Annotated in this window: 62 protein-coding genes and 2 pseudogenes (1 of these 64 running past the window's edge); 35 read left to right on the plus strand and 29 right to left on the minus strand. The window is 71.0% G+C overall.

From position 1 onward, the window contains the following. The coding region (locus VF330_RS11775) for an ATP-binding cassette domain-containing protein (protein WP_330851583.1) at positions 1-370 on the minus strand (370 nt) is incomplete at its 3' end. Between the two features lie 198 nt (positions 371-568). Between VF330_RS11775 and VF330_RS11780 the strand changes: the two genes are divergently transcribed. The 6 genes from VF330_RS11780 to pdxH all read left to right on the plus strand — a co-directional run bounded on the left by VF330_RS11780 (position 569) and on the right by pdxH (position 5,535). Beyond that, positions 569-1,114, plus strand: a complete 546-nt coding sequence (locus VF330_RS11780; protein WP_414675370.1) for an urease subunit beta — start codon at positions 569-571, stop codon at positions 1,112-1,114. After that, a complete protein-coding gene (locus VF330_RS11785) occupies positions 1,111-2,793 on the plus strand; it encodes an urease subunit alpha (protein ID WP_330851585.1) in 1,683 nt (560 codons plus the stop codon). Before VF330_RS11780 ends, VF330_RS11785 begins: the two co-directional genes overlap by 4 nt. Further along, positions 2,793-3,401, plus strand: coding sequence for an urease accessory protein UreF (locus VF330_RS11790; RefSeq protein ID WP_414675368.1), 609 nt, complete (start codon positions 2,793-2,795; stop codon positions 3,399-3,401). The genes VF330_RS11785 and VF330_RS11790 overlap by 1 nt, the downstream gene beginning before the upstream one ends. Next, entirely contained in the window at positions 3,391-4,026 is a 636-nt protein-coding gene (ureG, locus tag VF330_RS11795; RefSeq protein ID WP_330851586.1) for an urease accessory protein UreG, read from the plus strand. Before VF330_RS11790 ends, ureG begins: the two co-directional genes overlap by 11 nt. Then, positions 4,023-4,724, plus strand: a complete 702-nt coding sequence (locus tag VF330_RS11800; protein ID WP_330851587.1) for an urease accessory protein UreD — start codon at positions 4,023-4,025, stop codon at positions 4,722-4,724. Before ureG ends, VF330_RS11800 begins: the two co-directional genes overlap by 4 nt. Positions 4,725-4,878: 154 nt before the next feature. Continuing rightward, positions 4,879-5,535: a pyridoxamine 5'-phosphate oxidase gene (pdxH, locus tag VF330_RS11805; protein WP_330851588.1), complete on the plus strand. Its 657-nt coding sequence runs from the start codon at positions 4,879-4,881 to the stop codon at positions 5,533-5,535. Between the two features lie 367 nt (positions 5,536-5,902). On the opposite strand, the gene VF330_RS11810 is transcribed toward pdxH, so the two are convergent. From VF330_RS11810 to VF330_RS11840, 7 genes are all read right to left on the minus strand, one after another. Next, a complete protein-coding gene (locus VF330_RS11810; RefSeq protein WP_330851589.1) occupies positions 5,903-7,078 on the minus strand; it encodes a sensor histidine kinase in 1,176 nt (391 codons plus the stop codon). Positions 7,079-7,091: 13 nt separating this feature from the next. Beyond that, entirely contained in the window at positions 7,092-8,837 is a 1,746-nt protein-coding gene (locus VF330_RS11815; RefSeq protein ID WP_330851590.1) for a cation acetate symporter, read from the minus strand. Then, positions 8,834-9,238 (minus strand): hypothetical protein, encoded by a 405-nt coding sequence (locus tag VF330_RS11820; protein WP_330851591.1) that lies wholly within the window; start codon positions 9,236-9,238, stop codon positions 8,834-8,836. The genes VF330_RS11815 and VF330_RS11820 overlap by 4 nt, the downstream gene beginning before the upstream one ends. Continuing rightward, positions 9,235-10,128: a LytTR family DNA-binding domain-containing protein gene (locus tag VF330_RS11825; protein ID WP_330851592.1), complete on the minus strand. Its 894-nt coding sequence runs from the start codon at positions 10,126-10,128 to the stop codon at positions 9,235-9,237. The genes VF330_RS11820 and VF330_RS11825 overlap by 4 nt, the downstream gene beginning before the upstream one ends. A 320-nt stretch (positions 10,129-10,448) precedes the next feature. Next, the gene (locus VF330_RS11830) at positions 10,449-10,736 is read right to left on the minus strand and encodes a hypothetical protein (protein WP_330851593.1); all 288 of its coding nucleotides are present in this window, start codon (positions 10,734-10,736) and stop codon (positions 10,449-10,451) included. A 475-nt stretch (positions 10,737-11,211) separates the two neighbouring features. Beyond that, positions 11,212-13,698, minus strand: a complete 2,487-nt coding sequence (locus VF330_RS11835; protein ID WP_330851594.1) for a DEAD/DEAH box helicase — start codon at positions 13,696-13,698, stop codon at positions 11,212-11,214. 10 nt (positions 13,699-13,708) lie between these two features. Beyond that, positions 13,709-15,043, minus strand: coding sequence for a glutamine synthetase family protein (locus tag VF330_RS11840; protein ID WP_330851595.1), 1,335 nt, complete (start codon positions 15,041-15,043; stop codon positions 13,709-13,711). Between the two features lie 316 nt (positions 15,044-15,359). Here VF330_RS11840 and VF330_RS11845 point away from each other — a divergent pair, with 316 nt between their 5' ends. After that, entirely contained in the window at positions 15,360-15,935 is a 576-nt protein-coding gene (locus tag VF330_RS11845; protein ID WP_030481763.1) for a MarR family winged helix-turn-helix transcriptional regulator, read from the plus strand. A gap of 81 nt (positions 15,936-16,016) precedes the next feature. Here VF330_RS11845 and VF330_RS11850 read toward each other — a convergent pair whose 3' ends face one another. Together VF330_RS11850 and VF330_RS11855 are read right to left on the minus strand one after the other, a co-directional pair. After that, positions 16,017-17,366 (minus strand): pyridoxal phosphate-dependent decarboxylase family protein, encoded by a 1,350-nt coding sequence (locus VF330_RS11850; RefSeq protein ID WP_330851596.1) that lies wholly within the window; start codon positions 17,364-17,366, stop codon positions 16,017-16,019. 47 nt (positions 17,367-17,413) lie between these two features. Beyond that, on the minus strand, positions 17,414-19,444 hold the full coding sequence (locus VF330_RS11855) for a glycosyl hydrolase family 95 catalytic domain-containing protein (protein WP_330851597.1): 2,031 nt from the start codon (positions 19,442-19,444) through the stop codon (positions 17,414-17,416). A gap of 363 nt (positions 19,445-19,807) precedes the next feature. Between VF330_RS11855 and VF330_RS11860 the strand changes: the two genes are divergently transcribed. From VF330_RS11860 to VF330_RS11875, 4 genes and pseudogenes are all read left to right on the plus strand, one after another. After that, entirely contained in the window at positions 19,808-20,494 is a 687-nt protein-coding gene (locus VF330_RS11860) for an energy-coupling factor ABC transporter permease (protein WP_330851599.1), read from the plus strand. Continuing rightward, positions 20,491-20,772 carry a PDGLE domain-containing protein gene (locus VF330_RS11865; protein ID WP_330851600.1) on the plus strand — a complete coding sequence of 94 codons (282 nt, stop codon included), beginning with the start codon at positions 20,491-20,493 and terminating at the stop codon, positions 20,770-20,772. The genes VF330_RS11860 and VF330_RS11865 overlap by 4 nt, the downstream gene beginning before the upstream one ends. After that, a pseudogene (gene cbiQ, locus VF330_RS11870) lies at positions 20,772-21,410 on the plus strand (cobalt ECF transporter T component CbiQ); the annotation flags it as partial. The gene VF330_RS11865 and the pseudogene cbiQ, both read left to right, overlap by 1 nt. Beyond that, positions 21,399-22,184, plus strand: a complete 786-nt coding sequence (locus VF330_RS11875; RefSeq protein WP_330851674.1) for an energy-coupling factor ABC transporter ATP-binding protein — start codon at positions 21,399-21,401, stop codon at positions 22,182-22,184. The pseudogene cbiQ and the gene VF330_RS11875, both read left to right, overlap by 12 nt. On the opposite strand, the gene VF330_RS11880 is transcribed toward VF330_RS11875, so the two are convergent. After that, a complete protein-coding gene (locus VF330_RS11880) occupies positions 22,166-22,678 on the minus strand; it encodes a helix-turn-helix domain-containing protein (RefSeq protein WP_330851601.1) in 513 nt (170 codons plus the stop codon). The two genes, VF330_RS11875 and VF330_RS11880, sit on opposite strands and share 19 nt — an antisense overlap. An 80-nt stretch (positions 22,679-22,758) precedes the next feature. Here VF330_RS11880 and VF330_RS11885 point away from each other — a divergent pair, with 80 nt between their 5' ends. Then, positions 22,759-23,175, plus strand: a complete 417-nt coding sequence (locus VF330_RS11885; RefSeq protein WP_330851602.1) for a nuclear transport factor 2 family protein — start codon at positions 22,759-22,761, stop codon at positions 23,173-23,175. After that, positions 23,172-24,080 (plus strand): hypothetical protein, encoded by a 909-nt coding sequence (locus VF330_RS11890; protein ID WP_330851603.1) that lies wholly within the window; start codon positions 23,172-23,174, stop codon positions 24,078-24,080. Before VF330_RS11885 ends, VF330_RS11890 begins: the two co-directional genes overlap by 4 nt. On the opposite strand, the gene VF330_RS11895 is transcribed toward VF330_RS11890, so the two are convergent. Beyond that, positions 24,077-24,805: an RDD family protein gene (locus VF330_RS11895; RefSeq protein ID WP_330851604.1), complete on the minus strand. Its 729-nt coding sequence runs from the start codon at positions 24,803-24,805 to the stop codon at positions 24,077-24,079. The genes VF330_RS11890 and VF330_RS11895 overlap by 4 nt on opposite strands. A 19-nt stretch (positions 24,806-24,824) precedes the next feature. Here VF330_RS11895 and VF330_RS11900 point away from each other — a divergent pair, with 19 nt between their 5' ends. Further along, the gene (locus VF330_RS11900; protein WP_330851605.1) at positions 24,825-25,832 is read left to right on the plus strand and encodes a stage II sporulation protein M; all 1,008 of its coding nucleotides are present in this window, start codon (positions 24,825-24,827) and stop codon (positions 25,830-25,832) included. Here the strand turns inward: VF330_RS11900 and VF330_RS11905 are convergent. The 6 genes from VF330_RS11905 to VF330_RS11930 all read right to left on the minus strand — a co-directional run bounded on the left by VF330_RS11905 (position 25,829) and on the right by VF330_RS11930 (position 31,310). Further along, positions 25,829-27,118: a DUF58 domain-containing protein gene (locus VF330_RS11905; protein WP_330851606.1), complete on the minus strand. Its 1,290-nt coding sequence runs from the start codon at positions 27,116-27,118 to the stop codon at positions 25,829-25,831. The genes VF330_RS11900 and VF330_RS11905 overlap by 4 nt on opposite strands. 1 nt (position 27,119) lies before the next feature. Then, positions 27,120-28,076: a MoxR family ATPase gene (locus tag VF330_RS11910; RefSeq protein ID WP_330851607.1), complete on the minus strand. Its 957-nt coding sequence runs from the start codon at positions 28,074-28,076 to the stop codon at positions 27,120-27,122. After that, the gene (locus tag VF330_RS11915) at positions 28,073-29,104 is read right to left on the minus strand and encodes a DUF4350 domain-containing protein (protein WP_330851608.1); all 1,032 of its coding nucleotides are present in this window, start codon (positions 29,102-29,104) and stop codon (positions 28,073-28,075) included. Before VF330_RS11915 ends, VF330_RS11910 begins: the two co-directional genes overlap by 4 nt. Then, positions 29,101-29,700: a DUF4129 domain-containing protein gene (locus VF330_RS11920; RefSeq protein ID WP_330851609.1), complete on the minus strand. Its 600-nt coding sequence runs from the start codon at positions 29,698-29,700 to the stop codon at positions 29,101-29,103. The genes VF330_RS11915 and VF330_RS11920 overlap by 4 nt, the downstream gene beginning before the upstream one ends. Beyond that, positions 29,687-30,661, minus strand: coding sequence for a hypothetical protein (locus tag VF330_RS11925; protein WP_330851610.1), 975 nt, complete (start codon positions 30,659-30,661; stop codon positions 29,687-29,689). The genes VF330_RS11920 and VF330_RS11925 overlap by 14 nt, the downstream gene beginning before the upstream one ends. Positions 30,662-30,731: 70 nt before the next feature. Then, on the minus strand, positions 30,732-31,310 hold the full coding sequence (locus VF330_RS11930) for a uridine kinase (protein WP_330851611.1): 579 nt from the start codon (positions 31,308-31,310) through the stop codon (positions 30,732-30,734). A 118-nt stretch (positions 31,311-31,428) separates the two neighbouring features. Between VF330_RS11930 and VF330_RS11935 the strand changes: the two genes are divergently transcribed. Further along, the gene (locus VF330_RS11935) at positions 31,429-32,778 is read left to right on the plus strand and encodes a replication-associated recombination protein A (protein ID WP_330851612.1); all 1,350 of its coding nucleotides are present in this window, start codon (positions 31,429-31,431) and stop codon (positions 32,776-32,778) included. On the opposite strand, the gene VF330_RS11940 is transcribed toward VF330_RS11935, so the two are convergent. Both VF330_RS11940 and VF330_RS11945 read right to left on the minus strand, forming a co-directional pair. Then, the gene (locus VF330_RS11940) at positions 32,765-33,238 is read right to left on the minus strand and encodes a GNAT family N-acetyltransferase (protein ID WP_330851613.1); all 474 of its coding nucleotides are present in this window, start codon (positions 33,236-33,238) and stop codon (positions 32,765-32,767) included. The genes VF330_RS11935 and VF330_RS11940 overlap by 14 nt on opposite strands. A gap of 23 nt (positions 33,239-33,261) precedes the next feature. Beyond that, positions 33,262-33,669 (minus strand): MarR family winged helix-turn-helix transcriptional regulator, encoded by a 408-nt coding sequence (locus VF330_RS11945; RefSeq protein WP_330851614.1) that lies wholly within the window; start codon positions 33,667-33,669, stop codon positions 33,262-33,264. Positions 33,670-33,752: 83 nt separating this feature from the next. Between VF330_RS11945 and VF330_RS11950 the strand changes: the two genes are divergently transcribed. Together VF330_RS11950 and VF330_RS11955 are read left to right on the plus strand one after the other, a co-directional pair. Beyond that, the gene (locus VF330_RS11950) at positions 33,753-34,649 is read left to right on the plus strand and encodes an alpha/beta hydrolase (protein WP_330851615.1); all 897 of its coding nucleotides are present in this window, start codon (positions 33,753-33,755) and stop codon (positions 34,647-34,649) included. Positions 34,650-34,684: 35 nt separating this feature from the next. Then, positions 34,685-35,320, plus strand: coding sequence for a maleylpyruvate isomerase N-terminal domain-containing protein (locus tag VF330_RS11955; protein WP_330851616.1), 636 nt, complete (start codon positions 34,685-34,687; stop codon positions 35,318-35,320). Here VF330_RS11955 and VF330_RS11960 read toward each other — a convergent pair. Further along, positions 35,317-35,928, minus strand: coding sequence for a GNAT family N-acetyltransferase (locus VF330_RS11960; RefSeq protein ID WP_330851617.1), 612 nt, complete (start codon positions 35,926-35,928; stop codon positions 35,317-35,319). The two genes, VF330_RS11955 and VF330_RS11960, sit on opposite strands and share 4 nt — an antisense overlap. A gap of 231 nt (positions 35,929-36,159) precedes the next feature. Between VF330_RS11960 and VF330_RS11965 the strand changes: the two genes are divergently transcribed. The 7 genes from VF330_RS11965 (at position 36,160) to VF330_RS11995 (ending at position 42,559) form a co-directional block, all read left to right on the plus strand. Next, complete coding sequence (locus tag VF330_RS11965; RefSeq protein WP_330851618.1) at positions 36,160-36,552, plus strand: DUF948 domain-containing protein; 393 nt, start codon at positions 36,160-36,162, stop codon at positions 36,550-36,552. After that, positions 36,549-36,818: a hypothetical protein gene (locus tag VF330_RS11970; protein ID WP_330851619.1), complete on the plus strand. Its 270-nt coding sequence runs from the start codon at positions 36,549-36,551 to the stop codon at positions 36,816-36,818. The genes VF330_RS11965 and VF330_RS11970 overlap by 4 nt, the downstream gene beginning before the upstream one ends. A gap of 68 nt (positions 36,819-36,886) precedes the next feature. Next, on the plus strand, positions 36,887-39,556 hold the full coding sequence (gene alaS / locus VF330_RS11975; protein WP_330851620.1) for an alanine--tRNA ligase: 2,670 nt from the start codon (positions 36,887-36,889) through the stop codon (positions 39,554-39,556). Further along, positions 39,543-40,046 carry a Holliday junction resolvase RuvX gene (gene ruvX, locus VF330_RS11980; RefSeq protein ID WP_330851621.1) on the plus strand — a complete coding sequence of 168 codons (504 nt, stop codon included), beginning with the start codon at positions 39,543-39,545 and terminating at the stop codon, positions 40,044-40,046. Before alaS ends, ruvX begins: the two co-directional genes overlap by 14 nt. Then, complete coding sequence (mltG, locus tag VF330_RS11985) at positions 40,043-41,260, plus strand: endolytic transglycosylase MltG (RefSeq protein WP_330851622.1); 1,218 nt, start codon at positions 40,043-40,045, stop codon at positions 41,258-41,260. Before ruvX ends, mltG begins: the two co-directional genes overlap by 4 nt. Continuing rightward, positions 41,260-42,078, plus strand: coding sequence for a shikimate dehydrogenase (locus tag VF330_RS11990; protein ID WP_330851623.1), 819 nt, complete (start codon positions 41,260-41,262; stop codon positions 42,076-42,078). Before mltG ends, VF330_RS11990 begins: the two co-directional genes overlap by 1 nt. Before the next feature lie 4 nt (positions 42,079-42,082). Next, entirely contained in the window at positions 42,083-42,559 is a 477-nt protein-coding gene (locus tag VF330_RS11995) for a DUF6985 domain-containing protein (protein ID WP_330851624.1), read from the plus strand. 14 nt (positions 42,560-42,573) lie between these two features. On the opposite strand, the gene VF330_RS12000 is transcribed toward VF330_RS11995, so the two are convergent. The 3 genes from VF330_RS12000 to VF330_RS12010 are packed head-to-tail and all read right to left on the minus strand — an operon-like array spanning position 42,574 to position 44,974. Further along, positions 42,574-42,960, minus strand: a complete 387-nt coding sequence (locus VF330_RS12000; RefSeq protein ID WP_330851625.1) for a hypothetical protein — start codon at positions 42,958-42,960, stop codon at positions 42,574-42,576. Then, the gene (locus tag VF330_RS12005) at positions 42,957-44,303 is read right to left on the minus strand and encodes a HAMP domain-containing sensor histidine kinase (RefSeq protein ID WP_330851626.1); all 1,347 of its coding nucleotides are present in this window, start codon (positions 44,301-44,303) and stop codon (positions 42,957-42,959) included. The genes VF330_RS12000 and VF330_RS12005 overlap by 4 nt, the downstream gene beginning before the upstream one ends. Then, the gene (locus VF330_RS12010) at positions 44,300-44,974 is read right to left on the minus strand and encodes a response regulator transcription factor (protein ID WP_330851627.1); all 675 of its coding nucleotides are present in this window, start codon (positions 44,972-44,974) and stop codon (positions 44,300-44,302) included. The genes VF330_RS12005 and VF330_RS12010 overlap by 4 nt, the downstream gene beginning before the upstream one ends. Before the next feature lie 102 nt (positions 44,975-45,076). On the opposite strand from VF330_RS12010, the pseudogene VF330_RS12015 reads away from it, so the two are divergent. Further along, positions 45,077-45,571, plus strand: a pseudogene (locus VF330_RS12015) (phosphatase PAP2 family protein); the annotation flags it as partial. Positions 45,572-45,763: 192 nt separating this feature from the next. On the opposite strand, the gene VF330_RS12020 reads toward VF330_RS12015, so the two are convergent. Genes VF330_RS12020 through VF330_RS12030 form a run of 3 tightly spaced genes read right to left on the minus strand, consistent with a single transcriptional unit; the run spans position 45,764 to position 48,123 of the window. Next, positions 45,764-46,030 (minus strand): HPr family phosphocarrier protein, encoded by a 267-nt coding sequence (locus VF330_RS12020; protein ID WP_330851675.1) that lies wholly within the window; start codon positions 46,028-46,030, stop codon positions 45,764-45,766. A gap of 27 nt (positions 46,031-46,057) precedes the next feature. Next, the gene (locus VF330_RS12025) at positions 46,058-47,371 is read right to left on the minus strand and encodes a PTS transporter subunit EIIC (RefSeq protein ID WP_330851628.1); all 1,314 of its coding nucleotides are present in this window, start codon (positions 47,369-47,371) and stop codon (positions 46,058-46,060) included. Further along, complete coding sequence (locus tag VF330_RS12030; protein ID WP_330851629.1) at positions 47,368-48,123, minus strand: GntR family transcriptional regulator; 756 nt, start codon at positions 48,121-48,123, stop codon at positions 47,368-47,370. Before VF330_RS12030 ends, VF330_RS12025 begins: the two co-directional genes overlap by 4 nt. A gap of 110 nt (positions 48,124-48,233) precedes the next feature. On the opposite strand from VF330_RS12030, the gene VF330_RS12035 reads away from it, so the two are divergent. The 7 genes from VF330_RS12035 (at position 48,234) to aroQ (ending at position 52,704) form a co-directional block, all read left to right on the plus strand. Next, positions 48,234-48,470: a PTS glucose/sucrose transporter subunit IIB gene (locus VF330_RS12035; protein ID WP_330851630.1), complete on the plus strand. Its 237-nt coding sequence runs from the start codon at positions 48,234-48,236 to the stop codon at positions 48,468-48,470. After that, complete coding sequence (locus VF330_RS12040) at positions 48,467-48,922, plus strand: PTS glucose transporter subunit IIA (RefSeq protein WP_330851631.1); 456 nt, start codon at positions 48,467-48,469, stop codon at positions 48,920-48,922. Before VF330_RS12035 ends, VF330_RS12040 begins: the two co-directional genes overlap by 4 nt. Positions 48,923-49,004: 82 nt before the next feature. Further along, entirely contained in the window at positions 49,005-49,457 is a 453-nt protein-coding gene (locus VF330_RS12045) for a prepilin peptidase (RefSeq protein ID WP_330851632.1), read from the plus strand. A 13-nt stretch (positions 49,458-49,470) separates the two neighbouring features. After that, positions 49,471-50,670 (plus strand): chorismate synthase, encoded by a 1,200-nt coding sequence (gene aroC, locus VF330_RS12050; RefSeq protein WP_330851633.1) that lies wholly within the window; start codon positions 49,471-49,473, stop codon positions 50,668-50,670. After that, positions 50,667-51,173: a shikimate kinase gene (locus VF330_RS12055; RefSeq protein ID WP_330851634.1), complete on the plus strand. Its 507-nt coding sequence runs from the start codon at positions 50,667-50,669 to the stop codon at positions 51,171-51,173. Before aroC ends, VF330_RS12055 begins: the two co-directional genes overlap by 4 nt. Further along, complete coding sequence (gene aroB / locus VF330_RS12060; RefSeq protein WP_330851635.1) at positions 51,170-52,279, plus strand: 3-dehydroquinate synthase; 1,110 nt, start codon at positions 51,170-51,172, stop codon at positions 52,277-52,279. Before VF330_RS12055 ends, aroB begins: the two co-directional genes overlap by 4 nt. Further along, positions 52,276-52,704 carry a type II 3-dehydroquinate dehydratase gene (gene aroQ / locus VF330_RS12065; protein WP_330851636.1) on the plus strand — a complete coding sequence of 143 codons (429 nt, stop codon included), beginning with the start codon at positions 52,276-52,278 and terminating at the stop codon, positions 52,702-52,704. Before aroB ends, aroQ begins: the two co-directional genes overlap by 4 nt. Positions 52,705-52,724: 20 nt before the next feature. On the opposite strand, the gene VF330_RS12070 is transcribed toward aroQ, so the two are convergent. Next, on the minus strand, positions 52,725-52,997 hold the full coding sequence (locus tag VF330_RS12070; RefSeq protein WP_330851637.1) for a hypothetical protein: 273 nt from the start codon (positions 52,995-52,997) through the stop codon (positions 52,725-52,727). A 23-nt stretch (positions 52,998-53,020) separates the two neighbouring features. Here VF330_RS12070 and VF330_RS12075 point away from each other — a divergent pair, with 23 nt between their 5' ends. Continuing rightward, on the plus strand, positions 53,021-53,407 hold the full coding sequence (locus VF330_RS12075; RefSeq protein WP_330851638.1) for a VOC family protein: 387 nt from the start codon (positions 53,021-53,023) through the stop codon (positions 53,405-53,407). A gap of 253 nt (positions 53,408-53,660) precedes the next feature. Here VF330_RS12075 and VF330_RS12080 read toward each other — a convergent pair whose 3' ends face one another. After that, positions 53,661-54,065 carry a B-4DMT family transporter gene (locus VF330_RS12080; RefSeq protein WP_330851639.1) on the minus strand — a complete coding sequence of 135 codons (405 nt, stop codon included), beginning with the start codon at positions 54,063-54,065 and terminating at the stop codon, positions 53,661-53,663. Positions 54,066-54,100: 35 nt separating this feature from the next. On the opposite strand from VF330_RS12080, the gene VF330_RS12085 reads away from it, so the two are divergent. Both VF330_RS12085 and efp read left to right on the plus strand, forming a co-directional pair. Beyond that, entirely contained in the window at positions 54,101-55,177 is a 1,077-nt protein-coding gene (locus VF330_RS12085) for a Xaa-Pro peptidase family protein (protein ID WP_330851640.1), read from the plus strand. A 31-nt stretch (positions 55,178-55,208) separates the two neighbouring features. Further along, positions 55,209-55,607, plus strand: partial view of an elongation factor P gene (gene efp, locus VF330_RS12090; RefSeq protein ID WP_330851641.1) — the 5' portion only. 171 nt of this gene lie beyond the right edge of the window; the window shows 399 of its 570 coding nt (coding positions 1-399); it begins with the start codon at positions 55,209-55,211; the stop codon falls past the right edge of the window.

Below are 55,607 nucleotides of genomic sequence, written 5' to 3' on the forward strand. Positions count from 1 at the left end.
TGGCCTTCTCGGTGAGCCCGACGAGGTCGATGACCTCCTCCGGGTCACGCGGGTTCCCGTAGTACCTCGCGTAGTGCTGCACGGCTTCGCGGACCGTCAGCGTCGCGGCGTCCGTCGCGCTCTGCAGGACGATCCCGAGCTTCGAGCGCCACTCCCGGCCGCCCTTGGCCGGGTCGACCCCCAGCACGCTGACCTCACCGCCGTCGCGGCCGCGGTGCCCCTCGAGGATCTCGACGCTCGTCGTCTTGCCGGCCCCGTTCGGACCGAGCACGGCGAACACCTCGCCGCGAGCGACGTCGAGATCCACCCCCGCCACCGCCTGGTGGCCCTTGTAGGCCTTCGTCAGGCCCCTCACCCGGATCGCGTTCATGTCGTGAATCCTGCGGTTCCGGACCCCTTGCGCGGGACGACCGCACCGTTGACCCCGGCTGTCAACCGGTCGGTGGACACGCGTCCGTGTTTCGGCCGTGTTTCCACTCCGCGATATCGAGCTTTCACGTGTTAGAACGGCTCAGTGCATCTGACGCCGCATGAACGCGACAAGCTCCTCGTGCACGTCGCCGCCGACGTGGCCCGCCGCCGCCTCGAACGCGGGGTGCTCCTCAACTACCCCGAGGCCGTCGCGCTGATCACCGACCACGTCCTCGAAGGCGCGCGGGACGGCCGGACGGTCAGCGAGCTCATGGAGAGCGGCCGCACGGTGCTCGCGCCCGAGCAGGTCATGCGGGGCGTGCCGGAGATGATCGACTCGGTGCAGGCAGAGGCGACGTTCCCCGACGGCACCAAGCTCGTCACGGTGCACCACCCCATCGCGCCGTCCGCCGGTCCGGCGCCGGGGGAGGTGGTCGTCGGGTCCGAGCCCGTCGAGCTGAATCCCGGACGGCCGCGCGTCACGATGACCGTCGTCAACGCCGCCGACCGGCCCGTCCAGGTCGGGTCGCACTTCCACTTCGCGTCGGTCAACACCGGGCTGGAGTTCGACCGGGAGGCCGCGTTCGGCTACCGGCTCGACATCCCGGCGGGCACGGCCGTGCGGTTCGAGCCCGGCGTCGAGCGCGAGGTCACGCTGGTTCCGTTGGCAGGCTTGAGGATCGTCCGGGGGTTGCAGCGATGATCGACCGCGAGCGTTACGCCGAGCTGCTCGGGCCGACGGTCGGCGACCGGGTCCGGCTCGCCGACACCGACCTGTTCATCGAGGTCACCGAGGACCTCAGCCGCGGCACCGGGTCCGGCGACGAGGTGATCTTCGGCGGCGGCAAGGTCGTCCGCGAGTCGATGGGGCAGGGGGTCGCGACCCGTGCCGAGGGCGCTCCCGACCTGGTCATCACGGGAGCGGTGATCCTCGACCACTGGGGTGTCGTCAAGGCCGACGTCGGCGTGCGGGGCGGGCGGATCGTCGCGATCGGCAAGGCCGGCAACCCCGACACGATGGACGGCGTCCACCCCGACCTGGTCATCGGCCCGTCCACGGAGATCCTGTCCGGCAACGGGAAGATCCTCACCGCGGGCGGCATCGACTGCCACGTGCACTTCAACTGCCCGCAGATCGTCGACGAGGCGCTGGCGTCCGGGCTGACGACACTGGTCGGCGGCGGCACCGGTCCCGCGGAGGGCACGAAGGCCACCACGGTCACGCCCGGCGCCTGGTACCTCGACCGGATGCTCACGTCGATGGACCACATGCCGGTCAACGTCCTGTTGCTGGGCAAGGGGAACACGGTCTCGACGGAGGCTTTGGAGGAACAGCTCGTCGGCGGCGCGGGCGGGTTCAAGCTGCACGAGGACTGGGGCACGACGCCGGCCGCGATCGACGCCTGCCTGCGGGTGGCGGACGCCTCGGGCGTGCAGGTCGCGATCCACACGGACACGTTGAACGAGGCCGGGTTCCTGGAGTCCACTGTGGACGCCATCGGCGGCCGGTCGATCAACGCCTACCACTCCGAGGGCGCCGGCGGCGGGCACGCGCCGGACATCATCCGGGTCGTCTCGCTGCCGAACGTGCTGCCGTCGTCGACGAACCCGACCCGCCCGCACACCGTCAACACGCTCGAGGAGCACCTCGACATGCTGATGGTCTGCCACCACCTCAACCCGTCGGTGCCGGAGGACCTGGCGTTCGCCGAGTCGCGCATCCGGCCGACCACGATCGCCGCCGAGGACCTGCTGCACGACCTCGGCGCGATCTCGATGATCTCGTCGGACTCGCAGGCGATGGGCCGCGTCGGCGAGGTGATCATCCGGACCTGGCAGACCGCGCACGTCATGTCGTCGCGGCGCACGCTCGACGACAACCTGCGGGCGCGCCGGTACGTCGCCAAGTACACGATCAACCCGGCCATCGCGCACGGCATCGCCGACGAGGTCGGGTCGGTCGAGCCCGGCAAGCTCGCGGACCTGGTGCTGTGGGAGCCGAAGTTCTTCGGCGTGCGGCCGTCGGTCGTGCTGAAGGGCGGATTCATCGCGTGGGGTCAGATGGGCGACGCCAACGCCTCGATCCCGACGCCACAACCGGTGTGGGCGCGGCCGATGTTCGGTGCGACGGCCGGGGCGGCTTCCTCGGTGTTCTTCGTGGCGCCGCAGGCGATCGACGCCGGCATCGCCGACCGGTACGCGCGGCGGGTGCTGCCGGTGACCAACACCCGTTCGGTCACCAAGGCGGACATGGTCCTCAACGACGCGATGCCCGACGTGCGGGTCGATCCGGACAGCTTCGCCGTGCACGTCGACGGCGACCTGGTCGAGCCGTCGCCGGTCGCCGAGCTGCCGATGGCCCAGCGGTACTTCCTGTTCTGATGCTGACCGCGCTGATCCTCGCCGACTCCCGGTTCCCCGGCGGCGGCCACGTGCACTCCGGCGGCCTGGAGGAGGCCGCCGCGCGCGGTCTGGTGCGCGACGAGCCGACGCTGGAGTCGTTCCTGCGCGGCCGGCTGCTCGGTGCCGGGCTGCTGGCGGCGGGCTTCGCGGCCGCGGCGGCGCGGGGCGGGGACCTGGCGGTGCTGGACGCGGAGCTCGACGCCCGCACGCCGTCGCCCGCCCAGCGCGAGGCCTCGCGGGCGCAGGGACGCGGCATGCTGCGAGCGGCCCGGCGCGCCTGGCCGTCGCCTCGGCTGGACTCGCTGCCGCGCGACCCGCACCAGCCGCTGGTCATCGGCGTGCTGGTCGGCGAGCCCTTCGAAGCTGCGCTGACCTGCGCTTATCTCGCCGTGAGCGGCCCGGCGTCGGCGGCGGTGCGGCTGCTCGGGCTGGACCCGTTCGGGGTCAACGCAATCGTGGCTTCGCTCGACGTCGAGGAAGTCGCCGCGCGGGCGTGCAAGGAGCTGCCCGCGCTCGGTTCACCTGCCTTGGACCTCTTGGCAGAGGCACATGTTCGTCGCGAAGGGGTGCGTCTCTTTGGGAGCTAACCACGGTCCGGATCCGCACGACCACCACCACGGCAAGGCCACGCGCATCGGCATCGGCGGCCCCGTCGGCAGCGGCAAGACCGCGCTGACGGCGGCGTTGTGCCGTGCCCTGGGCGGCCAGCTGGACCTGGCGGTCGTCACCAACGACATCTACACGACCGAGGACGCCGACTTCCTGCGCCGGGCGGGCGTGCTCGACCCGTCGCGCATCGAGGCCGTGCAGACGGGCTGCTGCCCGCACACCGCGATCCGCGACGACATCACCGCGAACCTCGACGCCGTCGAGCGCCTGGAGGACCGGTACCCGTCGCTGGACCTGGTGATCATCGAGAGCGGCGGCGACAACCTCACGGCGGTGTTCTCGCGCGGCCTCGTCGACCGGCAGATCTTCGTCGTCGACGTCGCCGGCGGCGACAAGGTGCCGCGCAAGGGCGGCCCCGGCGTCACGACCGCCGACCTGCTGGTGATCAACAAGGTCGACCTGGCGCCGTTCGTCGGCGCGGACATGGACGTGATGACCTCCGACGCCCACCGCATGCGCGGCGAGCTGCCGGTGATCGCGCAGTCGCTCGTCGAGACCCCGGAGGCGCCCGAGGTCGCGAAGTGGGTGCTGGCGCAGCTGTGAAGGCGTCAGCCAGGTTGGTCGTCACGGTGGACCCGCACGGCAACAGCGTCGTGCGGGTCCTCCGCTCGCAGTCGCCACTGACGCTGGTGCCGCACCGCCGCGTGGGACCTGTTGCGCTGGTGCACCTCGTTTCGTCGGTGACGGCACCGCTGGGCGGCGATTCGTTGTCGCTGACCGTCGAAGTAGGACCGGGGGCCTCGCTGGAGCTCCGCGGCGTGGCGGCGACCCTGCTGCTGCCCGGTTCGTCCGGCGAGGCGTCGTCGTCCGAAGTCCGGTTCCTGGTCGAGGGATCGCTCCGCTACCTGCCGGAGCCGACCGTCGTGACGAGCCGCGCCCGCCACACCGCCGTGGTCGAGGCCGAATTGGACGGTCACGCGGAGTTGCGAACCCGCGAGGTCCTCGTGCTGGGCAGAACGGGCGAGACGCCCGGCGCGCTGACGACGTCGGTGCGCGCAACCCGTTGCGGCAAGCCGTTGTTGCACCAGCAACTGGTGGTGGGCGACCTCGCGTTCGGCGCGTCCGCCGCGGGCCTGGCCGGCAAGCGCGTGATCGGCACCGACCTGCTCCTCGACGCGGTGGAACGGCCGTCGGACGGCGGCGAGTGGTGGAGTGCCGTTCCGTTGGCAGCGGGCGGAACCCTTGCCACCGCACTGGGTGACGACGTGGTGACTGTCACACGAGCGCTCGACGCCATCTGACTCGATCACGGACTCGATACAGAACGTTCAAACCACGGAAAGTCACCGTTCGGGTGGGCGTCATCACCACGCAGGCGGTTTCGGGATCGGTTCGCCGTGCGTATGGTCGCGGGTCCAGGGACCACGAGTTCTGCCGCTGCTTGGAGGTTCGCCGATGACGGAGACCACGAACATCGCACTACCGGCGATGCGCGTGTCCTACGAGCAGGGCTCGCTGAGCGAGTCGGAGCTTGCCGCCACCTGGCACGAACAGCTCCAGCTGTGGCTGGACCAGGCCTCCGGTGCCGGCCTCCCCGAGCCCAACGCGATGGTCCTCGCGACCACCGACGTGAAGGGCCGTCCGTCGTCGCGCACCGTGCTGGCCAAGGGCCTCGACGAGCGCGGGCTGGTGTTCTTCACCAACTACACGTCCAACAAGTCGCACGACCTGATGGCCACCCGCTTCGCGTCCGCCACGTTCCCGTGGTTCGCGATGCAGCGGCAGGCCCACGTACGTGGCGTGGTGGAGAAGGTCGGGCCGGTGGAGACCGCCGAGTACTGGAACTCCCGGCCCCGCGGGTCGCAGATCGGGGCCTGGGCTTCGCCTCAGTCCCGGGTCGTCTCCGGGCGGTCCACTTTGGAATCCGCCCTGCACAAGATCGAGCGGCAGTTCGCCGACACCGAGCGGATTCCCGTGCCGCCGCACTGGGGTGGGTGGCGGATTCGGCCTGAGGAGGTCGAGTTCTGGCAGGGGCGGCGGGATCGGATGCACGACCGGCTGCGGTTCCGGCTCGGGCGGGACGGGTGGCAGATGGAGCGGGTTGCTCCGTAGGGCTTGGCTTTGGGGTGGGGCGCTTCCTGTGGGCGGGAGGCGCCCCTTTTTTGGTTCCAGCGTGGGTGCGTTGGCCGTGCGGGTGCCTGTTCCAGCGTGGGCGTGCACCTCGGACGAAAGACTGGAGTGGCATCGCCGCTGCGCGACGATCCGCGATTGGGGCTTGACTTCGGGGCCCTTGCGAGGCGCTGTGGTCGGCCGGAAAAGGCCGGACGCTTCGCGACCGGCCGAGCCCGATGTGGGTAGCACCTCGCACCCAAAGTCAAGCCCCAATCGCAAACCACGGGTGGGTTCACCGGCTCTAATCGGCGTAAGGGGTGACTGCTCGCCTTCGGCATCGCTTGATCGGTGATCTTGTCTTGTCTTGCTACATGCCGTTGATGCCTGCCTGGTACTTCGGCACTCGCACGGTGATCTTCGTGCCCAGGCCGGTTGCCGTTTCGACCACCAGGCCGTACTCGTCGCCGTAGACGCGGCGCAGGCGTTCGTCGATGTTGCCCAGGCCGATGCCCGCTGACTCGTCCACCTGGCCCGCCAGGGTGCGGCGGAGCTTGTCGGGGTCCATGCCTATGCCGTCGTCCTCGATGGTGATGTGGGCTTCGGCGCCGCCGTCGTTGGCGTAGATCTGGATGTGGCCCGGTTCCACCTTGCCCTCCATGCCGTGACGGACTGCGTTTTCCACCAAGGGTTGGAGGCAGAGGAAGGGGACGGTCACCGGGAGCACCTCGGGGGCCACCTGGAGGGTGACCTTCAGGCGTTCGCCGAACCTCGCTCGTTCCAGGGCCAGGTACTGGTCGATGGAGCGCAGTTCCTCGGCCAGGGTGGTGAAGTCGCCGTGGCGGCGGAAGGAGTAGCGGGTGAAGTCCGCGAAGTCGAGCAGCAGGGTGCGGGCTCGTTCCGGGTTCGTGCGGACGTAGGAGGCGATGGCGGACAGCGAGTTGTAGATGAAGTGCGGGGAGATCTGGGCGCGCAGCGCGCGGACCTCCGCCTCCACCAGGCGGGTGCGGGAGCGGTCCAGTTCGGCCAGCTCCAGCTGGCCTGCTGCCCAGCGGGCCACCTGGTTCGTGGCGCGGACGAGGCCTGCTGACGCTTCGCGGGAGTAGGCGGCCAGGGTGCCCACCACTCGGCCTTCCACGGTGAGAGGGGCTACCACGGCGCAGTTGATGGGGCAGTTCGGTTCGCTGCAGCCGATGTCGAAGGCCTGGGTGCGGCCGGTCAGGAAGACGTCTTCCGCCTGCTTCATGGCTTCTGCGGCGTGGTGGTCGGAGACGCCTTCCCACGCCACCACTTCGGTCTCGTCGGTCAGGGCGAGGGCCGGGGTGTCGAGCAGTGTGCGGAGGTGGCGGGCCGACTTCTTCGCCGCGTCGGGGACCAGGCCCGCGCGCAGGGGTGGGGCCGCGGACCAGGCCGTGTGCAGCGTCTCGTAGGTGACGCGCTGGGCTTCTGTCGAGAGCGAGTGCTTGGTGCGCGTGCCCCGCCACAGGACGAGCACGGCGGCTCCGCCCACGACCAGGATCGCCGCGGCGGTGAGGAAGTGCTGCATGTCACGCCACCTTCTAGCTTCGCTCTTGGCCCGAGTTGGACGAGCCGGAGCCGTCCAGCCCGAGGTTCTCGGGCGCGTGGAGCTTGACCATCGTGCGTTGCACGCCCGGTGGCACGTGTCGTTGGGTCAGCAGCGAGACGACGTACATCACCGCGAAGCCGAGCGGTGCCGTCCACGCGGCGGGGCGTGAGAGCAGCACCTGGTACCAGGAGTCGCCCGTGTCGGCGAACATCGTGACCAGACCGGCGGTCAGAGCGGGGACGCCGCCCGCGAGCATGCCCGCCACCGCGCCCACCGTCGTGATCCGCGACGACCAGATCCCCAGCAGCAGCAACGGGCACAGCGACGACGCCGCCACCGCGAACGCCAGGCCGACCATGTCCGCCACCGGCATGCCCGTCGACACGAACGTCATCGCCAGCGGCACGATCCCGGCCAGCACCGCCGAGATCCGGAAACCGCGCACTCCGCCCAGCCGCAGCACGTCCTGCGACAGCACCCCGGCCAGCGACACGACGAGCCCCGAGGACGTCGAGAGGAACGCCGCGAACGCGCCGCCCGCCACCAGGGCGCCGAGGAGCTGCCCGCCGACGCCGTCGATCACGCGGGTCGGCAGCACCAGCACCACGGCGTCCGTCTGGCCTGTCATGAGAAGTTCCGGCGTGTAGATGCGGCCGAGAGCGCCGTAGATCGGCGGCATCAGGTAGAAGACCGACAGCAGGCCGAGCACGATCAACGTCGTGCGGCGCGCCGCCGTGCCGTTCGGGTTGGTGTAGAAGCGCACGATCACGTGCGGCAGGCCCATGGTGCCCAGGAACGTCGCGATGATCAGCGAGTACGCCGCGTACAGCGGGAAGTCCGCGCCGCTCGACATCGGCAGCGACCACATCTGGTTCGTGTTGTGGGCCATCGTGGACAGGTGCGGGACGGGCGCGTCCTTCGGGAACGTGAACTCCGAGCCCTGGCCGATGCGGTGGTAGCCGCCGGACAGCGTGAGGCTCCGGTTCTCGACGCGTTCGCCGTCGACCTCGCCGGTACCCCTGATGACGAGCGGCTGCTCGGCGTGGATCGTGGTCTGGCGCTGGAAGGTGACCTCGGTGTCCTGACGGAACGAGGGGAACTCCGGCGCGGTCAGCGAGCTCGCGCCGTGCAGCTGCCACACGATGATCAGGAACACGATCGGCACGGTGATCGCCGTGAGCTTGAGCCAGTACTGGAACGCCTGCACGAACGTGATCGACCGCATCCCGCCGGACATCACGTTCGCCGTCACGACCACCGTGACGATCAGCGCGCCCACCCAGTCCGGCGCTCCCGTGACGGTGTTCAGCGTCAGGCCCGCGCCCTGCAGCTGCGGCAGCAGGTACAGCCAGCCGATCGCCAGCGCCAGGATCGACGCGACCGCGCGCACCGCCCGTGAGCGGAAGCGCGCCTCGGCGAAGTCCGGCAGCGTGTACGCGCCCGAGCGCCGCAGCGGCGCCGCGACCATCGTCAGCAGCACCAGGTACCCGGCCGTGTAGCCGACGGGGAACCACAGCATGTCCGGCCCGTAGGCGAAGATCAGGCCCGCGATGCCGACGAACGACGCCGCCGACAGGTACTCGCCGCCGATCGCCGAGGCGTTCCACCACGGCGACACCGTGCGGGAGGCGACGTAGAAGTCGGACGTCGTGCGGGAGACGCGCAGGCCGTAGGTGCCGACCAGGATCGTGCCCAGGACGACGACCACCACCGCCACGACGGCGTACCCGCTCGTCATGGGCGTTCGACCAGCTCCGCGAACTCGCGCTCACTGCGCTCGGCCTGCCGCACGTAGAACCAGCCCGCCAGCAGCAGCATCGGGCACGTCGCCACGCACAGCAGGAACCACGGCAGCCCGAGGCCGAGCACCCGGAACCGGCCGAGCTCCGGCTCGATCGCGAACAGCAGCGGCAGCAGCCCGAGCGCACCGCACGCCACCAGGCACACGGACAGGCCGAGCCGCCGCTGCGCCTTGATGAGCGACCGCATGTAGACGGCGCCGAGCTCGCTCTGTTCGTTGATCTCCCGCGTGCCCGAGTAGGGACGACGCGCGCGGGGCGCCCTCGTCCGCGGGCTCGTCACCACCACGCGCTGGGTCGGTTTGGGAACCGGCCGGTGGGGTGGTGGTGGCGTGGTCACGACCCGAGCCCGTTCCTCGGTGGCGCGGCGTTCGGCACCGACGCGGGCTTGGTGCGGCGCACGAGCAGCTGCCGCAGGTGCCGCGCGTGCCGGCGGCTGACCGGCAGCACGGCGCCGCCGATCGTGACGCTGAGGTGGCCGTCCTCCAGGCGCATCTCGTCGATGTGCCCGAGCGACACCAGGTGGCTGCGGTGGATGCGGACGAACCCGGCGCTGCGCCAGCGTTCCTCCAGGCCGTTCAACGCCGCCCTGACCAGACCGCTGCCGGTCGCGGTGTGCAGGCGGGCGTAATCGCCGTGCGCCTCCACGTACCGGATGTCGGCGAGGCGGATGAAGCGCGTGACGCCACCGAGCTCGACGGGGATGACCTCGTCACCGACCTCGGGCGGCGTGCCGCCGGCGGGCTGAGGGGCCGGGGGAGCGGCCTGGTCGGCGGCGGACTTGGAGTCCCACACCTCGTGGACGATGCGGTGCACGGACTCGGCGAGCCGCTCCTGCCGCACCGGCTTGAGCAGGTAGTCGAGCGCCTTGAGCTCGAACGCCTCCACGGCGGGCTGCTGGTGCGCCGTCACGAACACGATGGGCGGCGGCTGCGCGAACCGCGAGAGCACGCGGGCGAGGTCGAGACCGTCGAGCCCTGGCATGCGGATGTCGAGGAACACGGCGTCCAGCGGCTGACCGGCGTCCATCGCCCGGTGCAGCACCCGCAGCGCCTTCGTGGCGTCGGTGACGGCCTCCACGTGGGCGATGCGCGGGTCGGACCGCAGCAGGTAGACGAGATCTTCCAGCGCGGGCGCCTCGTCGTCGACGGCGAGCACCCTCAGGGAGCGCTCGAGACTGCCACGTCGATCCGGCCCCTCGCAGACGGGGCAGGGCAGACCAGAGGTCATTCGAGATCGAGTCCAAACTGTGTACGGCCGATCCTCACGTGGCGGCGATCAGACCACGTCCGGTCCTCACGCGCCCGGTGAGCCGAGGGCGTCGGATACGCGATCATGCCCCCTCACGGAGGGTGACCCGCCGCGGGGGTCCGTGTGCCGGACACACGCACAGCCGAGCACCCCCTCCCGTCCACGCAGGCCGGACGGCCGAATCATCCGCCAGGGTGCGGACGTGCGGAAACCCTCCGATCGGGTGTGTCTCGCATGCCAGACGCAAAGCACGTGACGTGGCCACACCCAGCGGGTTCGCGGTGGGAGGAGAGCGGAGGTCAGGGCTGCCGGACGGCCCTGGGTGCGGCCGCCAGGGCGTCACCGAGCGTGATCTCCAGCTCGATGAACGACTCCTCGGCGCGCCGGGCGGCGACGCTCACGGACGCGGCGGCGGCGGGCCCGACGAGTCTGCGGGTGGGCGCGCGCAACGCCTGGATGGCCTCGGACCACTGGTTCGAGAGCTTCGCGAGACCGCTCAGCGTGTCGACGAGGTCGTCGGTGTTGTCCGGTGGCGACGCGACGATCTCCGCCAGCCGGTCGCGCAGCGCGTCCAGTGCCGGGTCCACTTCACTCCTCCCGTCGTGCCGCGACAGCGGGTGAGGACGAGTGCGAACATTTCCCCCACTGGGCGACACCATATCTCGGCAACGGTGCTCCAGCGCAATGATGTTGCCCGACCGCGACGGAGAAGGTCAATCGGACGCCATTGCGTCTCAACAGGCGCTGTTTAGCCGTTCTCGAGCCTGTCCGGCCGGTTCCGCCGGTCTGATGGGCCAGGTGGTGCCGGTGTGCTGGGCCGAACCGGTGTGCCGCGGGTGGCGGGAATCACCGCATTGCGTTAGCCGGTTGCGCGTTCTCGGTGGACCGATTAACTCTTTTGCGCGAGGTCGCCAGGAATTGGTGGACAGTTCTACGATCCCGTGCCGGACGGCCGTGCAACCGTTGATCCAGTTGCGCGCGACACCGCGGTGAACCCGGCGCCGGGACGAAAAAGCGCGAGACCGGAAACCGGTCCCGCGCTGTCGAACCCCGTCCGGACGGTCAGAGCCTGCCGACGTCCGTGATCACCACGACCGCCTCGCCCAGCTCGTCCGACGCCGCCAGGTCCACCTCGGCGTTGAAGCCCCAGTCCTTGTCGCCCGCCGGGTCCTCGAAGATCTGCCGGCACACCCAGCGCTCCGGCTCGACGTTGATGATGAGGAACGCCGGGCCGCGCGCGTTCGGGCCCGCGCCGATGTCCGAGTGCTCCTCGAAGTACGGCTCCAGGGCGTCCATCCACTCCTTGGCCGTCCAGCCCGACTCGTGGTCGAGCTCGCCCAGGGAGTACCAGTCGCGCTTGGCGGCCAGCTCGACGCGGCGGAACAGGGCGTTGCGGACGAGCACGCGGAACGCGCGGACGTTGCGGGTGACGGCGGGCGGCAGGTCGACGCGGACCTCCTCGACGACGCCGTCCGGGTTGGTGAGCTTCTCCCACTCGTCGATCAGCGACGAGTCGACCTGGCGGACCAGCTCGCCCAGCCACGAGATCAGGTCCTGCAGCTCCTCGGTCTTGGCCTCCTCCGGCACCGTCTGCGACAGCGCCTTGTAGGCGTCGGCCAGGTAGCGCAGGACCAGGCCCTCGGAGCGGGCGAGGCCGTAGAAGGAGACGTACTCCGTGAACGTCATCGCGCGCTCGTACATGTCGCGCACGACGGCCTTGGGGGACAGCGCGTAGTCGCCGACCCACGGGTGGCCGCGGCGGTAGGTCAGGAACGCGGCGTCGAGCAGCTCCGCGAGCGGCTTCGGGTAGGTGACCTCGTCCAGCAGCTCCATGCGCTGGTCGTACTCGATGCCGTCGGCCTTCATCGCGCCGATCGCCTCGCCGCGCGCCTTGTGCTCCTGCGCGCCGAGGATCTGCCGCGGGTCGTCCAGGGTGGACTCGATCACCGACAGCACGTCGAGCGCGTAGCCCGGCGCCTCGCGGTCGAGCAGCTCGATGGCGGCCAGCGCGAACGGCGACAGCGGCTGGTTGAGCGCGAAGTTGAACTGGAGGTCGACGGTCAGGCGGAAGTCGTCGCCGTCCCGCTCGACCACGCCCGCCGCGACCAGCGCCCGGTACATCGCCAGCGCGCGCTTGATGTGCTTGAGCTGCTTCGGGCGGTCCTCGTGGTTGTCCTCCAGCAGGTGCCGCATGGCCGCGAACGCGCCACCGCCGGGGCGGCCGATCACGTTCAGCAGCATCGCGTGCGAGACCTGGAACGACGACGTCAGCGGCTCCGGTTCGGCACCCACCAGCCGGTCGAACGTGGACTCGCTCCACGACACGAACCCGTCCGGCGCCTTCTTGCGCACGACCTTGCGGCGCTTCTTCGGGTCGTCACCGGCCTTCGCCAGCGCCTTGATGTTCTCGACCTCGTGCTCGGGCGCCTGCACGACGACCGTGCCCACGGTGTCGAAGCCCGCCCGGCCCGCGCGGCCGGCGATCTGGTGGAACTCGCGGGCCTTGAGGATCCGGGTCCGCGTGCCGTCGTACTTCGACAACGCCGTGAACACGACCGTGCGGATCGGCACGTTGATGCCGACGCCGAGGGTGTCCGTGCCGCAGATGACCTTCATCAGGCCCGCCTGCGCGAGTTGCTCGACGAGGCGGCGGTACTTGGGCAGCATGCCCGCGTGGTGCACGCCGATGCCGTGCCGCACCAGCCGCGAGAGCGTCTTGCCGAAGCCCGAGGAGAACCGGAAGTTGCCGATCGCCTCCGCGATCGCCTCCTTCTCCGGCTTCGAGGCGACGTTGACGCTCATCAGCGACTGCGCGCGCTCCAGCGCGGCGGCCTGGGTGAAGTGCACGACGTAGATCGGCGCCTCGCGGCCGTGCAGCAGGTCCTCGATCGTCTCGTGCAACGGCGTGGAGACGTACTGGAAGTTCAGCGGCACCGGGCGCTGCGCCGAGCGGACCACCGCGGTCGGGCGGCCGGTGCGCCGGGTCAGGTCCTGCTCGAAGAACGCGACGTCGCCCAGCGTGGCCGACATCAGCAGGAACTGCGCCTGCGGCAGCTCGACCAGCGGCACCTGCCAGGCCCAGCCGCGGTCGGGCTCGCTGTAGAAGTGGAACTCGTCCATCACGACCTGGCCGACGTCGGCGGTCGCCCCGTCGCGCAGCGCGATGTTCGCGAGGATCTCGGCCGTGCAGCAGATGATGGGCGCCTGGTCGTTGACCGAGGCGTCGCCGGTCATCATGCCGACGTTCTCCGGGCCGAACACCTCGCACAGCGCGAAGAACTTCTCCGAGACCAGCGCCTTGATCGGCGCCGTGTAGAAGCTGCGCTGGTTGCCGGCCATGGCGACGAGGTGGGCTCCGATGGCCACCAGGCTCTTGCCGGACCCGGTCGGCGTGCTGAGGATGACGTTGGCCCCGGAGACGAGTTCGATGACCGCCTCCTCCTGCGCCGGGTACAGCGCGAGGCCGCGTTCGGCGGCCCAGTGGGAGAAGGTGTCGAACAGTTCGTCTTCGTCGGCGATCGAGGTGAGCCGGTCCGTGAGTGCAGTCATCGCGGGTGAACTATAGGTGGTAGGCGTACTCGGTGAACTCCCAGTCGGTCACGAACCGCTGGAAACGGGCCACCTCCTCCCACTTGAAGTCCACATAGGACCGCACGAAGTCCTTGCCCAGCACCTCGACCATCGCCGTGTCCTCCTCCAGGTGGGCCAGCGCGTCCGGGAGGGTGGCGGGCAGCGTCGGGGCCTTCGACGGGTCGTAGCCGTAGCCCGCGGACGGCCGCGGCGGCTCGATCCGGTCGCGGATGCCCAGGTAGGTGGCCGCGACCATGCCGGCGATGCCGAGGTAGGGGTTCGCGCTCGCGTCGCCGAGCCGCAGCTCCAGCCGCGTGGTCTCGCCGCGCTCGGCCGGCACCCGCAGCATCGCGCTGCGGTTGTCGAGGCCCCAGTCGATCAGCCACGGCGCGAGCGAGTCCGGACCGAACCTCTTGTACGAGTTGACCGTCGGGTTGAGCAGCGCGGCCAGCGCCGGCGCGTGCTGGAGGATGCCGCCGATCGCCCAGCGCGCCTCCTCGGACAGCCCGTGCGAGGTGCCCGCGGCCTGGAACGCGTTGCGGCCGTCCTTCTCGTGGCACGACAGGTGCAGGTGGAAGCCGGACCCGCCGCCGTCGTTGAACGGCTTGGCCATGAACGTGGCCAGCCGGCCCTCCCGCCTGGCCAGCTCCTTCACGCTCGTCTTGAAGCGGAACGCGCGGTCGGCGGCGTCCATCGCGGGGGAGTGGACGAGGTTGATCTCGAACTGCCCGCCCGCGTACTCGTGGTTGCCGCCGGTCGTCTGCAGACCCGCCGAGCTGAGCGTGCGAAGAGTTCTCAGCAGATGACCGTCGGAATCGCCGCGGCGGCCGGTCGCGTACACGTTGCCCGGCTCGTCGCAGTAAGGCCGCCACCCGTTCGGGCGATCTTCGTCCGGTTCGCAGAGGAAATATTCCAGCTCCGGACCCACGACCGGCGACAGCCCGGTGGTCTCGAACATCTCCAGCGTCCTGCGCAGGACCTGCCGGGGCGACTCGTCCACGGGTCTTTCGTCGGACGGGCTGACGGCGTCGCCGATGCACCACGCGACGCCCGGCTCCCACGGGATCGGCAGCAGCGTGTCGAGGTCGGGGACCACGATCACGTCGGGCAGCCCGGCGTCGAGCACACCCCCGTTCTCGGTGGTCTTGCCGCCGGGCGTGGTGCTGTAGACGGCGCGGCAGAACGACAGCCCGCGCTGTATAACGGCTGGTAGATGCTCCACGAGGACGTCACGGCCGCGGTCGGTGCCGAGCAGGTCGGGGAAGACGACGCGCACCACGTCGATCCCACCCTCGCCCAGTCTCGTCGCGAGTTCCCGTGTCACCTGTTCACCGACCACGTCGGACTACCTTTCCGGCACAGTGTGTCGCTGGCACGGAGGGGATAACGTCGAGGGGCAAAACGCTATCGACCCGTCCGTGGAGTAAAGACCACGTTCGGTCTCAGTGGGGCTCCGCACTCATGGTCCACCACGGGGCAACAGTCCGTAACTGGACGGGTGACGACCGTCACGGGATCTTGCGCGATGTGGGATCGTGATCAAAGTGGTGGCGGACGGACGCGCACCACATCACAGACATAGTTCGGAACCGCAAGTATTGTGCCGGGAACACCTGAGCTCGAGCACGGGAGACTTTGAGTTGTCTGGTCACCACACGATTGCCGAGACCGAGAAAGCCGTTCAGGCGAAGCTCGGTGCGGTGCCGCTGCGCCGCGAGCAGATGGCGGCGGTGTCGAACATCCACCGCGCCGCGACCGCCATCCGCCAGCACCTCGAGAACTCCGTGCTGCGCACCAGCGATCTGACCTGGACCGGCTTCGTCGTGCTCTGGGTCGTGTGGATCTGGGGCGAGATGGAGACGCGCTACGTCGCCGAGGAGGCCGGCATCTCCAAGGGCACCCTGACCGGCGTCGCCAAGACGCTGCAGTCCAGGGGCCTGCTGGAGCGCATGGGCCACCCCACGGACGGGCGCCTCGCGGTCCTGCGCCTCACCCCCGAGGGTGAGGAGCTGATGGCCGACCTCTTCCCGAAGTTCAACGAGGAGGAGGTCTTCGTCTCCGACCCGCTGGAGTCGTCGGAGGCCCAGTCGCTGGCCGAGATGCTGCGCCGGATGGTCACGCACCTCGAGGCCAACGGCGAGCAGCGCCGCCTCGACCTGCGCGGCGACACCCCGCTGCCGCCGCGGCGGTCCGGGCGCCGCGCCAAGCACGGCTGACCGCACGCCCGCCGGGCGACTCACCGCCGTGAGTCGCCCATTTCGGCGTTGCCGGGAGTCCCGCCCGCCGGAGCGCGGCTCTCAGAGCAGGCTCGACACCCGCGCGTGCAGCGTGTCGAGGTACTCCTCGGACTCCGGCTTCATCAGCACGCTGCGCAGCACCCTCGCGGAGTCCGCGTCGGCCGCCACCCCGGGGTGCCGCGCCGCGAACGCCGCCTTCGACGCCCGTGCCACGCTCAGGAACACCGGGTCGACGGCGGCGTTCATGCCGGTCTCCATCACGCGGTGCGAGGCCGCGTCCACGGCCGACAGGGTCAGCGGGCTGGTGCGGGGGAAGTACGTGACGATGTCCAGCTCGGGCTCCTGGTAGAGCTCCAGGCCGTCGGACTCGCGGATCATCGACGCCCACCGCACCGCCGCGCGCCGTCCGGCCGCCAGCACCTCGCCCAGTCCGTCCCTGGTCAGCGGCAGCAGGCGCAGCGTGAGCCACAGGCCCGCGGCGGCCGCCCCGGCCCGCGAGCACTCCAGGCTGATCTCACCCAGGTGCATCTCGTCGGACGTGAAGTACGTGTAGGGCGAGTCGTGCAGGTAGAAGCGGCCCACGGACGCGTCACGGAACAGGACCGCGCCACAGCCGTAGGGCTGTAGACCGTGCTTGTGCGGGTCCACCACCACGGAGTCGCACGAGCCGATGGCCTCCCACGGCTCGGGGTCGAGGTCCGTGCCCGCGAGCAGGGCGAAGAAGCCGCCGTACGCCCCGTCGACGTGCACCCGCGCGTCGTAACGGCGTGCGACGTCCAGCACGAGATGCACCGGTTCGATGGCACCCAAAGCGGTAGTTCCCGGCGTGACCACGACCGTTCCGACCTCGCCGGTCTTCAGCAGCTCTTCCAGGGCGTCCAGGTCCATGCGCCCGCGGCCGTCCACGGCCACCGGGAACCCCTCGATCCCGAGCACTCCGCACATGCGCGAATGCGTGTAGTGCGCCTCGGAGGAGTACGCGATGCCACGGCCCGGATGCAGGGAACGGGCGACGAAGAGCGCCTCCAGGTTCGCGATCGTGCCGCTGGAGGTCAGGTGCCCGAGGTGGCCTTCGCCGTAGCCGAACATCGACGCGAGCTCCGCGACCACCTCGCGTTCCATCGCGGCGGTCGCGGGGCCGCCGTCGAGCGCGTGGTTGTTCGGGTTGATCAGCATCGCGGACAGGTAGCCCACGACCGCCGCCGGGTGCGGGGGCTTGAGCATCTGGCCGGCGTAGCGCGGGTGGAAGAACGGGTAGTTGTCGCGCAGCCGGTCCTGCAGCTCGGCCAGCGCCGAGCCGAAGACCGCCGGGTCGACCTGGAGCGACGAGTGGGGCGTGAAGGCGCCGTACTCCGCGGTCCACTTCTCGTGGTTGGCCAGCGCCTCGTTGAGCCAGTGCTGAAGGTCCACCGCACACCCCACTCGTCCACACACATCCGGATGTTCGAATTTGGACGTTACGGCAGTCCCCAGCGCGGTGACGAGCCGTTCGGCGCCACATCACGCGGCGTGAGGTCCGGACGCGTGCCGCGCCGCGCGACGACAGCCGTCTGACCTCGTCGAAGGGGGATTTCGACGGTGGCGCCTCGAATTCGATGCGCGAGCCGGCGGCCGTGCGCGTCGCGGACGTCGACCTCGCCCGTGATTCCGTGCTCCAGCACCAAAGGTGAGCCGGCCTCGGAGTGCACCCGCACCCAGTCGGTGCGCCCGCCCGAGCGCGAAGCGTCCACAAGGAACGCTCCCTGCGCGCGCAGGGACGAGATCGACGCATCGGCCCAAGTGGACGAGACGGACGGGAAGACGCGCACGACACCGTTGTGCGACTGGACCATCATCTCCAGCACGGCCTGGCCGGACATGAGCGGCGACTCGATCGCGAGGTTGCCGCCCTCGCGGTAGAAGGAGTTCTCGGTCAGCACGGCGTTCGCGCCGACCGGCCGGCGCTCCAGGAAGTGCCGCAGGAACGACAACGCGTCCTCCGGCCGTCCCATCGCCGAGCACATCGCGGAGGCGGCGCCGTAGCTGTACCCGGCCCACGCCTCGCGCCGCGAGGTCCAGAGGTCGACGGTCCGCGTGATGAGCGCGCGGTGTTCGGGCATGTCCCACGTGAGTTCGCGCAGCGGGTAGAACCACAGCAGGTGCGAGAAGTGGCGGTGCGAGTCCTCCAGCGCCTTGTCGCGGCCGATCCGCACGCCGCTCGCGTCCTGCGCGTAGGGCGCCAGGCGGGTGTGGACGTCCCGCCAGCGCGGGTTCTCCTCGATCGACAGCAACGTGCGCACGCCCCAGCGGAGCAACGACAGGTCGTACGTCGCGTCCGCGGTGTTCGCGTACTCCGGCGACCGCGTCTCGGGCAGGTGCAGCCTGCCGTCGGCGCCTTCGACGAGGAACCGCGCGTAGTAGTGGACCGCCTTGGTCAGGATGGGGAAGAGGACGTCGCCGAGAATCCTGCGGTCCATCGTGTGCCGGTAGCCCAGCCAGACGTTGTGGCAGGCCCACAGAAGATTGCCCGTGTGGTCGTTCGGCGCGACACCGGGGACGCCGCAGTAGCGCGGCCCGGAGCGCAACGTCCGGTCGCCGGGGTGGCAGATCGCGTACGACTCGCCGTCGCGGTAGGCGGGGTGCACGTTCAGCTCGAGGTTGTGCTCGAACCGCTTCAACGTCGTGGTCACCGCGTCGAGCTCGTGGTGGTTCGAGCCGTTGACCAGCGGGTACGAGATCTGGACGTTGAGGTTCCACCACACCGCCGTCCAGCTGCCGCCCTGTTCGGGGAACCACGGCCCCCACTCCGAGACGACCGGCGCGTCGGCTCTCGTCGCGGCCGCCATCTTGTAGAGCTGCACCCAGTAGAAGCGCTGCACGAGCTTGTCCGGCACCGAGACCAGCGACTTCGCGTAGTAGGCGTTCCACCAGCGGCGGTGCTGGAGCGTCAGCACCTCGAACGGGATCGCCAGCGCCGTGCGCACCTCGCGGATCGCGTCGGACGTGTGCGTGTCCGCAGGGTGTGTGTACGCGACGTGGGCCGCGAACCGGCCGTCGCGGCTCTGCCAGGCCGTCGTGTAGCCACCGCCCGCGTGCAGCGGCTGGGCCGCGTAGGAGACGCCACCGGCCGTGCCGAGCGCCGGGTCTGGGTTCGCCGTGTAGTCCGCGGGCCTGCGGACCTGGCGGGTGGTCGACGACTCCAGCGGCTGGAAACCCCAGGTCACGTCGCCGCGGACGGAGGCGAGGAACGTGCTGCGGGAGTTGTGCACGAGCATCGTGAAGGTGGCGCCGCCCTGCGTGGTCGTGACCGAGCCGGTGAGCTCGGCGTTCCACAGGTCGAGAGTCCAGTCGACGGCGGTGACGGCGCCGGCGAACTTCAGCGTCAGGTACCCGATCGGCAGCCGGGACAGGCCGATCGCGGCCTCCCACCGGTCGCGCTGGTCCTGCACCTCGGAGTGGCTGACCATGAGCTTCAGCTCGTCGGGTGTGCGGCCGGCGTAGACCTGCACGCCCAGCAGGCCGTTCGCGAGAAAGGGACTATCGCCCCAATTCGCCGGAATTCGCCGCCATTCCATCCGAGCATCCCGGACGATGTCCCGGTGCACGCTTCGACCCGATGTCTCCAGGGTTGCGCCTGCGGTGCCCACGCCGAGCGCGGAAGCCCCCACGGCCGCACTTGTTCCCTGTAGAAACGTTCTACGCGACAGCTCTGCCACTGTTCGTCCCTCCGTGCCGCGGCGGCGGCGAACGGATCCAACCGCAGAAGTCATCGGATGACCAGTGGCGGTGTGACGACCACCGCCTTCCTGCACCCGGATTGTTGTTGCACAGTTCTAGCCATAGCCGAGGTCCGGCAATTAGCGTGATGCCACATGTCACCTGTTGCCATGCACATGAGCGACGGTCTGCTGAACGCGCCGGTCTCGGTCGTGTTCCTCGTCATCGCGGCCGTGGGGGTCGGGTACGCGTTGGTCAGGGCTCGCGCTGACCTCGACGACCGCACGGCGCCGATGGCGGGTCTGGTGGCCACGTTCATCTTCGCCGTCCAGATGATCAACTTTCCGATCCTGCCCGGCGCCTCCGGCCACCTGCTCGGCGGCGCGCTCGCGGCGATCCTCGTCGGCCCGTACGTCGGCGCGCTGTGCGTGACGATCGTGCTCGTCGTGCAGGCGCTGCTGTTCGCGGACGGCGGCCTCACCGCGCTGGGCGCGAACGTCACCAACATGGCGCTGATCGGCACCGCGACCGGGTTCCTCGTCGCCGTCGCCCTGCGCAAGCTCGCCGAACGGGGCAAGGGCGGCCTGGCGGCCGTCGCGTTCGTCTCGGCGTTCGTCAACACCCTGCTCGCCTCGACCGGCTTCATCGTCGAGTACGCGGTCGGCGGCGTCGGCGGTGTCGAGATCGGCAAGGTCGCGCTGCTGATGTGGGGCCTGCACGCGTTGATCGGCATCGGTGAGGGCCTGATCACCGCCGTGACCGTCACGTCGGTCGCGGCGATCCGGCCGGACCTCGTCTACCTGCTCAAGGGCAGCCGCAAGCCGCTGGAGGTGCGGTCGTGAAGAAGTTCTTCCTCGGGTTCGCGGTGGTGTCCCTGCTGATCGCGGGCGTGCTGTCGTACTTCGCGTCGGGCGACCCGGACGGTCTCGACAAGACGGTCGAGGAGACCGGCATCGCCGAGCACGCCCAGGACCACCCGTTCTCGGGCAGCACGTTCGCCGACTACGCGTTCGGCGGTGACGACCGGTTCACCGGCCTCGCCGGCGTCCTCGGCGTGGTGGTCGTGCTGGCGCTGTCGTTCGGCCTGTTCTGGTTCCTGCGCAAGAAGTCCGACGCCTGATGGCCGGCAGCCACGACGTCCTGCACCACGCCGGCGACTCGCCGGTGCACCGCCTCGCGCCCCACGTGAAGATCCTGGTGGCGTTCGGGGCGGTGCTGGGCGTCGTGGCCACGCCGCGCGCGTTGTTCCCGCTGTTCGGCCTGTACCTGCTGCTGGTCGTCGCGGTGTGGTCGGTCGCGCGGGTGCCCGTGCTGTGGTTCCTCAAGCGCGCGGTGATCGAGGTGCCGTTCGTGGTGCTCGCGTTCCTGCTGCCGATCTTCGGCACGGACCCGCGCACCGACTTCCTGGGCTTCTCCGTCTCCGTCGAGGGAACGCTCGCCGGGTGGAACATCCTGGTCAAGGGCACGCTCGGCGTGCTGGTCAGTCTGACGCTGGCCGCGACGACGGCGCCGGGGGAGCTGCTCAAGGGCCTGCAGACGCTGCGGGTGCCCGCGCCGTTGATCATGATCGCCACGCTGATGCTCCGCTACGGCGAAGTCGTGGTGGGCGAGGCGAAGCGGATGCGCGTCGCCCGCATCTCCCGCGGCGACGACCCGCGGTTCCTCTGGCAGGCGGGTGCCACGGCGCGCTCGGTCGGCACGTTGTTCATCCGGTCCTACGAACGCGGAGAGAGGGTGCACCTCGCGATGGTGTCGCGCGGCTGGACGGGAAGTCCTGGAGGCTCCGTGTCGTTCGTCCCGGAGACCCCGGCGGCACCCGCGCTGGAGGTCTCGAAGCTCGCCTTCGCCTACCCCGACGGGCACCAGGCGCTGTTCGGCGTCGACCTGCGCGTGGAACGCGGCGAACGGGTCGCGGTCCTCGGTCCGAACGGCGCCGGCAAGACCACGTTCGCGTTGCACCTCAACGGAGTGCACTCCGGCGGCTCCGGCACGGTGTCGGTGGCCGGGCTGGAGGTCACCAAGAAGAACCTGCGCGAGATCCGCCGCCGCGTCGGGCTCGTCTTCCAGGACCCGGACGACCAGCTGTTCAGCCCGACGGTCGCCGAGGACGTGGGGTTCGGGCCGCGCAACTTCGGCATGTCCGATGTGGACGAACGGGTGCTGCGGGCGTTGCGCGCCGTCGGCATGGAGTCCGTCGCCGACCGCTCGCCGTTGCACCTGTCCGGCGGTCAGCGGCGGCGCGTCGCGCTGGCGTCGGTGCTCGCCTGCGACCCCGAGGTCCTGGTGCTCGACGAACCGTCCGCGAACCTCGAACCCGTGGCGCGGCGCGAGCTCGCCGAGCTCCTGCTGTCGTTGGACCGCACGATGCTGATGGTCACGCACGACCTCCCGTTCGCGTTGCAGATCTGCCCCCGCAGCGTGCTGATCGACGACGGCGTGGTCGTCGCGGACGGCCCCACCCGCGAGATCCTCGCCGACACCGAGCTGCTCGCGCGCCACCGCCTGGAGCTGCCCTACGGCTTCCGGCTCTGAAGGCCGCTCAGCACGATCTCCAGCAGCACGGCGGGGTTCGCGCCCTCGTTCATGTTCTGCAGCAACCCCTTCATCAGCACCACGAGGTCGGTGGCCGTCACGTCGGCCCGCACCTCGCCGGCCTCCTGCGCCCTGTGCAGCAGGCCGCCCAGGGCCGCGTGCAGGTCCTTGCGCAGGTCGGCTGACAGCGTGAACGCGTCCGTCAGGTCCCGCTTCGCCGCAGCCTCGTCCGCCATCCGCCCGAGGAACGCGAACAGCGCCTGCCGCGGGCTCTCCGCGGGCTCGGCGGCCGACGCGATCATGGCCGACACCCGCGTCTCCGTGACGGCCTGGAACAGCGCCTGCTTCGTCGGGAAGTGGCGGTAGACGGTGCCGGGCCCGACGCCGGCCTTCGTCGCGATCTCGTCCAACGGCACGTCGTAGCCCTGTTCGGCGAACAGCGCCCGTGCCGCGTCCAGCACCTTCTCGCGGTTCCGCGCCGCGTCGGCCCTCATCGTTGCCAACCGGGGCGTGCGTTCCGTATCGTGCTAACCGGGGTCACCGTTCCGATTCTACCGATGTGGGGGCACGACAGATGACGCGCACGCCAGAACAGATCGTCGAGCACGTTCGCCGGATGGTGGCGGGGGAGGAGACGCACGGCCAGTTCGCCGACCTCTTCGCCGAGGACGGCGTGATGGCCTACCGGTTCCCGACGTCCTTCCAGCCGGCGGAGATCCGGGGCCGCGAGGAGATCCGCGGCTACTTCACCAAGGTCCGCGGGGCCTCGGTGCGCGACAGGATCGAGATCCAGGGCGTCGAGGCGCAGACCTGGCTCACCAACGACCCCGCCGTGGTCGTCTCCGAGATCACCCACCGCGGCTGGTCGAAGGTCAAGCAGGACTACTACACGTTCACCGCCGTCGCGATCATCCGCTTGCGCGACGGCGAGATCGTCCGCTACGACGACTACATGAACCCGTTGCTGCTGCAGGAACTCCTCGGCGTATGACGTTCGACCTCGCGGCCTGGTGCGTTTCCACGTTGGGGAGCGCACCGGCCGAGGTGTTCTACTCACGGGTGTCGATCTCGTCGGTGCACGGGGTGCGGCTCGACGACGGGCGCTCGGTCCACGTGAAGGCCCGCGAGGACGACGGCCGCGCCGAGTCCTGCCTGACGGCGCAGGCGGTGCTGGCTTCGCGCGGATTCCCCTGCCCCCGGCCGATCACCCCGGTCATGCAGGCCGGCGGACTGGCCGTGCACGCCGAGGAGTCGTTGCCGGGCGGCTCGATGCTGCCGGGTGCCACCGCCGCGGTGGCCCGCCGGTACGCGGCCGTGTTCGCGCGGCTGGTGGCGGAGCTGGAGCAGGTGGACGTCGCGCCACCGCTGCCGAACCCGCGCTGGTCCCGCTGGGACCACACCGGTCCCGGGCTCTGGCCGGCGATCGGCTTCCTCGACGAGCGGGACCAGGCCGTCGTCCCCGCGTTCGTCGTGGACCTGGCCGGACGGACGCGCAAGCGGTTGCTGGCCGCGCGGCTGCCGTGCGTGCTGGGACACCTGGACTTCGAGGCGCAGAACCTCCGCTGGCGGGACGGCGAGGTGCTGGCCGTGCACGACTGGGACAGCCTGGGGTGGCAACCGGAAGCGGCACTCGCCGGCGCGGCTGCGGGCGCGTTCGCCAATGCGTCGCCGCCGGGCCTGGTGCCGGTCGGGAGCACGGCGGCGTTCCTGGAGACCTACCAGGAGCGGCGCGGGCGGCGGTTCAGCGCCGAGGAGCGGGAGGTCGCGTGGGCCGCGAGCCTGTGGACCGCCCTGCACAACGCGCGGTGGGAGGCGTTGCACGGGGACGCGCCGGTGTCGCTGGCGGCCGTCCGCGAGCAGGGGGCTGAACGCCTCCGGCTGGCCGGCGCCGCCTAGCTCGCGCGCCTGCGCCGTTCGGCCAGCACCGCCGCCAGGTACGCGTGCGGGTGCGTGTACTCGGCACGGGGCGACCGGATCGCGGCGCCGACGTCGTCCGCCAGCCGCACGCCCAGGTCCCACTTGGCCTTCTCGTTCAGCTCCGGGTACCGCGTCAGGTACTGCCGCACCGCCAGCGCCAGGTCCTCCGGCAGCAGCGAGAGGTCGAGCCCCGACGCCCAGTCCGCCAGCTGCGGCGGCATCTCGGTGGGCGAGACCTCCCGCTTCGGCACGCGCGTGTGGATCACGACCGTGCCCGCCAGGTAGTCGCCGACCCGCTTGCCCTGCGCGGAGAACAGCGACACGAACAGCGCGATCGCCCCGCCCAGGCCGAGCACCCAGAAGTCGACGACGAACCCGCCCAGCGCGCGCACCAGGGCCTGGCGGAAGCGGATCGCGCCGCCGTCGTCGCGCACCACGCGCAGACCCATGACGAGCTTGCCCAGCGAACGCCCGCGCGTCAGCGTCTCGACCGCCGTCGGGTAGCCGACCATCACGGCCACCGTCGTCGTCAGCGCCAGCGCCGACTGCAGGGCGTCGTCGAAGCCGACCGGGAAGATCAGGAACACGAGCAGCAGCAGGCCGAACTGCACGGCCACGTCGAACGCGAACGCCACCGCCCTGCTCGCGAGCCGCGCGACGCGCAGGTCCAGAACTACGGCTTCACCGGTTACCAGGTCCCCCACGCGGATAGTGTGACCCATCGTGGATCTGGACGTGTTCATCGAGCGCCACCGCGCGTCGTGGCAGCGCCTCGAGCAGCTCGTGAAGCGCTCGGGCAGGCTCACCGGGCCCGAGGCCGACGAGCTGGTCGACCTGTACCAGCGCGTCACCACGCACCTGTCGACCGTGCGCAGCCAGACCCCGGACCCCGCCACCGTCGAACGCCTGTCCGCCCTCGTCGCCGGTGCCCGTGCGGCGCTGACCGGCGCGCACACCCCGGCGTGGCGCGTGGTCACCCGCTTCCTCACCCACCGCCTGCCCGCCGCGATCTACCTCGGCTGGCGCTGGTGGGTGCCGGCCGGGCTGGCGTTCTACCTCGTCACCGGCCTCATCGCGGCGTGGGTCGCGACCAACCCGGAGGTTCAGGCCACCATCGCCGCACCGGACGAGATCCGCGAGATGACCAGGGCGGGCGGCGGCTACGAGGCCTACTACTCCAGCGGCCCCGCCGGGTCGTTCGCCGCGCGGGTGTGGACGAACAACGCCTGGATCACCGCCGCGTGCCTGCTGCTCGGCGTGCTGGTCGCGATCCCGCCGGTCTACCTGCTCCTCACCAACGCCCTCAACGTCGCCGTCGGCATCGGCCTGATGTTCGGCGCCGGCCGCGGCGGGCTGTTCCTCGGACTGCTGGCGCCGCACGGGTTGCTGGAGCTCACGGCGGTGTTCGTCGCGGCCGGCATCGGCATGCGGCTGGGCTGGCAGGTGATCGATCCCGGCCGCCGCACCCGCGCCGCCGCGCTCGCCGCCGAGGGCCGGTCGGTGGTCGCCGTCGCGCTCGGGCTGGTCCTGGTGCTGCTCGTGTCCGGTGTGCTGGAGGGGTTCGTGACGCCGTCCGGACTGCCGACGTGGGCCAGGGTCGGCATCGGGGTGGTCGCCGAGGTGCTGTTCCTGCTCTACGTGTTCGTCGTCGGGCGGCGGGCCGCGCGGCAGGGCGAAACCGGTGACGTCGATGCGAGCGAACGCGAGGACGTCGCACCGGTCGCCGTTTAGAGCTTGCCCGCGGCCTTCAACGCCAGATAGCGGTCCGCGAGAGCGCGCGGCAGTTCGTCGGGCAGTGCGTCCACCACGTCGACGCCGTGTCGTGCGAGCAAAGCGGTGATGCGGCGGCGTTCGGCCAACGTCCGTTCCGCGGCAGCGGCGGCGTACACGGACTCCAGGTCCCCACGGCCCGATGCCATCGCGTGCACCGCGGGATCGGACACGGACGCGATCAACAACCGGTGCCGCGCGGCCACAGGCGGCAACAACGGCAGCAAACCGTGTTCGATCGACGGCTCCAGCGACGTCAGCAACACCACCAGCGACCGGCGTGACGCCCGGCGCAGCACCTCGGCGACCGCCCCACGTGCGTCGAACTCCACCAGTTCGGCCTCCAGCGGCGCCATGGCCTGCACCAGCACAGGCAGCGAAGCACGCGGGACGGACGCGCGGACCTTCGTGCTGAACGCCAGGAAGTCCACCTGGTCGCGGGCGTGCGAAGCCAAGGCGGACAACAACAACGCGGCGTCCATCGACGTGTCCAGTCGCGGCAGGCCACCCAGCGCGCCGTCCACCCGACCGGCGGAGGTGCGGGACGTGTCGAGCACGATCGTCACCTGACGGTCGCGCTCCGGCCGCCACGTCCGCACCACCACGTCCGACGACCGGGCCGACGCACGCCAGTCGATCGAACGCACGTCGTCGCCGATGACGTACGTGCGCAAGGAGTCGAACTCCGTGCCCGCGCCACGGATCAGCGACGCACGACGGCCGTCCAACTCGCGCAAGCGTTCCAGCAGCGGCGGAAGGTGCCGACGGCTGTGGAACGGCGGCAGCGCACGCACGGTCCACGGCACCTCGTGCGAACCCTGCCGTGCCGCAATGCCCAACGGGCCAAGGGAACGCACGGTCACACGGTCGGCCACGCGATCGCCACGACGCACGGGCCGTAGTTCGAAGGACAACACCCGCGAACCACCGGCGGGAACATCGACCGCAACCCGGTCGGCGACCACGCCGGCAGAAGGCGCCCACCCGTCCCGAAGAACGCCACGCAACCGACGTCCGGGGTTGTGCACGGTCAGCTGCACCACGCACAACTCCCCCGTACGCACCGAGGTCGCCCCACCGCGCGTGAACGTCAGCCGCCGAACACCCGCGGCCAACGACAGATCGACGACGACACACAGCAGGAGAACGCCGAACATGAGGAACACGCCCTGCCACGACGGCAGGACCAGCCCCACCACGAGGACGCCGATGAGCGCGAGCAGACCCGCGCGGCCCGTGAGCGCCACGTCAGCGCGGCACCTGGACCGCGCCGAGCACGCCGTCGAGCACGCCGTCCGCCGTGACGCCCTCCAGTTCGGCCTCCGGACGCAGCTCCAGCCGATGCCGCAACGCGGGCCGTGCCAGCGCCTTCACGTCATCGGGCGTCACGTAGTCACGGCCCGACAGCCACGCCCACGCGCGTGCCACGGCGAGCAGAGCCGTTGCGCCACGCGGAGAAACGCCCAGACGCACCGCCGGAGACTCGCGCGTCGCACGGCACACGTCGACGACGTACGCGATGACCTCGGGCGCCACGGTCAGCGACCGCACCGCCGCGGAACCGGCCTCCAGGTGCGCCGCACCGGCCACCGGCGACAGCGAGGAGAGGTCGCGCGGGTCGAACCCGGCGGCGTGCCGTGACAGGACGTCGATCTCGTGCTCCCGCGCCGGGACCGGCATGGTGACCTTCAGCAGGAACCGGTCCAGCTGCGCCTCGGGCAGCGGGTAGGTGCCCTCGTACTCGACCGGGTTCTGGGTCGCCACGACGATGAACGGCGACGGCAGCGGCCGCGTCGTGCCGTCGGCCGACACCTGCCGCTCCTCCATCGCCTCCAGCAGCGCGGACTGCGTCTTCGGCGGTGTCCGGTTGATCTCGTCGGCGAGCAGCAGGTTCGTGAAGACCGGGCCCTGGCGGAACGAGAACGCCGCGTTGTGCGCGTCGTAGACCAGCGAGCCGGTCAGGTCGCCGGGCATCAGGTCCGGCGTGAACTGCACGCGCGTGGTCGACAGGTCCAGCGCCCGCGCGAGAGCCCGCACCAGCAACGTCTTCGCGACGCCCGGCACGCCCTCCAGGAGCACGTGCCCCTTGCACAGCAACGCGAGGATCAACGACGTCACCGCGGCGTCGTTGCCCACCACGGCCTTGCCGATCTCCGTGCGCAACGCCACCAGCGCCGTGCGTGCTTCCTCAGTGGTGACAGTCATCCCTTGCGAACCTCGTTCTCCAGTGCGTCCAGCTCGGACGCCAGCGCGACCAGCCCCCGGTCGTCCACCGGTTCCTCGGAATAGAGCAAAGTCCTGATGTCGGAAGTGGAACGCGACGTCCTGCGGGCGATCTCGCCGGACGGGTCCTCGCCCGCGGGCAGCCCCAGCAGCGGCGTCAGCCGGTCGCGCGCCGCCTGCCGCAGCACGGAGGCCGCGTGCCCGGCGGCGTGCGACCGCCGGTAGAGCCGGGCGCGTCCCTCGACGGTCTCGGCGGCGCGCACCACGACCGGCAGCGGTTCCGGCACCACCCGGCCCAGCCGCCGCGCCCGCCACAGCGCGAGGAGCACGGCGGCGACGCCGAGCTGCAGCGCGCCGAACTTCCACCCGTCCGGGACCAGGTCCGTCAGCGTCTTCTGCTGCGACCGGTCCGCCGCGGACGGCACGTACCAGACCAGCCGGTCGTGCTGACCCAGCAACGACAGCGCGAGCGCCGCGTTGCCCTCGGAGTCGAGGTCGCGGTTGGTGAAGATCGCGCCGTACCCGATCGTCGTCACGGTGCCCGTGCGCACCAACGTCGAGTCGTAGCAGCGTTGTTCGCCCTCGTAGACGAACCCTCCGGTGGTCGCCGCCCCGGCCTTCGCCGCGAGCGCGCAGCCGGGCTGCCGGGTCTCGGGCTCCACCCGGTTCACGCCGCCCGCGGGCGCCAGCAGCACCGTGGCGGCGGCGCGGCGGCTCAGGTCGGCCAGCCGGGCCGGGTCGATGAGGTTGGGCTGCGTCACGAACAGCGTCGCGCCCTCGACCGAGGACGCGTCGTCGGTCAGCTCGACGCGCACGCCGTTCTGCTCCAGCAACCGCGCGACGGCGTGACTGCCCTCCGGCCGGTACGACCGCGGGTCGAGCGAGCCGCCCTCGCCGGTGCCGCGCAGCAACGTGAGCACGACGGCCGTGAAGAGGATGATCACGCCGATCAGGAGGGGACCGCGGGCCGCCGTCCAGATCCGCCGGGCGTCGGGGGAGACCGCCGTCATCCGCGCACCCTGTCGTCGACGGAGACCAGCCGCCGGTAGCCCTCGCCGGTCGCGGGACGGCCGCCGTACCAGACGTCGTCGAACTGCACGGCCGCGCCGCGCAGGTCACCGGCCAGCGCCGGAAGGGCCTGTCCCGCCTCGGATGCGACCTCGTCGACGGTGCGCCCGGCACGGGCGTCGAGCACGCCGCGCTGCTCCAGCTCGCGCACCACCGCGCGGAACCGTTCGCGCACGGCCTCGGCCAGGTCGCCGGCCTCCGCCGCGCGTTCGGCGGCGGCGCGGTGCTCGGCGGCGGTCAGGACCGACGTGCCGAACACCTTCGCGCCGGACCGAAGCGACCGGGCGGTGCGCCCGATGCGGAGACGAAGGACGACCACGATGACCACCACGACCACGACGAGCACGGTGACGGCGGTGATGCCGCTGACGCTACCCGCCCCGGCGAACAGCTCGCCGAGGCGGTCCAGCACCCAGTCGATGGCGCGTTCCAGCGGGTTCGGGTCGTCGGAGACGTACGCGGGGTCGCTGAGCTCCCGCGCGGCCGCCTCCCGCGCCTCGTCCCGCCCGAGATCTACCGGTACGTCAGCTACCGCCATGCCCCGCGGCCCGCTGGAGTTCGATGTCCATGCCCTCGGCGCGCATCCGGCGGTCGACGTAGAGCAGCACGGTGACCGCGGCGCTGAACGGCAGCGTGATCGTCGAGGCGATGATCGCGCCGATCGTCGACAGGACCAGCGACCCGATGCTCAGGGCGGCCGCCGGGTCGGCGCTGAAGCCGGTGGCCGCCGCGCCCAGCAGGCCGAACGGCAGGCTGACGATCCAGCTGATCACCGCGCTGACCACGGCGGCCAGCAGCAGGACGCCGAACGTGCGCCACCAGGCGCCCTTGACCAGGGCGTTGGAGCGGCCGAACGCCTTGCCGACGCCGCAGCGCTCCAGCACCAGCGCGGGCGTGACGAGCGCGAAGATCACGTACAGGTAGATGCCGGGGATGACGCAGAAGACCAGGCCGACGGAGATGACGAGGCCGGACAGCAGCGTCGCGCCGAGCAGCGGCAGCAGCCGCGGCTTGAACTCCTCCCACGCCTGCGCGAACGACACGGGCTCGCCCAGCACGGCGTGGCCCACCACGACGGTGACGAAGCCGGACAGGAACACGGTGCCGAGCAGCAGGGGGATGACGCCCAGGAACGTGCCGCTGAAGAAGCCGACCAACGAGTCGCGGAGCTGGTCGACCGCCTGCTCCTGCGTCACCGCGTTCGGGTCGAGCCTGGCCAGCGCGGTGAGGTCGTCGAGGAACGGCAGCTGCGCCAGCAGGCCGAGGATCTGCGTGACCGCGGCGACGACGGCGGCCGCGCCGATGATCAGCTTCGGGTAGCGGCGCATCGTGGTGACCGCGCCGTCCACGATCTCGCCCACGGCCAGCGGCCGCAGCGGGATCACACCGGGCTTGATCGACGGCTGTGCTCCCGGCGGAGGCGGCGCGTTGTAGCCGTACTGCTGCTGCGGCTGGTTCGGCTGCTGGTCTGGTGAGGACCAGCCGGGCGTTTCGGACATAGCGGCTACTCCCGGTCGTGGTGTGAGCGGGATCCTGCCAGATCAGAGCCCTCGCCACAGATCAAGCTGATCACGAAACGAGCTCGGTCCGCGCCCTGGCCGGCGTGGTGCGGCGCATGCCGGCGGCCACGCACCTCCTGATCACCTCCGGCTGTTCGCGCATCAGCCTCAGACCACGCCTGACCAGCGTCGGAACCGGTTTGCGGGCCTCGGCGACGTCCCTGGCGAACCGGCGGACGAACGTGATCGGCGGGCTCGGGGCGAGCACGACGGCGTCCCGGAGCACCCCGGCCTCGCGCGCTCCCGCCACCAGTAGGTCCGCGAAGAGCCCTTCCGCGATGAACGCGGGCGCGTCGCCGAGCTCGATCGTCTGCGTGCCGACCGCGCGGTCGGCACTGATGGAGTAGACCGGCGCCTCGACCTTTCCCGTCTCCGACAGTTCGACGACCGCGGCGAGAGCCTTGGCGGCGTCCCACGACCGGATGTCGTCCCAGTCCGCGCGCCCGTGCTCGTCGCGGGGCAGCAGCGGGTCGTCGCCGTCGCGGTAGAAGTCGTCCAGGCGCAGGACGGGCCAGCCGAGGTGGGCGGCGAGGGTCGACTTGCCGGAGCCGGACGGTCCGGCGAGCAGCACGGCGCGGGGGATGGGCACGGAACGCGATCCTCCCACACGCTCCAGGGCTCGAACGCCGTGCCTCAGCGCCTCCGCACGTCAACTGGGCTCGAACGCCGTGCCTCAGCACTTCTGCACGTCAACTAGGCTCGAACGCATGAGCGAAGGTCTGTTCGACGACGGCCTCTTCGGCGCCACCGACGAGGAGAAGGCCGAGCGCATCGCGGCCAACGCCCCGCTGGCCGTGCGGATGCGCCCGGCCGCGCTGGACGAGGTCGTCGGTCAGGACCACCTGCTCGCGCCGGGCGCGCCGCTGCGCCGCCTGGTCGAGGGCGCCACCCCGGCGTCCGTGATGCTCTACGGCCCTCCCGGCACCGGCAAGACCACCCTCGCGACGTTGGTCTCCAAGGCGACCGGGCGGCGTTTCGTGGCGCTGTCGGCGTTGTCCGCGGGCGTCAAGGAGGTGCGGGCGGTCATCGACGAGGCCCGGCGCCGCCTGGTGCGCTCCGGCGAGTCGACCGTGCTGTTCATCGACGAGGTCCACCGCTTCTCCAAGACCCAGCAGGACGCGCTGCTGGGCGCCGTCGAGGACCGGATCGTGCTGCTGGTCGCGGCCACGACGGAGAACCCGTTCTTCTCGGTGGTCTCGCCGCTGCTGTCGCGGTCGCTGGTGTTGCAGCTCAAGTCGCTGACCGACGACGGCGTGCGGTCGGTGATCCGGCGCGCGGTGTCCGACGACCGCGGGCTCGGCGGGTCCGTCGTCCTGGAGCCCGAGGCGGAGGACCACCTGATCCGGCTGGCGGGCGGCGACGCGCGCCGGTCGCTGACGGCGCTGGAGGCGGCGGCCGACTCGGCGCTGGCGTCGAACGGCGGCGTGATCACGCTGCCGCTGCTGGAGTCCACCGTGGACAAGGCGGCGGTCCGCTACGACCGCGACGGCGACCAGCACTACGACGTGACGTCGGCGTTCATCAAGTCGATCCGCGGCTCGGACGTCGACGCGGCCCTGCACTACCTCGCCCGCATGATCGAGGCGGGGGAGGACCCGAGGTTCATCGCGCGGCGGCTGGTGATCCACGCCAGCGAGGACGTGGGCATGGCGGACCCGACGGCGTTGCAGACGTGCGTGGCCGCGGCGCAGGCCGTACAGCTCATCGGGTTGCCGGAGTGCGCGCTGAACCTCGCGCAGGCCACGATCCACCTCGCCACCGCGCCGAAGTCCAACGCCGTCACCACGGCCATCTACGGCGCCATCGAGGACGTCCGCAAGGGCGCGATCGGTGCCGTGCCGGCCCATCTGCGGGACGGTCACTACGCCGGCGCGAAGAAGCTGGGCAACGCGCAGGGCTACCGGTACCCGCACGACGTCCCGGAGGGCGTGGTGACGCAGCAGTACGCGCCGGACGACCTGGTGGGCCGCGACTACTACGAGCCGACGGGCCGGGGCGCCGAACGCGCGGTGTCGGAGCGGCTGCCGAAGCTGCGCCGCGTGATCAGGGGCGAGTGAGCGGCCGCGACCGCCACACGATGCCGTCCTCGACACGTTCGACCGTGAAGCCCTCGCGCTCGTAGAACGCGCCCGCCCGCACGTTCTCGGCGAAGTGCTCGATGTGGACTACGTCCGCGTCGATGTGCGCGCTGAGCGCGTCGATCAACCGCGGCCCGATGCCGCGACCACGCAGCTCGGGGGCGACGTAGAGCTTGTAGATGACGTGGTCGTCGTCCCGGCGCCCCCGCTGCCCGACGCCCACGATCCGCCCCTCGTGCTCCGCCACGACCACGAGCCCGTGCGCGACCGCACTGCTGATCCGCTCGTCGTTCCAGTACGTCGCCACCTGGGTGCGCGCCGCCTCGTCACCGATCAACGGTGTGTAGTGCGCCGGGACGTGCACCTCGCCGAACCGGCGGATCGTCGCGACGTCGTCGAGCCGTGCGTCCCGCACCACCGGGTCCCTGGTTGCGTCCACACCCCATCATCGCCGCACGGACGTCAGTCCAGCAGCTCCAGCAGGATGCGCTGGAGCTCGGTGCGGTCCCGCGCCGCGAGCTTCGCCAGCCTGCGGTCGAACTCCGCCGCGAGCGCCGCCAGGGCACGGGTCCGCGCCGCCTCGCCCTGCGCGGTCAGCACGAGCCGGTGGCGCCGCAGGTCCGCGTCGTCGATCTCGCGGCGCAGGAACCCCTTCGCGACGAGGTTGCGCACGTAGACCGTCATGGTGGCCTTCGGGATCACCAGCGTCGCGGCGAGCTCGGCGGGGTAGGGCGACCTCGGTGCCTCGGCGAGGACGAAGAACTCCTTGGGGTCCAGGCCGAGCGCGGTCAGCTCGGCGGTGCAGGCGTCCAGGACGACGGTCAGCAGGCGGTGGTTCAGCGTCCACAGCTCGGCGGCGTCAACCGGCATGGCTCTCCCGATGTGGTACCGTTTGGAACTAGTTCACTTATGTACTAGTCGTGTTGTTGAACAATACCGAAGGGAACGACCCGGTGCTGCGCCACCTGACGATCCCGCGCGGGCCGATCGAGCTCGCGGCCGACCTGCACCTGCCCGACGACGGCGTGACGCCGCGGGCCGTCGTGCTGTCCACGCCCGGCAGCAGCGTGAAGGAGCAGATCGGCGCCAACTACGCGTCCCGCCTCGCCGCCCGCGGCCTCACCGCCCTCGTCTTCGACCCCGCCCACCAGGGGCGCAGCGGTGGCGAACCGCGCGACCTCGAAGACCCGTACCGCCGCGGCGAGGACATCTCCTACGCGATCGACGCGCTGAGCACGGTTCCCGGCGTCGACCCGGACCGCATCGGCGTCCTCGGCGTCTGCGCCGGCGGCGGCTACGCCGTGCACACCGCGCGCACGGACCACCGCATCAAGGCGGTCGGCACCGTCGTCGCCACCGACATGGGCGAGGCGTTCCGCGGCTTCCAGCCCGACGGCCCGGTGGCCGCGCTCGACGCCATGGCCGCCGCGCGCGCCGAGGAGAACCGCACCGGCGAGCTGACCCGCCTGAACTGGCTGCCCGACACCCTGCAGGAGGCGGGCCCGACCGACGTCGACACCACCCAGGCGATCACCTACTACCGCACCGAACGCGGCCGCAGCGAGCACTCGACGAACCGCCGCCTCGCGCGCGGCGACGCGCTGCTGCTGGGCTACGACCCGTTCCACCTCGTCGACCCGCTGATGACCCAGCCGCTGCAGGTGGTGCTGGCCGGGCGCATCGGCAACACCGGCAGCTACGACGCCGGCATGCGGCTGTGGAAGACGGCGCCCAACCCGGTGGACCTGATGGTCGTCGAAGGCGCGGGACACTACGAGATGTACGACGTGCCCGAGCACGTCGACGCCGCCGTGGACCGGCTCGCCGCTTTCTACGACGCGCACCTCTGATCTGGACGCCTCTGGGCCCGCGTAGCTTCAGCGCGGTGACGATCAGAGAAGACTTCCTGACCACGGCCCGCATCGCGCTCGACCTCCTGCGCCACGACGAGGTGGCGCGGCACTGGAACACCCCCAGCGCCCTGCCCGAGTTCGGCGTCAGCGGCCTCGCGGGCCACGTCGCCTACCAGGCCCTGCCGCTGCCGTCGATGATCTCCGCGCCCGTCGGCGACGAGCCCGTCGTACCGCTGATGGAGCACTACGCGCGAGCGGGCTGGACCGAGCTGGACGTCGAGTCCGACTTCCACACCCGCATCCGCGCGGGCGGCGAGAAGCTCGCGGCGGAAGGCCACGCGGCGCTGTGCGACGAGCTCGGGCGGACGCTCGCCGAGCTGGAGAAGTCGTTGCCCGGCAGCGAGAACCGCCCGGTGCGTATGCCGCACTGGGGTCCGTGGGCGGTGTCGCTGGACGAGTACCTGCTCACCCGGCTGATGGAGCTCGTCGTGCACTCCGACGACCTCGCGGTGAGCGTCGGCGTGGACACGCCGGAGTTCCCGCGCCCCGTGAACGAGGCGGTGATCGACCTGCTGACCCGCATGGCGCTCAACAAGCACCGCGCCATCGACGTGGTGCGCGCGCTCAGCCGCAAGGAACGCGCACCACAGGACATCACGGCGTTTTAGCGCTTGCAGACCATCAGCAGCGCGAGCTTGCCGGACAGCATGATCTCGTCCGCCGCCACGAACCCGCCGGCCTCGAACGACCTGATGGCGCGCACGTCGCGCACGTCCGGCTCCACCACGACGCGCGTGCAGTGCGGGTCGGCCTCGAACAGCGCGTCGGTGAGCCGGGGCAGCAGCGAGCGCACCAGCCCGCGGTCGGTCAGCGCGAGCTCGCCGACCGCGAGGTTCAGCCCCAGGTCGTGCGGCCGCGCCGGGTAGCACTGGGCGAGCGCGTCGCGGGCCGCCCGGTACAGCTCGGCGTAGATCACCGGGCGCCCGTGCCAGCCGACCAGCAACGGCCGCACGTCGTCGCCCGCCAGGTGCTCGCCGAGCCGGCGTTCCCACTGCTGCACGGTCCACGCCCGCCGCCAGAACGCCGCCACGTGCGGCGCCTGGTTCCAGCGGTGCACCAGGTGCAGGTCGGGGCCGTCCGGGCGGACGAGCCTGGCCTCCCAGGGGTCGCCCAGGTCCGGCACCGGGGGTGCCTCCGCCCTGGTGTGCCTGCGGTAGGAGTCCAGGTGCGACACCGGCTTCACGACGAAGGCCTCCTGCATCACTGGGGATCGCACGGGTTCCAGGGCGCGAGGCTGCGGTGTCAAGCCCTGTGTGACGGGTATTTCACAGCGTGTGACCGCGATGCGTCAATGAGCATTCCTCACACTCCCGCATCGCGGGCGGTCGTCCGGAGTCGCGGTCCAGCCTTCGAAGATCAACAATCGGTGCCGATCAGCTGGGTGTCGGACCCACCCGGTAACCTCATCCCCAATCCAAGCCAGAACACCGGTTCACCAGGAGGATCCGTGTCGCCAGGGTGGCTCGCCGCCGGTGCCTTCGTGCTGCTCGTGCTGCTGCTGGCGATCCCGGCCTTCAAGGCCGCGCGCTTCTTCGACGAAGCGACGATCGCGATGCGCAAGGCCCACGAGAACACGGACCCGTTGTTCACCGAGGCCAACACGACGCTCACGCACGTGAACACGCAGCTCGAGCGCGTCGACGGCATCACCGCCAACGCGCGCGCCGTCACGGGCAACGTCTCCGCGCTCACCAGCCTGTTCACCGCCACCCTCGGCGGTCCGCTGGTGAAGGCCGCGGCGCTGTCCTACGGCGTCAGCAAGGCCGTCAAGGCGCGCCGCAAGGCCGCCGAGCAGCCCAACAAGCACGCGAAGCGCCGTCCGAGGCGGGGGTCGCGATGAGCCGCCTCTTCTGGTTCGGGCTCGGCGCCGCGGCCGGTCTCTTCGCCGCGAAGAAGGCCTCCGAGGTGACAAAGCAGGCGACTCCGGCCGGCATCGGGGCTAACGTGGGCGAAGGCCTGCGCGAGCTCGCGGGCGCCATCGGGTCCTTCGGGGCCGAAGTGCGCGCGGGAATGGCCGAACGGGAACAGGAGTTGCACGAGACCGTGGAACGTCAGACGGGGTTCACGCCGGGGCGCCGAGCGCCCAGGGCGAACGGCAAGCACTAGTCGTTCGCCCCCGTGCCATGCCCTCCGGGGCTCCCTGACCTTCCCCAGCAACACTTCGAGGACTTCCCGTGCAGACCCACGAGATCATCAAGCGCTTCCGCGAGCACTTCGAGAACGCCGGCCACAAGTACATCCCCAGCGCCTCGCTGCTGCTCGACGACCCCAACCTGCTGTTCGTCAACGCCGGCATGGTGCCGTTCAAGCCGTACTTCCTCGGCGAGGCCCCGCCGCCCGCCCCGCGGATGACGAGCATCCAGAAGTGCGTGCGCACGCCCGACATCGACGAGGTCGGCAAGACCACGCGCCACCTCACGTTCTTCCAGATGGCCGGCAACTTCTCGCTCGGCGACTACTTCAAGGAAGACGCCATCCGCCTGGCCTGGGAGCTCATCACCAAGTCCCAGGACGACGGCGGCTACGGCTTCGACCCCGAGCGCATCTGGGTGACGGTCTACGAGACCGACGACGAGGCCATCGAGCTGTGGCAGAAGGTCGCCGGCATGCCGCTGGAGCGCATCCAGCGCCGCGGCGTCGAGGACAACTTCTGGTCCATGGGCGTGCCCGGCCCGTGCGGCCCCTGCTCGGAGATCTACTACGACCGCGGCCCCGCCTACGGCAAGGAGGGCGGCCCGGTCGTCGACGAGGACAGGTACCTGGAGATCTGGAACCTCGTCTTCATGCAGAACATCCGCGGCGAGGGCGGTGCCAAGAAGGACTACCCGGTCCTCGGCGAGCTGCCGTCCAAGAACATCGACACCGGCATGGGCGTCGAGCGCGTCGCCTACCTGCTGCAGGGCGTCGACAACGTCTACGAGACCGACCTGGTCCGCGCCGTGATCAACAAGGCCGAGGAGCTGTCGGGGCGCAAGTACGGCGCCAACGAGGTCGACGACGTCCGCTTCCGCGTCATCGCCGACCACGCCCGCAGCGGTGTGCTGCTGGTCGGCGACGGCGTCACGCCCGGCAACGAGGCCCGCGGCTACGTGCTGCGCCGCCTGCTGCGCCGCATCATCCGCAGCTCGCGCCTGCTGGGCGTGACCGAGCCGGTGCTGCAGACGTTCGCCGAGGTCGTCCGCGACTCGATGGGCCAGGCCTACCCCGAGCTGGTCAGCGGGTTCGCCCGCATCCAGCAGGTGCTCAAGGCCGAGGAGGACACGTTCCTCCGCACGCTCGACTCCGGCTCGCGGATCTTCGAGAACGCCGCCGCCGAGGTGAAGTCCGACGGCCGCGCCACGCTGCCCGGCGACAAGGCCTTCCAGCTGCACGACACCTACGGCTTCCCGATCGACCTGACGCTCGAGATGGCCTCCGAGGCCGGGCTGACGGTCGACGAGGACGGCTTCCGCAAGCTCATGGCCGAGCAGCGCGCCCGCGCCAAGGCCGACGCCGCCGGCAAGAAGACCGGCCACGGCGACCAGTCGGTCTACCGCGAGCTGCTGGAGCAGGGCCCGACCGAGTTCACCGGCTACACCGAGCTCGCCTCCGAGGCCACGCTGCGCGGCATCGTGCTCAACGGCGCCCGTGTGAAGTCGGCCCGTGAGGGCGACATCGTCGAGGTCGTCCTCGACCGCACGCCGCTGTACGCCGAGTCCGGTGGCCAGGAGTCCGACGCCGGCACCATCGTCACCGGCAACGCCGAGCTCGAGGTGCTCGACGTGCAGAAGGTCGCCCGCAAGCTGTGGGTGCACCAGGTGCGCGTCCGCTCCGGTGAGATCGCCGAGGGCGAGCACGTCGAGGCCCGCGTCGACCAGGAGTGGCGCGTCGGCGCCCGCCAGGGCCACTCGGGCACGCACGTCGTGCACGCCGCCCTGCGCCAGGTGCTCGGCCCGTCGGCCCTGCAGAGCGGCTCGTACAACAAGCCCGGCTACCTGCGCCTCGACTTCGCCTGGACCGGTGGCCTGTCCACCGAGGCCAAGAGCGAGATCGAGGAGGTCTCCAACCTCGCCGTGCGCAAGGACCTGCCGGTCGCCGTCGTCTACACCGACATGGCCGGTGCCCAGGACATGGGCGCCGTCGCCCTGTTCGGCGAGACCTACGACGAGACGGTGCGCGTCGTCGAGATCGGCGGCCCCTGGTCGCGCGAGCTCTGCGGTGGCACGCACGTCGAGCACTCGTCGCAGATCGGCCCGATCACGCTGCTCGGCGAGTCGTCCGTCGGCTCGGGCGTGCGGCGCCTGGAGGCCTACGTCGGCATCGAGGCCATGCGGTTCCTGGCCAAGGAACGCGCCATCGTGCAGAACCTGTCCGACATGCTCAAGGTCGGCTCCGACGGCCTGCCCGAGCGGATCGAGTCCCTGGTCGAGCGGCTCAAGGTCGCCGAGAAGGAGCTCGAGAAGGTCCGCGCCGCCCAGCTGCTCGGCAACGCCGGGTCGCTGGCCGACAAGGCCCTCGACGTCCGCGGCCTGTCGCTCGTGGCCCTCGGCCTGGAGGGCGTGTCGGGCAACGACCTGCGCACCCTCGGCGGCGAGGTCCGCAACCGCCTCGGGAACAAGCCCGGCGTGGTGGCCCTGTTCTCGGTCGACGGCGACAAGGTGAGCTTCGTGGTCGCCACCACGGCCGCCGCCCGCGACCTGGGGCTCGCCGCCGGCAAGCTCGTCCCGGTGTTCGGCCCGGCCATCGCCGCCCGCGGTGGCGGCAAGCCGGACCTGGCCCAGGGCGGCGGCACGAACCCCGGTGGCGTTCAGGAGGCCGTCACGGCCCTCACGAACGAACTGGACAAGGTGCTTGAACAGCGCTGACAGTCCCGGCCCGTCCTTGCCCGGCGTCGACGACCCGGGCCTCGGACGGAGACTCGGCGTCGACGTCGGGTCGGTGCGCGTGGGAATTTCCCTCAGCGATCCAGGTGCGTTTCTGGCGACTCCGCTGGTTACCCTGCAGCGTGACGAGAAGCGCGGCTCGGACCTCACCGAGCTCGTACGTCTCGTGGCTGAGCATGACGTGGTCGAGGTCGTGGTCGGTCTGCCCAAGACGCTGGCCGGTCGGCACGGCCCCGCGGCGGAGGCGGCGACCACGTACGCTGCCGCCCTGGCGGGCCGGGTCGCCCCTGTCCCGGTCAGGTTCAGCGACGAACGGCTGACGACGGTGGTGGTGAGCCGCGTGCTGGCTCAGCGCGGTGTGAAGGGCAAGAAGCAGCGTGCCGTGGTCGACCAGGCCGCCGCTGTCGAGATCCTGCAGTCTTGGCTGGACGCACGGGCACGGTTCCTGGCCGCCCGAAAGGACGAGGTGTGAGCGACGATCTCGGGTTGTTCACCGACCCTGACGTGGACGAACGACGCCCTCAGAAGCGCGACCGCGAGCGGGACAGGGCGCGAGCCAAGGCGAAGAAGCGCAAGAAGACGATCCTGTGGGTCGTCGTGGCCGCGGTGCTGGCCGTGGGCATGGGCGGCGCCTACTACGGCTACCGCGAGCTGCGCGGCATCGGCTCCTTCGACGACTACGCCGGGGCCGGCGAGGCCGACGCCATCGTCGAGGTCTCGGACGGCGACGTGGTCAGCAAGATCGCGTCGACCCTGTACGACAACGGCGTCATCGCCTCCGCCCGCGCCTTCACCGAGGCCAGCAAGACCGACGCCCGCGTGACGTCGATCCAGCCGGGCTTCTACCTGATGAAGACGAAGATGTCGGGCCAGGAAGCCGTCGCCCGCATGATCGACCCGAAGACCCGCGTCCCGGCCGTCCAGATCGTCGGTGGCCTCAAGCTCACCGACATCCAGGCCAACGGCAAGACCGTCCCCGGCATCTACTCCCAGCTCTCCGCCGCGAGCTGCACGGAGAAGGACGGGCAGAAGAAGTGCCTGTCGGCGGAGGAGATCAAGGCCGCCGCCGAGCAGACCGACCCGGTCGCCCTCGGCGTCCCGGACTGGGCGCTGGCCGACGTGAAGAAGGCGCAGCCGCAGTTCCGCCTCGAAGGCCTGATCATGCGCGGCGTGTACCAGGTCAAGCCGGGTGTCTCCGCCGTCGAGCTGATCCGCAGCGTCATCGTCTCGTCCGCGCAGAAGCTGCAGGGCGCCGGCATCCCGGGCGGCACGATGAACACCGGCTTCCGGCCGTACGAGGTCCTCGTCATCGCGTCCCTGGTCGAGAAGGAAGCGATCGAGAAGGACTTCACCAAGGTCTCGCAGGTCATCTACAACCGGATGAAGGACGGCGAGAAGCTGCAGTTCGACTCGACCATCAACTACAAGAACAACCAGCCGCACATCCGCACCTCCGACGCGGACCGCGACGCGGACAACCCGTACAACACCTACAAGTTCCCCGGTCTGCCCCCGACGCCGATCGGCTCGCCCTCGCAGCAGGCCATCACCGCGGCGCTGAAACCGGAGGGCGGCGACATCAAGTTCTTCGTGAAGTGCCAGGCCGACGGCACGTCGTGCTTCGCGACCACGTTCGAGGAGCACAACGCGAACGACCAGAAGGCCCAGAAGGAAGGCATCTACTAGTGCGCAGGGCGGCGGTGATCGGCTCGCCGATCGAGCACTCGCTCTCTCCCGTGCTGCACAACGCCGCGTACGCCGCGCTGGAGCTCGACTGGGAGTACACGCGCCTGGAGTGCACCGAGGCCGGGGTGCCCGCCCTGGTCTCCTCGCTGGGACCGGAGTGGGCCGGCCTGTCGTGCACGATGCCGACGAAGCGCGCGGCACTGGCGTTCGCGTCGTCGGTGACCCCGCGCGCCGCGGCCGTGGGGGCCGCGAACACGCTGGTGCGGCTGGAGTCCGGCTGGCTGGCCGACTGCACCGATGTGGACGGTGTCGTGGGAGCGTTGCGGGAACAGGGTTTCTCGGGCGGCTCGAACGGCGTCGTGCTCGGTGCGGGCGGCACGGCCACGGCCGTCCTGGCCGCGTTCGCCGACCTGGGCGTGAAGTCGGTGTCCCTGGTGGTGCGGGACCCCTCGCGCGCCGGTGAGGCCGTCGAGACCGCGTCGAGGGTCGGCGTCGAGGTCGACGTGCTGGACCTGTCCTCGGTGGACCTCGCCGTGCTGGCGGGCGCCGCGGACGTGCTGGTGTCGACCGTCCCGGCGGAGGCGACGGTGCCGCTGGCCGCGGACCTGGCGCGGGCCCCGTACGTGCTGGACGTGATCTACCACCCGTGGCCCACCCCGGTCGCCGCGGCGGTGGAGCAGTCGGGCGCGCGGCTCGCCACGGGCCTGGACATGCTGCTGCACCAGGCTTTCGGACAGGTGGAGCAGTTCACCGGGCTGCCGGCGCCGCAGGACGCGATGCGCGCGGCCCTGGCCGCCGAGCTCGCCCTGCGCGGCTAGCCGGATGGACGTCCCCGGACTCGGTCCCGTCACCGAGAGCGACTACGAGACGCTGGTCAGCGCCCCGGTTCCCGTGCCGCTCTTCGGCGGCGCCGCCCTGCCGTTCTCCCTGGAGGGCTACGAGGACGACGACGCGCCGGAGGACTACCACGCCGCCATCCGCGCGTTCCTCGCGCTGGACCGCACGGCGCTCACCGCGGCCGCCCCCGCCGCTTTCGCCTACTACCGCGAGACCTACGAGGCGTTCGGCGAGGGCCTGGACGACTTCCCCCGCATCGACGGCCCGGACGAGGTCTGGGACCACGTCACGTTCGACCGCCACGTCGTCTCCGTGCTGCGCGACGGCGAGGGCACGCTGGTCCACATCTCCGTCGAGTGCGAATGCTCGTGGGAGGAGGAGCACGGCCTGCAGCTCGTGCTCCGCGAAGGCAAGAGCGTGACCAGGGTCGGCCCGTACGACGGCCATCTCACCGACGACTAGGAGCCGGCGCCGGGTCACGGGCACTCGACGCCGGTGGCCGGCACTCCCTCCACCTTCGCCCGGCTCGCGATGGCCGTGCAGTAGAGCTGGAACTGCGCCATCTTCGACAGGTTCAGCATGTCCTCGGGCAGCACGATGACGTTGGAGATCGCGTAGACCCGCGACGACGAGGCGGGCACCTCGGTCACCAGGCCGAGCTTCTTCTCCTCCTCGGTCGGCCCGGCGACGAGCAGGTTGATGGCGGTGGCCCTGTCGACGGTGCCGGAGTACGCCCTGTCGCGCCGGACGAGAGCGCCGTCGGCCGACACGAGGTAGACGGTCAGCTCGTGCGACGACACCGTGGGCGCCTCGCCGCCGGTCAGGACCGGGGTCGGGCGGACGCCGCAGGCGGCGAGGGTCACCAGGGCAAGCGCAAGGTGAAGACCGCTCCGCCCGACGGCGCGTTGGCCGCCTCGATGGTGCCGCCGTGCAGGCGCGCGTTCTCCCATGCGATCGCCAATCCCAGCCCGCTGCCCTCGGAACGGGAGCGGGCCGTGTCTGCCTTGTAGAACCGGTCGAAGAGGTGGGGGAGCGCCTCGGGCGCGATGCCGGGGCCGTGGTCGGACACCTCGACGACGCCCGGCCGCACCTCGACGCGGACCGGGGTGCCGCCGTGCTTGAGCGCGTTGCCGACGAGGTTGGCCACGACCACGTCCAGGCGGCGCCGGTCGACCCTGCCGACGACGCCCTCCGGCAGGACGGCGTCGACGGACGTGGTCCAGCCGCGGGCCGCCAGGGTGTCGCGGACGGCCGTGCCGATGTCCCAGTCGTCGAGCTCCAGCAGGTTGCGGCCCTCGTCGAAGCGGGAGATCTCCATCAGGTCGTTGACCAGGCGGGTGAGCTTGCGGGTCTCGGCGGAGACCAGCCTGGCCGCGACGGCCGTGTCGGGCGGCAGCGTGTCGGCGTCCTCGTCCAGCACGGCCGTCACGGCGTTCATCGCGGTCAGCGGGGTGCGGAGCTCGTGCGACACGTCGGCGACGAACCGGCGGGACGCGGCCTGGGAGGCCTCCAGCTGCTCCGCGGCGCGGTTGAACGTGCGGGCGAGGTCGGAGAACTCGTCGGAGCCGCGTTCGTCGACACGGGTGTCGAGCCGCCCCGAACCGAGCGCGCGGGCCGCGGTGCCGAGGCGGCGGACCGGGCGCAGCACGCCGCGGGCGGTGAAGAGGGCGAGGCCGAGCGCCAGGGGCAGGACCAGGCTGACGCCGACCCAGGCGGCGGTCGAGAAGCTGTTGATGGCCCGCTGCGTGGCGCCCAGGTCCGTCAGCGCCCACACCTCGACGCCGGTGCGGCTCCCGTCGGGCTTGAGCAGCGGGATGCCGACGACGACGTACGGGTCGGCCATGTCGGTGCGGCGCTGCCAGAGGACCGTCGTGCTGTCCTTGAGCGCCGTGCGCATCTCCTGGGGGATGAACGACGGGTCGGGGCCGTTGTCCGACCGCAGGTCCCCGTAGAGCACCACGCCCCTGCTGCGCAGGAACGAGGCGAAGTCGTCGAGGTCCTGCTGCGCGGGCGGCACGGTCAGCCGGGGCGCGTACTCGCGGACGTCGTCGACGAACGGGTTCATGAAACCGTCCTGGGCGTCCTCCAGCAGCAACGTGCGGGCGGTCGCGTAGGAGGCCCCGGCCGCCGCCACCGCGCCCAGGAGCGTCAGGAGCAGGAACGAGGCCATCAGCCGGGGCCTCAGGCCGCGGAACACCGTCCTCATCGCGGGCCGAAGCGGTACCCGAAGCCGCGCACGGTGTGGACGTAGCGGGGTTCCGAGGGCACGTCCTCGATCTTGGCGCGCAGCCGCTGCACGCAGGCGTCGACGAGCCGGGAGTCGCCGAGGTAGTCGTGCTCCCACACCGCTTCGAGGATCTGCTGGCGGGTCAGCACGCGGCCGGGCGTGCGCGACAGCTCCAGCAGCAGCTTCAGCTCGGTCGGCGTCAGCGCGACCTTCGCGTCGTCCTTGAGCACCTGCAGACCGGCGCGGTCGATCACGAGGGTGCCGTGGCGTTCGACGTTCGACGGCTCGGAGATGGTCCGCCGCAGCACCGCGCGGATGCGGGCCTCCAGCACGCGCGGCTCGACGGGCTTGACCACGTAGTCGTCCGCGCCCGCCTCCAGCCCGGCGACCACGTCGAAGTCGTCGCCCCGCGCGGTGAGCATGATGATCGGCACCTCGGCCTGCACGCGCATCCGGCGGCACGTCTCGAAGCCGTCGATGCCGGGCAGCATGATGTCGAGGACCACGATGTCGGGACGCGACTCGCGCAGCCGGTCGACGCCCTCCTCGCCCGTTCCCGCCGCCCGCACGTCGTGGCCCTGGCGGCGCAGCGCCAGCCCGAGTCCCTCACGCACCGAAGGGTCGTCCTCGACCAGCAACACCATCGCCACGAGAGCCATTATCCGGAGGTCACGGCGACTGTGCTCTTTCTGTAGCGGAACCATGACATGGCGTGGACGCTCCCGTTGAGCGGCTCGCGGAACCTCGGTCGCATGGCCGGAAGCTCGCTGGGATTCCTCTTCACGTACTTCGCGCTCGTGTGGACGTCGTTCGGGCAGGAAGTGGAGAACGCCGCGTTGCCCGAACTGTCGCTGCAGCGGTCGTGGGCGTCCGACGTGGACGTGGCGGTCCTCTTCGCCGCAGTCCTCGTGGTGCTGTTCGCGCGCCGGAAGTCGTTCGCGCCGTTGCTGGTGCTCGGCGGTTCGGTGCTGCTCGCGCAGGTCCTCAAGCTCCACGTGCTGGTGCGGCCACCGCTCGACGACGACGCGGTGCTCGTGCACAACAGCTTCCCGAGTGGACACACGACGGCGGCGGTGGCGTCGGTCGTCGCCGTGACGATGGCGGTGCCGCGCAGGTTCGCGCTGCTCGTGGCGGTGCCGGGGGCGATCGGCGCGGGGACGGTGGCGGCGGAGACGGTGTCGCTGGGCTGGCACCGGTTCAGCGACACGCTCGGCGCGGCGCTGCTGGTCTCGACGCTCGCGTTCCTGGTGCTGCGGAGTTGGACCGCGGGACTGCTCGTGCCGCCCGCGCTCGCGGTGGGCGGGGTCTGGCTGGTGGTGGGCCACCCCGGCGCCACGCCGTCGATGATCTCGGGCGTGGTGACCGCCGGGGTGGTCCTGCACTTCGGGCTGGTCGTGAGCGGTCTCGGTCGGGGCGACCGCTCACGACCGGGCCACGACTCAGTCGTCGTGGTCGGTGGCGATCAGCTCGGCGATGGCGTCCAGAGCGGCATCCGCTCCGTCCCCGTCGGCGCTGAGCACCACCTCGTCACCGTGCATGGCGCCGAGGGTCATGAGACCCAGGACACTCGCCGCTTCCACGGCTTCGCCGCCGTCCTTTCGGATGGTGACCGTGACCGGCTGGTCGGCGGCGGCCTTCGCCAGCAGTGCGGCAGGCCGGGCGTGCAGTCCGACCTTGCTGGCCACGGTGACCCGTCGCTCGGCCATGATGGTTCCTCCCGGTAGAGCTGGTGCTTACTTCTTGTCGGTCCTGGGCTCGCGCACGTCGGTCCGCGCCTCGCGGACGTCGGTGCGCGTGGTGGCCGCCTCGTCCCGGACGGTGCCGACGATGCTCTCGTCGGCCTCCGGCGACTCGTCGTCCTCGCGGCCAGGGGTCTTCAGGTTCCACTTCGTGATGACGAACCGGAACAGGAAGTAGTACACCACCGCGTAGATCAGGCCGAGGATGATGAGCAGCCACGGCTTCTGCGCGATGTTCCAGTTCAGCACGAAGTCGATCGCACCGGCCGAGAACGAGAAGCCGTCGTGGGCACCCAGCGCGTTCGAGATCGCGAGCGACGTACCGGTCAGCACCGCGTGGATCAGGTACAGCGGCCACGCGACGAACATGAACGCGAACTCGAGCGGCTCCGTCACACCGGTGATGAACGCGGTGAGGGCGGCGGAGCCCATGATGCCGCCGATGATCTTGCGCTGGCTCGGCTTCGCGGTGTGCACGATCGCGAGGGCGGCGGCCGGGAGGGCGAACATCAGGATCGGGAAGAAGCCGGTCTGGAACGTTCCGGCCGTCGGGTCGCCCGCGAGGAAGCGCGGGATGTCACCGGTCTTCTCGTTGTACTCGCCGAACTGGAACCACACGACGTTGTTGACGATGTGGTGCAGGCCGAGCGGGATCAGCAGGCGGTTGACGACACCGTAGATGAACGCGCCGATGATCGTGCTGCCGGTGACCCACTCGCCGATGGCGGTCAGGCCCGCGTCGAACCACGGGTAGACCAGGCCGAGCAGGACGCCGACGATCGTCATGACACCGGCGACGATGATCGGGACGAACCGGCGGCCGCCGAAGAAGGCCAGGTACGGGGGCAGCTTGATGCGGTGGTACTTCTGCCACAGCAGCGCCGTCAGGATGCCGACGACGATACCGCCGAGGACACCGTAGTTGATCACCTCGGGCTTGGCGGCCGGGTCCGTCGGCTGGTCGAGGACCAGCGGCGACATCGCCTTGAAGACGCTGGTCAGCACGACGTAACCGACGACACCGGCGAGCGCGGTGGAACCGTCACCGCGGCGGGCGAACCCGACGGCGATGCCGACCGCGAACAGCAGGGCGAGGTTGCTGAACAACGCGTCGCCCGCCGCACCGATCACGGCGGCGACCTCGTTCCAGCCGAGGCCGTCCTTGCCCAGCAGATCGGGCTGACCGAAGCGGAGCAGCAGACCTGCCGCGGGCAGCACGGCGATCGGCAGCATGAGGCTGCGACCGAAGCGCTGCAACGTGGCGAGGCCCTTGATCTCACGACCACCGGTTGCGGCGTCCGTGCTCATCGGGTTCCTCCCTTGGCGGAGTTGGGTCCGGAACCCGGGACGGTCCGGTCCAGTTGCATGGTCACCTGGTAGAGATCGCCCCGGTACCAGGAAGTCACGTCCTCGCAGGGCCTGCCGGCGGAGCTGGCGACCCTGCGGAACACGAGCAGCGGGCTGCCCTTGCGGACGTCGAGCGCCTTCGCGGTGTCCGCGTCGGCGGTCTCGGCCCACACGGTCTGCCGCGCGTGGTCGAGCTGGACCCCGTACTCGGCCGCGAAGAGCTCGTAGAGCGACCCGGTGAGGTCGCACCGGTCGAGCTCGGGCAGCAGGTGCGGGCTGTACCAGCCGGTTTCAAGCGCCAACGGCGCGCCATCGGCCTTGCGCAAGCGCACGACGCGATAGGCGTACTCGTCGGGGTCCAGACCGAGCGAGGCCTTCGAACCGGGAGCCGCCTGGCCCGCGCTGATCACCTCGGTGCTGGGCTCGATGCCCCGCGCCTTCATGTCCGAGGTGAACGAGGCCAGCAGGTGCTGCAGGTCGTAGCGCCGCCGAGCGGTGAACGTCCCACGCCCCTTGGCCCGCGTGAGCAGGCCTTCGGCGACCAGTTGGCCGACCGCGGCCCGCACGGTGATGCGGGAGACCCCGTACCGCTCGGCGAGGTCGCGCTCCGAGGGGATCGGCGAGCCGGGTGCGAGGTCCTGCTCGGCGAGCCGGCGCAGGATCTCGCGCAGCTGCGCGTGCTTCGGCTTGGGCCCCTCCACGATCTCGTGCACTCGCTCACCTCCTCGCAGTGGTACTTTCCGGTCTAGACCAGTTGGTGCGGGAGAATGCTCCGCGCACTGAGCGGGTGTCAACCGCTGTTACGGGAACGAGAGGTACGAACGTGGCTGACGAGAAGGCGCAGAAGATCATCGCCGCCCTGGGTGGCGCCGGCAACATCGTCGAGATCGAGCCCTGCATCACCCGCCTGCGGTGTGAGCTCGAGGACGGTTCCGTCGTCGACGAGAAGGCGCTGAAGGCGTTGGGAGCGCACGGAGTCATGCGTTCCGGCAACGTCGTGCAGGTCGTCGTCGGTCCCGAGGCGGACACCATCGCCTCCGACATCGAGGACCTCCTGTGAGCGTCCGCGTGGGCAGCCCGGTGGCCGGTCGCGTGGTCGCGCTCTCCGAGGTGCCGGACCCGGTCTTCTCGCAGGCGATGGTCGGCCCCGGTGTCGCGGTCGAGCCCGTCCGGTCGAAGTCCGACGTGGTCTCGCCGCTCGACGGCACGATCGTGACGCTGCACCCGCACGCGTTCGTGGTCGCCTCCGGTGAGGGCGCCGCGGTGCTGGTCCACCTGGGCATCGACACCGTGAAGCGCAAGGGCGAGGGCTTCGAGCTGCACGTGGTCAAGGGCGAGGAGGTCCGGGCCGGGCAGCGGATCGTGACGTGGGACCCGGCCGAGGTCGAGGCGGCCGGGTTCGCGCCGATCTGCCCGGTGATCGCGCTGGACGCGTCGGCGGACGTGCTGGGCGACCTGGCGCTGGACGTCGACGTGTCGGCGAACGACGCGCTGTTCGACTGGTCTCGCTGAGCCTGCCCGGCCTGTTCTGAACGGACCGTTCACGACAGGCCGGGATTGGGCGGGAAGCACTCGGGGCAGGACCGTGGTCTCCATGACCACGGTCCTGCTCGCGTCTGTGCTGGGTTCGCTGTGGACGGTCGCCGCCGTCCTCGACGCACCGCCCTCGTCGTACCTGCTGGCGTGGTTCGGTGTCGTGCTCGCGCTGGTCGACCTGCGGCACCACCGGCTGCCGGACGCGCTCACCCTCCCGCTGGCGGCCGCGCTGCTGCTCCTGGAGTCCCACCGGCTGGGAGCCGCGGCACTCGGAGCGGTGGTCTTCGGTGGCGCTCATCTCGCGGTGCGGCGGGTGAACCCGCGGCTGATGGGCGGCGGCGACGTGAAGCTCGCGTTCGGACTCGGCGCGCCGCTCGCGCTGTCGGCCCTCTTACCTGCGGCGATCCTGTCGAGCGCGGTCACCCTCGCCGTCGCCGCGCTGAGACGCACGCGTCACGTGCCCCACGGACCGGGGCTGCTGGCCGCCACCTGGGCGTTGACGACGCTGTGAAAGGATTGTGAACGTGCTGCGCTGGATCACCGCTGGAGAGTCACACGGCCCCGCCCTCGTCGCCGTCCTGGAGGGCATGCCCGCCGGTGTCGAGGTGACGACCGACGACCTCGTCGCCCAGCTCGGGCGCCGCAGGCTCGGGTTCGGCCGCTCGCCCCGGATGGGGTTCGAGCAGGACGAGGTCGAGATCCTCGGCGGCGTGCGCCACGGCAGGACCCAGGGCGGTCCGATCGCCGTCACCATCGGCAACACCGAGTGGCCAAAGTGGCAGACGGTCATGTCCCCGGACCCGGTCGACCCGAGCCTGCTCAAGACCACCGGCCGCAACGAGGCGCTGACGCGGCCGCGTCCCGGCCACGCCGACCTGCCCGGCATGCAGAAGTTCGGCTTCGACGAGGCCCGCCCGGTGCTGGAGCGCGCCTCCGCCCGCGAGACCGCGGCCCGCACGGCGCTCGGCACCGTCGCGCGCCAGTTCCTGCAGCAGCTGCTCGGCGTGCAGGTCCTCAGCCACGTCGTGTCCATCGGCAGGGCGGCGACGCCCGAGGACGCGGCCCTGCCCACGCCCGACGACCTGGCGGCGATCGACGAGTCGCCGACGCGCTGCTTCGACCCGCGCGGCACGGAGGCCATGGTCGCCGAGGTCGAGGCCGTCAAGGAGGCAGGCGACACGGTCGGCGGCGTCATCGAGGTGCTCGTCCACGGCCTGCCGCCGGGCCTCGGCTCGCACGTGCACTGGGACCGCCGCCTCGACGCCCGGCTGGCCGCCGCGCTCATGGGCGTGCAGGCGATGAAGGGCGTGGAGATCGGCGACGGTTTCACCTCCGCCCAGCGCTGGGGTTCGCAGGCGCACGACGAGATCGACCGCGGCAGCGGCCCCGTCGGCGTGACGCGCCGCTCGAACCGCGCCGGTGGTCTCGAGGGCGGCATCACCAACGGCGAGGTCCTGCGCGCCCGCGTCGCCATGAAGCCCATCTCGACCGTCCCGCGCGCACTGTCCACCGTGGACGTCCGCACCGGTGAGGCCGCCGTCGCGATCCACCAGCGCTCCGACGTGTGCGCCGTGCCGCGCGCCGGTGTGGTGCTGGAGTCCGTGGTGGCGCTGGTGCTGGCCGAGGCCGCGCTGGAGAAGTTCGGCGGCGACTCGCTCGACGAGACGCGCCGCAACGCCCACGCGTACCTCAAGGCCCTGGAAGCCCGCTGGGAGGGCATGTGAGCCCGCGCTACGTCGTGGTCGGCCCGCCCGGCGCGGGCAAGACCACTGTCAGCGAGCTGCTGGCCGCCCGCCTCGGCCTGCCGTTCCGCGACGTCGACGCGGACGTCGTCGCGCTCGCGGGCAAGCCGATCCCGGACATCTTCACCGACGACGGCGAGACCGTTTTCCGGGCGATGGAAGAGGAAGCGGTCGCCAAGGCGCTCGTCGAGCACGAGGGCGTGCTGGCGCTCGGCGGGGGAGCGGTGCTGTCGGCCGCGACCCGCGAACGCCTGCGCGGGCACACCGTCGTGTTCCTGAACGTGGGCATGGCCGAGGGCGTGCGCCGCACCGGGCTGGCGGCCAACCGCCCGCTGCTGACCGGCATCAACCCGCGTGCCACGTTCAAGGCGCTGCTCGACGCACGCCTGCCGCTGTACCGCGAGGTCGCGACGACCGAGGTGCTCACCGACGCCCTCGACCCGGAGCAGGTGGCCGACGCGGTGATCAAGGGAGCTGGGGAATGACCGAGCCGACGACCGTCGAGGTCAACGCCGAGAAGCCGTACGTCGTGGTGATCGGCAGGGGCCTGCTGGGCGAGATCACCGCCCACCTCGAGGGCACGTCCAAGGTCGCGATCGTGCACCAGCCGACCCTGGCCGCCACGGCCGGTGTGCTGGTCGACGAGCTGAAGGCGACGGGGATCGACGCGCACCGCGTCGAGGTGCCCGACGCCGAGGACGGCAAGGACCTCGCCGTCGCCGGCTTCTGCTGGGACGTGCTCGGCAAGATCGGCCTGTCACGCGCCGACGTCGTCGTCGGCCTCGGCGGCGGCGCCGTCACCGACCTCGCGGGCTTCGTCGCCTCCACCTGGATGCGCGGCGTGCGCCTGGTGCAGATCCCGACCACCCTGCTGGGCATGGTCGACGCGGCGGTCGGCGGCAAGACCGGCATCAACACCGACGCGGGCAAGAACCTCGTGGGCACGTTCTACGAGCCCGAGGTCGTCTTCGTCGACCTCGCCACCCTGGAGACGTTGCCGCGCAACGAGCTCGTCGCCGGCATGGCCGAGATCGTGAAGGGCGGCTTCATCGCCGACCCGGTCATCCTCGACCTGATCGAGGCCGACCCGGCCCTCGCCCTGGACCCGACCGGCGAGGTGCTCGCCGAGCTCGTCCGCCGCAAGATCCAGATCAAGGCCGACGTCGTCTCGAACGACCTGCGCGAGTCGTCCCTGCGCGAGATCCTGAACTACGGCCACACCCTGGGCCACGCCATCGAACGCCGCGAGCGCTACCGCTGGCGCCACGGCGCGGCCATCAGCGTGGGCCTGGTCTTCGCCGCCGAGCTGGCCCGCCTGGCCGGCCGCCTGGACGACGAGACCGCCGACCGCCACCGGTCCGTCCTGAAGCTGCTCGGCCTGCCCACCTCCTACGACCCGGACGCCCTCCCGCAGCTCATGGAGGGCATGAAGGTCGACAAGAAGAACAAGGCGGGCGTGCTCCGCTTCGTGGTCCTCGACGGCCTCGCGAAGCCCGGCCGCCTGGAGGGCCCCGACCCGTCCCTGATCGCCGCCGCCTACTCCGCCGTCGCCGCCGAGCCGACCACCGGCACCGGGAAGGTCATGCTGTGAAGGTCCTCGTCCTCAACGGCCCGAACCTGAACCGCCTGGGCACCCGCGAGCCCGACGTCTACGGCAGCACCACCTACACCGACCTGGTGTCGCTGTGCGAGGCGGAGGGCCGCGAGCTCGGCTTCGAGGTGGAGGTCCGCCAGACCAACCACGAGGGCGAGATGGTGGAGTGGCTGCACGAGGCCGCCGACGCCTCCACCCCGGTCGTGCTGAACGGCGCCGCCTGGACCCACTACTCGATCGCCGTCCGCGACGCCTGCTCCCAGCTCACCGCGCCCCTGGTCGAGGTGCACATCTCGAACATCCACCAGCGCGAGGAGTTCCGGCACCACAGCGTCATCTCGGCGATCGCGAACGGCGTGATCGTGGGCCTGGGCGTCGAGGGCTACCTGCTCGCGCTGCGCTGGCTGTCGCTGAAGAGGTAGCGCTCAGGACCGGGCAGCGCTCACCGGTGGCGCATCGCCGAGCCGTTGGTGCGTCCGGATCCACGGGGTCGAGGTGCAGGCCGTCCCACCGCAGGGCGACCGCGGTCGCCCGTGCCGGCACCGCGTCGGCCTCCAGGAGCAGCACGCCGAAGCGGCGGGAAGTACTCGGCCACGGCGTCGCGGTACCGGCCGGACGCCGGGTCGCGCAGCACGAAGGCGGGCCATCCGTCGCGGAGCGGTGCCTGGGCGCTGCCCTGCAGGTCGGGGCGGCCGCCGTTCGTGACGATCTTCACGGGCCCGATCGTAGGATTCCGCGATGCTGCACCACGTCGAGTTGTGGGTACCGGACCTCGCCCGTGCCGAGGCCACCCTGGGCTGGCTCTTCACCGAGCTGGGCTGGACCGAGCACCAGCGCTGGGACGCGGGTGTCAGCTGGAGGCAGGGCGAGACCTACGTCGTGGCGGAGCAGTCCCCGGCACTCACCGGACCACACGATCGGATGAAAGCCGGCCTCAACCACCTCGCCCTGCACGCCGGCACCCGCGACGACGTCGACCGCCTCACGCACGAGGCCGGGGCGAACGGCTGGCGGCTGATGTTCGCCGACCGGCACCCCCACGCGGGCGGCCCCGACCACTACGCGGCGTTCCTCGAGAACGAGGACGGTTTCGAGGTCGAGCTGGTCGCGCGCACGGATGGATAAAACAGCAGGCAGCGAACGCGGTGGTCGTGCGACCATCCGCGCGTGCGAGGTGCCCCAGGCGCCCGCTCGCCGATCCCGCGCTCAACCTCTACTCCGGCGACGCGTCCGGCTGCCGCTCTTTCATGGCCGATGCGCAGGGGTCGGTGACGCTCGACGGGCAGGCCGTGGAGCTGCGGCGGATCCAGCCGGTCGGCGTCAGGTTCGAGGCCGCCGAGGACAACGCGGCGGGGGAGTCGCCCGGACGGCCGGCGGCTCAGGGGTGCGGACTAGCCTTCCGCGCCAGGAAGCCGCCCAGCAGCATCCCCAGCCCGGCCGGCACGAGCACCAGCAGCGCCGTGAACGCCGCCCCGCCGGTCAGCGCCACCCACAGCGCCTCCTGCCCGGTCTGGTCCACCAGCAGCGAGGACCCGACGACGCCCAGCGCCCCCGCGAACGGCCCGGCGATCAGCGCGGCGATGAACCACTGCATGCCGCGGCCCTCCAGGTCGCGCATCGTGTCCACCGCGCCCCAGATCACGGCGGCGGCGACGAGCAGGGCCACGGCGATCGGGCGGACCGAGCTCGCCTCGGGGCTGCGGACGGCGACAGCGGACACGCCGGTCTGCACGGCCCCGTGCAGGAGCCCCATCCACAACGCACGGACGAACCAAGGACGCATGCGCACAGCTTAGGACTGGTCGTACGCTGCGGGACATGTCGTCCTACGCCGCACGCCGGACCGCACTGCGCCAAAAGCTCCAGAACGCGAACCTCGACGCGTTGCTCGTCACGAACCTCCTGAACGTCCGATATCTCACCGGGTTCACCGGGTCGAACGCCGCCGTGCTGGTCGACGCGCGCGGCGACGACGCGTCGGTGTTCTGCACGGACGGCCGGTACCTCACCCAGTCCGCGAAGCAGGTGCCGGACCTGCCGCGGCTCATCGACCGGCCGTGCGACATCGCCCTCGCCAAGAAGGCGAGAGGCCGGTTCGGGTTCGAGAGCCACCACGTCACGGTCGACGGCCTGGACGGCATCACGCAGGCGGCGGGCCAGGCCGAGCCGGTCAGGGCCGGCGGCCTCGTCGAGGCGTTGCGGCTGGTCAAGGACGAGGTCGAGATCGAGGCGCTGCGGATGGCGTGCGCGGCGGCGGACCGGGCGCTGGCGGCGTTGATCGGGCACGGCGGCCTGCGCGCCGGCCGCACCGAACGCGAGGTCGCGCGCGAGCTGGAGAGCCGCATGCTCGACCACGGCGCCGAGGGGCCGTCGTTCTCGTCGATCGTGGCGTTCGGCGCGAACTCCGCGGTGCCGCACCACTCGCCGACCGACGCGACCCTGCACACCGGTGACTTCGTCAAGCTCGACTTCGGCGCGCTCGTCGACGGCTACCACTCCGACATGACGCGCACGCTCGTCCTCGGCAAGCCCGCCGACTGGCAGCGCGACCTGTACGACCTGGTCGCGCGCTCGCAGGCGGCCGGGCGTGGCGCGCTGAAGCCGGGTATGAGGACGGGGCACGTCGACCTCGCGTCGCGCGAGGTGATCGAGAAGGCGGGGCACGGGAACGAGTTCGTGCACGGCCTCGGCCACGGGGTCGGCCTGGAGATCCACGAGGCACCGGCGTTGTCGAAGGCAGGTGACGGTACACTTTCGGCCGGTATGGCGGTCACCGTCGAGCCCGGCGTCTACTTGCCGGGGCGGGGCGGGGTCCGCATCGAGGACACCCTCGTGGTGCGCGCAAGCGGGCCGGAGCTCCTCACCCTGACCACGAAGGAACTCGTGGTCGTCTGACACCCCCGTCCAACACAGGAGAAATCCCACCGTGGCCACCACGAACGACCTGAAGAACGGCCTGGTGCTGAACCTCGACGGCCAGCTGTGGACCGTCACCGCGTTCCAGCACGTCAAGCCCGGCAAGGGTGGCGCCTTCGTGCGCACGACCCTCAAGCACGTGCTGACCGGGAAGGTCGTCGACAAGACCTTCAACGCGGGCACCAAGGTCGAGACCGCCACCGTGGACAAGCGCGGCATGACCTACCTGTACAAGGAAGGCACCGACTTCATCTTCATGGACGGTGACACCTACGACCAGATCCCGGTTCCGACCGAGACCGTCGGTGACGCCGCGAACTACATGCTGGAGAACCAGGAAGCGATGGTCGCCACGCACGAGGGCGTCCCGCTGTTCGTCGAGCTCCCGACCTCGGTCGAGCTCGTCATC

It is taken from the genome of Lentzea sp., from assembly GCF_036380075.1.
Classification (GTDB): Bacteria; Actinomycetota; Actinomycetes; order Mycobacteriales; family Pseudonocardiaceae; genus Lentzea.

Coding starts and splice junctions, on each gene's coding strand:
- VF330_RS11890 (WP_330851603.1), top strand. CDS start 23,172: ATGACGTTCGACCTCGCGGCCTGGTGCGTTTCCACGTTGGGGAGCGCA.
- VF330_RS11945 (WP_330851614.1), bottom strand. CDS start 33,669: ATGCCGGTTGACGCCGCCGAGCTGTGGACGCTGAACCACCGCCTGCTG.
- VF330_RS11970 (WP_330851619.1), top strand. CDS start 36,549: ATGAGCCGCCTCTTCTGGTTCGGGCTCGGCGCCGCGGCCGGTCTCTTC.
- VF330_RS11935 (WP_330851612.1), top strand. CDS start 31,429: ATGAGCGAAGGTCTGTTCGACGACGGCCTCTTCGGCGCCACCGACGAG.
- VF330_RS12075 (WP_330851638.1), top strand. CDS start 53,021: ATGCTGCACCACGTCGAGTTGTGGGTACCGGACCTCGCCCGTGCCGAG.
- VF330_RS11875 (WP_330851674.1), top strand. CDS start 21,399: ATGGTGTCGCGCGGCTGGACGGGAAGTCCTGGAGGCTCCGTGTCGTTC.
- VF330_RS12005 (WP_330851626.1), bottom strand. CDS start 44,303: ATGAGGACGGTGTTCCGCGGCCTGAGGCCCCGGCTGATGGCCTCGTTC.
- VF330_RS11825 (WP_330851592.1), bottom strand. CDS start 10,128: ATGACCTCTGGTCTGCCCTGCCCCGTCTGCGAGGGGCCGGATCGACGT.
- VF330_RS12025 (WP_330851628.1), bottom strand. CDS start 47,371: ATGAGCACGGACGCCGCAACCGGTGGTCGTGAGATCAAGGGCCTCGCC.
- VF330_RS12045 (WP_330851632.1), top strand. CDS start 49,005: ATGACCACGGTCCTGCTCGCGTCTGTGCTGGGTTCGCTGTGGACGGTC.
- VF330_RS11920 (WP_330851609.1), bottom strand. CDS start 29,700: ATGGCGGTAGCTGACGTACCGGTAGATCTCGGGCGGGACGAGGCGCGG.
- VF330_RS11925 (WP_330851610.1), bottom strand. CDS start 30,661: ATGTCCGAAACGCCCGGCTGGTCCTCACCAGACCAGCAGCCGAACCAG.
- VF330_RS12080 (WP_330851639.1), bottom strand. CDS start 54,065: ATGCGTCCTTGGTTCGTCCGTGCGTTGTGGATGGGGCTCCTGCACGGG.
- VF330_RS12020 (WP_330851675.1), bottom strand. CDS start 46,030: ATGGCCGAGCGACGGGTCACCGTGGCCAGCAAGGTCGGACTGCACGCC.
- VF330_RS11880 (WP_330851601.1), bottom strand. CDS start 22,678: ATGAGGGCCGACGCGGCGCGGAACCGCGAGAAGGTGCTGGACGCGGCA.
- VF330_RS11910 (WP_330851607.1), bottom strand. CDS start 28,076: ATGACTGTCACCACTGAGGAAGCACGCACGGCGCTGGTGGCGTTGCGC.
- VF330_RS11810 (WP_330851589.1), bottom strand. CDS start 7,078: ATGCAGCACTTCCTCACCGCCGCGGCGATCCTGGTCGTGGGCGGAGCC.
- VF330_RS11995 (WP_330851624.1), top strand. CDS start 42,083: ATGGACGTCCCCGGACTCGGTCCCGTCACCGAGAGCGACTACGAGACG.
- VF330_RS11790 (WP_414675368.1), top strand. CDS start 2,793: ATGCTGACCGCGCTGATCCTCGCCGACTCCCGGTTCCCCGGCGGCGGC.
- pdxH (WP_330851588.1), top strand. CDS start 4,879: ATGACGGAGACCACGAACATCGCACTACCGGCGATGCGCGTGTCCTAC.
- VF330_RS11815 (WP_330851590.1), bottom strand. CDS start 8,837: ATGACGAGCGGGTACGCCGTCGTGGCGGTGGTGGTCGTCGTCCTGGGC.
- VF330_RS11915 (WP_330851608.1), bottom strand. CDS start 29,104: ATGACGGCGGTCTCCCCCGACGCCCGGCGGATCTGGACGGCGGCCCGC.
- aroB (WP_330851635.1), top strand. CDS start 51,170: ATGACCGAGCCGACGACCGTCGAGGTCAACGCCGAGAAGCCGTACGTC.
- VF330_RS11885 (WP_330851602.1), top strand. CDS start 22,759: ATGACGCGCACGCCAGAACAGATCGTCGAGCACGTTCGCCGGATGGTG.
- VF330_RS11785 (WP_330851585.1), top strand. CDS start 1,111: ATGATCGACCGCGAGCGTTACGCCGAGCTGCTCGGGCCGACGGTCGGC.
- VF330_RS11860 (WP_330851599.1), top strand. CDS start 19,808: ATGTCACCTGTTGCCATGCACATGAGCGACGGTCTGCTGAACGCGCCG.
- VF330_RS12085 (WP_330851640.1), top strand. CDS start 54,101: ATGTCGTCCTACGCCGCACGCCGGACCGCACTGCGCCAAAAGCTCCAG.
- VF330_RS11835 (WP_330851594.1), bottom strand. CDS start 13,698: ATGACTGCACTCACGGACCGGCTCACCTCGATCGCCGACGAAGACGAA.